The organism is Streptomyces sp. AC550_RSS872 (assembly GCF_019049285.1).
In the GTDB taxonomy this organism is placed as follows: domain Bacteria; phylum Actinomycetota; class Actinomycetes; order Streptomycetales; family Streptomycetaceae; genus Streptomyces.
Window position 1 is genome coordinate 1 of record NZ_JAGMUL010000003.1, and the last position, 57,157, is coordinate 57,157.

52 protein-coding genes, 1 tRNA gene and 1 pseudogene (1 of these 54 cut by a window edge) are annotated in these 57,157 nt (G+C 70.5%); 27 read left to right on the forward strand and 27 right to left on the reverse strand.

Annotation, left to right across the window (positions count from 1 at the left end; genetic code table 11):
* Positions 1-84: 84 nt before the first annotated feature.
* Together KUM44_RS00570 and KUM44_RS00575 are read left to right on the forward strand one after the other, a co-directional pair.
* The gene (locus KUM44_RS00570) at positions 85-2,145 is read left to right on the forward strand and encodes a fructose-specific PTS transporter subunit EIIC (RefSeq protein ID WP_217205379.1); all 2,061 of its coding nucleotides are present in this window, start codon (positions 85-87) and stop codon (positions 2,143-2,145) included.
* Positions 2,146-2,264: 119 nt separating this feature from the next.
* Positions 2,265-2,519, forward strand: coding sequence for a hypothetical protein (locus KUM44_RS00575; protein ID WP_217205381.1), 255 nt, complete (start codon positions 2,265-2,267; stop codon positions 2,517-2,519).
* 15 nt (positions 2,520-2,534) lie between these two features.
* Here KUM44_RS00575 and KUM44_RS00580 read toward each other — a convergent pair whose 3' ends face one another.
* From KUM44_RS00580 to KUM44_RS00595, 4 genes are all read right to left on the reverse strand, one after another.
* Complete coding sequence (locus KUM44_RS00580) at positions 2,535-3,281, reverse strand: DUF6227 family protein (protein ID WP_217205383.1); 747 nt, start codon at positions 3,279-3,281, stop codon at positions 2,535-2,537.
* Positions 3,282-3,469: 188 nt separating this feature from the next.
* A complete protein-coding gene (locus KUM44_RS00585; protein WP_217205390.1) occupies positions 3,470-4,687 on the reverse strand; it encodes an Ig-like domain-containing protein in 1,218 nt (405 codons plus the stop codon).
* A gap of 162 nt (positions 4,688-4,849) precedes the next feature.
* A complete protein-coding gene (locus tag KUM44_RS00590; RefSeq protein ID WP_217205394.1) occupies positions 4,850-5,878 on the reverse strand; it encodes a P1 family peptidase in 1,029 nt (342 codons plus the stop codon).
* A gap of 68 nt (positions 5,879-5,946) precedes the next feature.
* A complete protein-coding gene (locus tag KUM44_RS00595) occupies positions 5,947-7,182 on the reverse strand; it encodes a low temperature requirement protein A (RefSeq protein ID WP_217205396.1) in 1,236 nt (411 codons plus the stop codon).
* A gap of 114 nt (positions 7,183-7,296) precedes the next feature.
* Here KUM44_RS00595 and KUM44_RS00600 point away from each other — a divergent pair, with 114 nt between their 5' ends.
* Positions 7,297-7,479, forward strand: coding sequence for a hypothetical protein (locus KUM44_RS00600; protein WP_217205397.1), 183 nt, complete (start codon positions 7,297-7,299; stop codon positions 7,477-7,479).
* Between the two features lie 4 nt (positions 7,480-7,483).
* Here KUM44_RS00600 and mscL read toward each other — a convergent pair whose 3' ends face one another.
* From mscL to KUM44_RS00630, 6 genes are all read right to left on the reverse strand, one after another.
* Positions 7,484-7,942, reverse strand: a complete 459-nt coding sequence (mscL, locus tag KUM44_RS00605) for a large conductance mechanosensitive channel protein MscL (protein WP_217205399.1) — start codon at positions 7,940-7,942, stop codon at positions 7,484-7,486.
* Between the two features lie 151 nt (positions 7,943-8,093).
* Positions 8,094-8,702: a hypothetical protein gene (locus KUM44_RS00610; protein ID WP_254388847.1), complete on the reverse strand. Its 609-nt coding sequence runs from the start codon at positions 8,700-8,702 to the stop codon at positions 8,094-8,096.
* A 147-nt stretch (positions 8,703-8,849) separates the two neighbouring features.
* Positions 8,850-9,692, reverse strand: coding sequence for an S-methyl-5'-thioadenosine phosphorylase (locus KUM44_RS00615; protein WP_217205401.1), 843 nt, complete (start codon positions 9,690-9,692; stop codon positions 8,850-8,852).
* A gap of 98 nt (positions 9,693-9,790) precedes the next feature.
* On the reverse strand, positions 9,791-10,117 hold the full coding sequence (locus KUM44_RS00620) for an FmdB family zinc ribbon protein (protein WP_217205403.1): 327 nt from the start codon (positions 10,115-10,117) through the stop codon (positions 9,791-9,793).
* Positions 10,118-10,184: 67 nt separating this feature from the next.
* Complete coding sequence (locus tag KUM44_RS00625; protein WP_217205405.1) at positions 10,185-11,477, reverse strand: MFS transporter; 1,293 nt, start codon at positions 11,475-11,477, stop codon at positions 10,185-10,187.
* 247 nt (positions 11,478-11,724) lie between these two features.
* A complete protein-coding gene (locus KUM44_RS00630; RefSeq protein WP_217205406.1) occupies positions 11,725-13,251 on the reverse strand; it encodes a potassium/proton antiporter in 1,527 nt (508 codons plus the stop codon).
* A 228-nt stretch (positions 13,252-13,479) separates the two neighbouring features.
* On the opposite strand from KUM44_RS00630, the gene KUM44_RS00635 reads away from it, so the two are divergent.
* Entirely contained in the window at positions 13,480-16,257 is a 2,778-nt protein-coding gene (locus tag KUM44_RS00635; protein WP_217205408.1) for a penicillin acylase family protein, read from the forward strand.
* A gap of 72 nt (positions 16,258-16,329) precedes the next feature.
* Here KUM44_RS00635 and KUM44_RS00640 read toward each other — a convergent pair whose 3' ends face one another.
* Positions 16,330-16,950: a 5-formyltetrahydrofolate cyclo-ligase gene (locus tag KUM44_RS00640; protein WP_217205409.1), complete on the reverse strand. Its 621-nt coding sequence runs from the start codon at positions 16,948-16,950 to the stop codon at positions 16,330-16,332.
* 94 nt (positions 16,951-17,044) lie between these two features.
* Here KUM44_RS00640 and galU point away from each other — a divergent pair, with 94 nt between their 5' ends.
* The 8 genes from galU (at position 17,045) to KUM44_RS00680 (ending at position 24,018) form a co-directional block, all read left to right on the forward strand.
* Positions 17,045-17,947: a UTP--glucose-1-phosphate uridylyltransferase GalU gene (gene galU, locus KUM44_RS00645; RefSeq protein ID WP_217205410.1), complete on the forward strand. Its 903-nt coding sequence runs from the start codon at positions 17,045-17,047 to the stop codon at positions 17,945-17,947.
* Between the two features lie 4 nt (positions 17,948-17,951).
* Complete coding sequence (gene glp / locus KUM44_RS00650; RefSeq protein ID WP_217205411.1) at positions 17,952-19,274, forward strand: gephyrin-like molybdotransferase Glp; 1,323 nt, start codon at positions 17,952-17,954, stop codon at positions 19,272-19,274.
* 86 nt (positions 19,275-19,360) lie between these two features.
* Positions 19,361-19,855, forward strand: coding sequence for a cyclic pyranopterin monophosphate synthase MoaC (gene moaC / locus KUM44_RS00655; RefSeq protein ID WP_217205413.1), 495 nt, complete (start codon positions 19,361-19,363; stop codon positions 19,853-19,855).
* On the forward strand, positions 19,852-20,352 hold the full coding sequence (locus KUM44_RS00660; protein ID WP_217205415.1) for a molybdenum cofactor biosynthesis protein B: 501 nt from the start codon (positions 19,852-19,854) through the stop codon (positions 20,350-20,352). The genes moaC and KUM44_RS00660 overlap by 4 nt, the downstream gene beginning before the upstream one ends.
* A 20-nt stretch (positions 20,353-20,372) precedes the next feature.
* A complete protein-coding gene (locus KUM44_RS00665) occupies positions 20,373-21,032 on the forward strand; it encodes a GNAT family N-acetyltransferase (protein WP_217205417.1) in 660 nt (219 codons plus the stop codon).
* A gap of 194 nt (positions 21,033-21,226) precedes the next feature.
* On the forward strand, positions 21,227-22,510 hold the full coding sequence (glpR, locus tag KUM44_RS00670) for a gephyrin-like molybdotransferase receptor GlpR (RefSeq protein ID WP_217205419.1): 1,284 nt from the start codon (positions 21,227-21,229) through the stop codon (positions 22,508-22,510).
* An 87-nt stretch (positions 22,511-22,597) separates the two neighbouring features.
* Positions 22,598-22,671, forward strand: a tRNA-Ala gene (locus KUM44_RS00675).
* A 105-nt stretch (positions 22,672-22,776) separates the two neighbouring features.
* Complete coding sequence (locus KUM44_RS00680; RefSeq protein WP_308402442.1) at positions 22,777-24,018, forward strand: MFS transporter; 1,242 nt, start codon at positions 22,777-22,779, stop codon at positions 24,016-24,018.
* Positions 24,019-24,033: 15 nt separating this feature from the next.
* Here the strand turns inward: KUM44_RS00680 and KUM44_RS00685 are convergent, their stop codons facing one another.
* Entirely contained in the window at positions 24,034-24,510 is a 477-nt protein-coding gene (locus KUM44_RS00685; RefSeq protein ID WP_217205421.1) for a GNAT family N-acetyltransferase, read from the reverse strand.
* Positions 24,511-24,587: 77 nt separating this feature from the next.
* On the opposite strand from KUM44_RS00685, the gene KUM44_RS00690 reads away from it, so the two are divergent.
* On the forward strand, positions 24,588-25,391 hold the full coding sequence (locus KUM44_RS00690) for an exodeoxyribonuclease III (RefSeq protein ID WP_217205423.1): 804 nt from the start codon (positions 24,588-24,590) through the stop codon (positions 25,389-25,391).
* 59 nt (positions 25,392-25,450) lie between these two features.
* On the opposite strand, the gene KUM44_RS00695 is transcribed toward KUM44_RS00690, so the two are convergent.
* Both KUM44_RS00695 and KUM44_RS00700 read right to left on the reverse strand, forming a co-directional pair.
* Positions 25,451-26,536, reverse strand: coding sequence for a recombinase family protein (locus KUM44_RS00695; protein ID WP_254388849.1), 1,086 nt, complete (start codon positions 26,534-26,536; stop codon positions 25,451-25,453).
* Between the two features lie 235 nt (positions 26,537-26,771).
* Positions 26,772-27,416, reverse strand: coding sequence for a MerR family transcriptional regulator (locus KUM44_RS00700; RefSeq protein ID WP_308402443.1), 645 nt, complete (start codon positions 27,414-27,416; stop codon positions 26,772-26,774).
* Between the two features lie 165 nt (positions 27,417-27,581).
* Here KUM44_RS00700 and KUM44_RS00705 point away from each other — a divergent pair, with 165 nt between their 5' ends.
* The 4 genes from KUM44_RS00705 (at position 27,582) to KUM44_RS00720 (ending at position 31,230) form a co-directional block, all read left to right on the forward strand.
* The gene (locus KUM44_RS00705; protein ID WP_217205425.1) at positions 27,582-29,114 is read left to right on the forward strand and encodes an NAD(P)/FAD-dependent oxidoreductase; all 1,533 of its coding nucleotides are present in this window, start codon (positions 27,582-27,584) and stop codon (positions 29,112-29,114) included.
* Positions 29,111-30,061, forward strand: a complete 951-nt coding sequence (locus KUM44_RS00710) for an alpha/beta fold hydrolase (RefSeq protein ID WP_217205427.1) — start codon at positions 29,111-29,113, stop codon at positions 30,059-30,061. The genes KUM44_RS00705 and KUM44_RS00710 overlap by 4 nt, the downstream gene beginning before the upstream one ends.
* Positions 30,058-30,942: an SDR family oxidoreductase gene (locus KUM44_RS00715; RefSeq protein WP_217205429.1), complete on the forward strand. Its 885-nt coding sequence runs from the start codon at positions 30,058-30,060 to the stop codon at positions 30,940-30,942. Before KUM44_RS00710 ends, KUM44_RS00715 begins: the two co-directional genes overlap by 4 nt.
* Positions 30,943-31,029: 87 nt before the next feature.
* Positions 31,030-31,230 carry a hypothetical protein gene (locus KUM44_RS00720; protein ID WP_217205431.1) on the forward strand — a complete coding sequence of 67 codons (201 nt, stop codon included), beginning with the start codon at positions 31,030-31,032 and terminating at the stop codon, positions 31,228-31,230.
* 236 nt (positions 31,231-31,466) lie between these two features.
* Here the strand turns inward: KUM44_RS00720 and KUM44_RS00725 are convergent, their stop codons facing one another.
* The gene (locus KUM44_RS00725) at positions 31,467-34,757 is read right to left on the reverse strand and encodes a S41 family peptidase (RefSeq protein WP_217205439.1); all 3,291 of its coding nucleotides are present in this window, start codon (positions 34,755-34,757) and stop codon (positions 31,467-31,469) included.
* 169 nt (positions 34,758-34,926) lie between these two features.
* On the opposite strand from KUM44_RS00725, the gene KUM44_RS00730 reads away from it, so the two are divergent.
* Both KUM44_RS00730 and KUM44_RS00735 read left to right on the forward strand, forming a co-directional pair.
* Positions 34,927-35,532, forward strand: coding sequence for a TetR/AcrR family transcriptional regulator (locus KUM44_RS00730; protein WP_217205441.1), 606 nt, complete (start codon positions 34,927-34,929; stop codon positions 35,530-35,532).
* Between the two features lie 137 nt (positions 35,533-35,669).
* Positions 35,670-37,934: an MMPL family transporter gene (locus KUM44_RS00735; RefSeq protein ID WP_217205443.1), complete on the forward strand. Its 2,265-nt coding sequence runs from the start codon at positions 35,670-35,672 to the stop codon at positions 37,932-37,934.
* An 83-nt stretch (positions 37,935-38,017) separates the two neighbouring features.
* Here KUM44_RS00735 and KUM44_RS00740 read toward each other — a convergent pair.
* A pseudogene (locus tag KUM44_RS00740) lies at positions 38,018-38,173 on the reverse strand (type II toxin-antitoxin system RelE/ParE family toxin); the annotation flags it as partial.
* 98 nt (positions 38,174-38,271) lie between these two features.
* On the opposite strand from KUM44_RS00740, the gene KUM44_RS00745 reads away from it, so the two are divergent.
* The 5 genes from KUM44_RS00745 to KUM44_RS00765 all read left to right on the forward strand — a co-directional run bounded on the left by KUM44_RS00745 (position 38,272) and on the right by KUM44_RS00765 (position 42,569).
* On the forward strand, positions 38,272-38,607 hold the full coding sequence (locus KUM44_RS00745) for a CU044_2847 family protein (protein ID WP_308402444.1): 336 nt from the start codon (positions 38,272-38,274) through the stop codon (positions 38,605-38,607).
* Positions 38,604-39,401, forward strand: a complete 798-nt coding sequence (locus tag KUM44_RS00750) for a trypsin-like peptidase domain-containing protein (RefSeq protein ID WP_217205446.1) — start codon at positions 38,604-38,606, stop codon at positions 39,399-39,401. Before KUM44_RS00745 ends, KUM44_RS00750 begins: the two co-directional genes overlap by 4 nt.
* Positions 39,402-40,383: 982 nt before the next feature.
* Positions 40,384-41,166: an HAD family hydrolase gene (locus KUM44_RS00755; protein WP_217205511.1), complete on the forward strand. Its 783-nt coding sequence runs from the start codon at positions 40,384-40,386 to the stop codon at positions 41,164-41,166.
* A 42-nt stretch (positions 41,167-41,208) separates the two neighbouring features.
* Positions 41,209-41,727: a YbaK/EbsC family protein gene (locus KUM44_RS00760; RefSeq protein WP_217205448.1), complete on the forward strand. Its 519-nt coding sequence runs from the start codon at positions 41,209-41,211 to the stop codon at positions 41,725-41,727.
* Positions 41,724-42,569: an EamA family transporter gene (locus KUM44_RS00765; RefSeq protein WP_217205449.1), complete on the forward strand. Its 846-nt coding sequence runs from the start codon at positions 41,724-41,726 to the stop codon at positions 42,567-42,569. The genes KUM44_RS00760 and KUM44_RS00765 overlap by 4 nt, the downstream gene beginning before the upstream one ends.
* Positions 42,570-43,106: 537 nt before the next feature.
* Here KUM44_RS00765 and KUM44_RS00770 read toward each other — a convergent pair.
* Positions 43,107-43,391, reverse strand: coding sequence for a hypothetical protein (locus tag KUM44_RS00770; RefSeq protein ID WP_217205451.1), 285 nt, complete (start codon positions 43,389-43,391; stop codon positions 43,107-43,109).
* 144 nt (positions 43,392-43,535) lie between these two features.
* On the reverse strand, positions 43,536-45,008 hold the full coding sequence (locus KUM44_RS00775; RefSeq protein WP_217205453.1) for a metallophosphoesterase family protein: 1,473 nt from the start codon (positions 45,006-45,008) through the stop codon (positions 43,536-43,538).
* A gap of 252 nt (positions 45,009-45,260) precedes the next feature.
* Between KUM44_RS00775 and KUM44_RS00780 the strand changes: the two genes are divergently transcribed.
* Positions 45,261-45,536, forward strand: coding sequence for a DUF1876 domain-containing protein (locus tag KUM44_RS00780; protein WP_217205455.1), 276 nt, complete (start codon positions 45,261-45,263; stop codon positions 45,534-45,536).
* A 117-nt stretch (positions 45,537-45,653) separates the two neighbouring features.
* Here the strand turns inward: KUM44_RS00780 and KUM44_RS00785 are convergent, their stop codons facing one another.
* From KUM44_RS00785 to KUM44_RS00810, 6 genes are all read right to left on the reverse strand, one after another.
* On the reverse strand, positions 45,654-46,811 hold the full coding sequence (locus tag KUM44_RS00785; protein ID WP_217205459.1) for a serine hydrolase domain-containing protein: 1,158 nt from the start codon (positions 46,809-46,811) through the stop codon (positions 45,654-45,656).
* 123 nt (positions 46,812-46,934) lie between these two features.
* Positions 46,935-47,384, reverse strand: a complete 450-nt coding sequence (locus KUM44_RS00790; RefSeq protein WP_217205460.1) for an organic hydroperoxide resistance protein — start codon at positions 47,382-47,384, stop codon at positions 46,935-46,937.
* A gap of 106 nt (positions 47,385-47,490) precedes the next feature.
* Positions 47,491-47,961, reverse strand: coding sequence for a MarR family winged helix-turn-helix transcriptional regulator (locus KUM44_RS00795; protein ID WP_217205462.1), 471 nt, complete (start codon positions 47,959-47,961; stop codon positions 47,491-47,493).
* Complete coding sequence (locus tag KUM44_RS00800; RefSeq protein WP_374201996.1) at positions 47,958-48,707, reverse strand: energy-coupling factor ABC transporter ATP-binding protein; 750 nt, start codon at positions 48,705-48,707, stop codon at positions 47,958-47,960. The genes KUM44_RS00795 and KUM44_RS00800 overlap by 4 nt, the downstream gene beginning before the upstream one ends.
* A 136-nt stretch (positions 48,708-48,843) precedes the next feature.
* Positions 48,844-49,605, reverse strand: a complete 762-nt coding sequence (gene cbiQ / locus KUM44_RS00805) for a cobalt ECF transporter T component CbiQ (protein WP_217205469.1) — start codon at positions 49,603-49,605, stop codon at positions 48,844-48,846.
* A 2-nt stretch (positions 49,606-49,607) separates the two neighbouring features.
* Positions 49,608-50,666 (reverse strand): energy-coupling factor ABC transporter permease, encoded by a 1,059-nt coding sequence (locus tag KUM44_RS00810; protein WP_217205471.1) that lies wholly within the window; start codon positions 50,664-50,666, stop codon positions 49,608-49,610.
* A 170-nt stretch (positions 50,667-50,836) separates the two neighbouring features.
* Here KUM44_RS00810 and KUM44_RS00815 point away from each other — a divergent pair, with 170 nt between their 5' ends.
* Positions 50,837-51,196, forward strand: a complete 360-nt coding sequence (locus KUM44_RS00815) for an SsgA family sporulation/cell division regulator (protein WP_217205473.1) — start codon at positions 50,837-50,839, stop codon at positions 51,194-51,196.
* 17 nt (positions 51,197-51,213) lie between these two features.
* On the opposite strand, the gene KUM44_RS00820 is transcribed toward KUM44_RS00815, so the two are convergent.
* From KUM44_RS00820 to KUM44_RS00830, 3 genes are all read right to left on the reverse strand, one after another.
* Positions 51,214-52,896, reverse strand: coding sequence for a penicillin-binding transpeptidase domain-containing protein (locus KUM44_RS00820; protein WP_217205474.1), 1,683 nt, complete (start codon positions 52,894-52,896; stop codon positions 51,214-51,216).
* A 102-nt stretch (positions 52,897-52,998) separates the two neighbouring features.
* On the reverse strand, positions 52,999-54,639 hold the full coding sequence (locus KUM44_RS00825; protein WP_217205475.1) for a penicillin-binding transpeptidase domain-containing protein: 1,641 nt from the start codon (positions 54,637-54,639) through the stop codon (positions 52,999-53,001).
* Positions 54,640-54,736: 97 nt separating this feature from the next.
* Entirely contained in the window at positions 54,737-56,479 is a 1,743-nt protein-coding gene (locus KUM44_RS00830; protein WP_217205478.1) for a dolichyl-phosphate-mannose--protein mannosyltransferase, read from the reverse strand.
* Between the two features lie 62 nt (positions 56,480-56,541).
* On the opposite strand from KUM44_RS00830, the gene rsmI reads away from it, so the two are divergent.
* Positions 56,542-57,157: the 5' portion of a 16S rRNA (cytidine(1402)-2'-O)-methyltransferase gene (gene rsmI / locus KUM44_RS00835; protein ID WP_217205480.1), read on the forward strand. Its footprint extends 233 nt past the window's final position; only the first 616 of its 849 coding nucleotides appear in the window; the start codon lies at positions 56,542-56,544; the stop codon falls past the right edge of the window.

Sequence of the window (57,157 nt, forward strand, 5' to 3'; positions counted from 1 at the left end):
CACCCGAACCTCCCCCCACGGCACCCCCGTCCCCTTCACCGCCCACCAGACTCCCCGGGCGATACGCGTGCGAAGGAGCCCGCGATGAGCGACATGATCACCGCGGACCTGGTCGATCTCGACCTGTCCGCCGACACCAAGGAAGCGGCGGCGCGTGCCCTCGCCGAGCGCATGGTGGCCCTGGGCCGGGTGACCGACCTGGAGGGCTTCCTCGCCGACGTGGCCGCGCGCGAAGCACAGATGCCCACCGGCCTCGACGGCGGTATCGGCATCCCGCACTGCCGCAGCGCCCACGTCACCGAGCCGACGCTCGCCTTCGGACGCAGCGCCGCCGGCATCGACTTCGGCGCCGCGGACGGCCCCGCCGACCTGATCTTCCTCATCGCCGCTCCGGCGGGTGCGGACGACGCCCACCTGACGATCCTGTCGTCGCTGGCCCGGCAGCTGATGAACGCCGAGTTCACGGACGCGCTGCGCTCCGCGGGCGACGCGGCGTCGGCGGCGGCGCTGATCCGGGGCGAGGAGCCCCCGGCGCCCGAGGCCACCGGTTCCGCTCCCTCCGAAAACTCCGTGGCGTCGTCGGTGGCGGCCTCCGCCGACGCCGCCACGGGCACCACCTCCGAGTCCCCCGCCGAAACGGCCGGCGAGCGCCCCTTCCGTATCGTCGCCGTCACCTCCTGCCCGACCGGCATCGCCCACACCTACATGGCGGCCGAGTCGCTGGAGAACGCGGGCCGTGAGGCGGGCGTCGAACTCGTCGTCGAGACGCAGGGCTCGGCCGGCTTCACCCGGCTCGACCCGGCCGTCATCGCGGCGGCGGACGGCGTGATCTTCGCGCATGACGTGGCCGTACGGGAGAAGGACCGGTTCGCCGGAAAGCCGACCGTCGACGTCGGTGTGAAGGCGGGCATCAACCGCCCGGCCGAACTCATCGCCGAGGTCCGCGGCAAGGCCGAGCGTGGCGAGGCCACCGCGGCCGCCCGGCACGGCTCTCCCGTCGAGCGCTCCGGCGAGGCCGGCGAGGGCTACGGCACCAAGCTGCGCAAGTGGCTGATGTCCGGCGTGAGCTACATGGTGCCGTTCGTCGCGGCCGGCGGTCTGCTGATCGCCCTCGGCTTCGCGATCGGCGGCTGGCGGATCGACAAGGCCCAGCCCGTCATCGAGCACTTCGACTGGAGCCAGGTCCACAGCTGGGGCGCCCTGATGTTCCAGATCGGCGTCGCGGCCTTCGGCTTCCTCGTGCCGGTCCTCGCCGGATACATCGCCTACGGCATGGCCGACCGGCCCGGACTCGTGCCCGGCTTCGTCGGCGGTGCGATCTCCCTGACGATCGGCGCGGGCTTCCTCGGCGGTCTGGCCGCCGGCCTGATCGCCGGTGCTGTGGTCCTCGGCATCCAGCGGATCAACATCCCGCCGGTGATGCGCGGCATCATGCCGGTGGTGGTGATCCCGCTGGTCGGCTCGGCGGTCGTCGGGTTCATGATGTTCGTGGTCATCGGCAAGCCGATCGCCGAGGCGCAGAAGGGCCTGACCGACTGGCTGGGCAGCCTCTCCGGCACCAACGCCGTCCTGCTCGGCGTCCTGCTCGGCCTGATGATGTGCTTCGACCTGGGCGGCCCGGTCAACAAGGTCGCCTACACCTTCGCGACATCCGGCATCTCGGTCGCGGCGCCGAGCGACTCCGCGATGAAGATCATGGCGGCCGTGATGGCCGCGGGCATGGTCCCGCCGCTGGGCATGGCCCTGGCCACCACGGTCCGCAAGAAGCTGTTCACCACGGCCGAGCGCGAGAACGGCAAGGCGGCCTGGGTGCTGGGTGCCTCCTTCATCTCCGAGGGCGCCATCCCGTTCGCGGCGGCGGACCCGCTGCGCGTGATCCCGGCCTCCATGGCGGGCGGCGCGGTCACCGGTGCGCTGACCATGGCCTTCGGCTCGACCCTGCGCGCCCCGCACGGCGGTGTCTGGGTTACCTTCCTGATCGGCAAGCCGTTCCTCTACCTGCTGGCCATCGCGGCCGGTACGGCGGTCACGGCCGGCCTGGTCATCCTGCTGAAGGGCATGCGCAAGACGGCCCTGGAGGGCACCCCGGCCGCCGAGTCCCCGGCGGCCGCGGCCGCGGAGGCGAAGCAGCCGGTGGCGGCGTAGGCCCTCCGCCGGGCGGGCTCACGCTTGTCCCTTTGGGGTGCTGTGAGTTGTTCACGGCACCTGCGAGATACGTCACGGTCCGGGCCGAGTGGTCCGGACCGTGGTGTGTACTGGGGCGTATGCCGGAAAACGTCTCGATCCTCCAGCTGCTGGGTCCCGTCGTGCTCGCCCTGGTGGTCGCACTGTGGGTGACGGGGCTGGCCCGCCTGCTGCGCCAGTACCGCCAGGCGGACCTTCGCCGGACCCCCGACGGGACGCTCTCCGGCCTTCCGCGCCAGCGGCAGACCGCCCCCGACCTGGAGGCCGTCGAACTCACCCCGGCGGAACGCGACGCCTTCGCGGGACTGGTACGACAGCTCAACGACGGCCGCTGAGCGGCACAGTCGGCGTTACGACACCTGCGCCGCCCGGCGCTCCATCGCATCGCGCGCCGCGTCCTCGCTGACGTACACCTCGCACATGTGCCGCCCGTCGGGCGTCGCCGTGTGCTCGACCTCCCAGAGGGAGACCTCCTCGCCGTCGCGCAGCAGGAAGGCGTGCTCGTAGAGCGAGAAGCACAGACCGGCGCGGCCCGCACGGCACGGGCGCCCGAACGCCTGGGTGATCTGGTGCGCGCACGCCGTGGTCAGTAAGGCAGCCGTCTCCGCGCCCGGCCGGTCCGGGTTCTCCGCCCGGCGCAGCAGCCGGCGCGCGTGGTCCGGCGAGTCGTCCGGCGCATACGCGTGCCGGGGCGCGGGGATCGTCGACAACTGCACCGTCACCGGCAGCTCGAAATCCGGGGCGTCCGGCGGCAGCGGCAGCCGCGCGGTCGCGGCGCGCAGCTCCTCCTCGTCGGCGTACACCTCGTGCTGCGGTTCGCGGCCCCGGGCGGTGTTGTGGACGAGCTCCCACAGCGTGAGCGCCGAGCCGTCGGCGAGCAGCCAGGTGTGCCGGTACGTCTCTCGGTGCAGCCCGGCGCTGTGGTGCGCGGAGTGCAGCGAGCTGTCATGAGCCAGCGCGCAGTCGAGCCGCCGTATCGCCTCGTCGGGCAGCTCGAAGGAGTTCAGGGCGCGGCCGAGGAGTCGCGCGAGGTGCTCCTCCGGAGACTCCGGCGACTCGGGTGGTTCGTACGCTGCCGTCTCGTACGGAACGCTCAAGGTTTCTCCCGGCGTTGCTGCATGTCACCTTGTGGGTGCATACCGTAGCCCCTCGGTCGGACATCATGTCCGGGATCCGAGAAAACGTACGTCCGGTAAAACGCGCGGACCGCGCGAGAAGTTCCCGCGCGGCCCGACGAATCGTCAAGAATCACTGTTCGGACGGTACTTCAGGGATGGTGAGTGGATCAGGCGGCGCTGCCCGCGACCCACTGGCTCCACGCCATGTTCCAGCCGTTGAGCCCGTTGTCCGGCGTCACGTTCTTGTCGGGGGAGTTCTTGACGATCACCACGTCGCCGAGGATCGAGTTGTCGTAGAACCACTTGGAGGGCGTGTCGCCCTGCCCGCCCCGCACGTCCTGCAGGCCGACGCAGCCGTGGCTCGTGCCCTGGCGACCGAAGGGCGGATTGCCCTTGTTGTACCAGTAGTTGCCGTGGAGGAAGGTGCCCGACGTCGTCAGACGCATCGCGTTCGGCACGTCCTTGATGTCGTAGGCGTCGGCGAGGTTCACCGTACGGCTGTCCATGCGCAGCTTCTTGTACTTCTCGGAGATCACCATCTGCCCGTTGTAGGTGGAGAACTCCGAGCTGCCCGCCGAGATCGGCACCGACTTGATCGTCTTGCCGTCCCGTACGACCGTCATCGTCTGCGTGTCGACGTCGACCGTGGAGACCTGCGAGCGCCCGACGGTGAAGGTGACCGTCTTCTTCTGCACGCCGTAGACGCCGTTCGCGCCCTCGACGCCGTCCAGGTCGATCTTCATCGTGACCTTGGAGCCGGCCTTCCAGTACTCCTCGGGCCTGAAGTCGAGCCGCTGCGTCCCGAACCAGTGCCCGACCACCTTCTGCCCACTGCTGGAGGTGACGTTGATGTGCGACTGCACGGCCTTCTTGTCGCCGATCGCCTTGTCGAACCTGAACGACACCGGCATCCCGACACCGACCGTGGTGCCACCGTCGGGCGTGTACGTGCCGATGAAGCTGTTGGCCGAAGAGACCGTGGTGAACGTCGAGTCGGCGGCCGTGGTGCGTCCGTCCCCGTCCTTCGCGGTGGCCGCTATCGCGTACTTGGTGCCCCGCTCCAGCTGCTCCTTCGGCTGCCAGCTGCCCCCGTCGGCGGACAGCGAACCCGGCACGGCCTGCCCGCTGTCCGCCACCGTCATCTTCACGTCGGTCAGCTTGCCGTCGCTGACCTTCACGCCGGTCGTGTTGATCGACGCCCCGGTCGAGCCGTTCTTCGCCGAGATCACGATCTTCGCGGCGGACGTCTTGGCGGAGTCCTTGCCACCTTTGTCGTTGTTGTCGGCGTTGGCGCTGCCACCGCAGGCGGTGAGCGTCAGGGCGCCGATCATCAGGGCGGCACAGGCCCCCAGTGCGCGCCGCGCTGCTATGTCCGGCGTTGTCAAGATCTGCTCCATCTTCATGCGATCCGCGGGATCCGTTACGTTCCACGGTGGAAGAGGCCACCGTCGCCGGACCGGGTTCCCAGCGTTCGCGGTGAATGCCATCACGTGACAGAACCGCGACAATCGCCGCGCGGAACAGACACCGCCGCTTCAACCCGCCCGCTACGCCTCGCCGTACAACTCCCCGTACGACGGCCACGCCCCACCCGGGCCGTCCACCGAACCGGCCGCGCGCACGGCCCGCACGATCGCCCGCGTCACCACGTCCGCGCCCGCCGCGAGAAGCTCGTTCAGCGCGAGCGGATGCCCGGGGTCCAGCGGGCGCTCCCCGGTGGCCAGCGCGAACACGGTGTCCCCGTCGTTGAGCAGATGCACCGGCCGCACGGCGCGCGCGATGCCGTCGTGCGCGGTCCCGGCCAGCTTCTGCGCCTGCGCCTTCGACAGGTCCGCGTCGGTGGCGACCACGGCGAGGGTGGTGTTCAGCGGAGGTGGCGCGTTCTTCGCCGCGATCTCGGCCAGGCGCAGACGCGCGGCCCGATGGACGTCCTCCGCCGGACAGTCCACCCGCCCGCGCAGCAACTCGCCGTACAACGCCCCGGTTTCGGGCTCCACGGCCGACCCGGCCGCGTTGGCCACCACCAGCGCCGCGACCGTGATTCCCGAGTCGAGCACGATGCTCGCGGTGCCGATCCCGCCCTTGACCGGTCCGACGGTGGCTCCCGTACCGGCGCCCACGCAGCCTTCCCGCACCGCGGCGCCCGGTTCGCTCGCCGCGGCCGCCTCGACCGCCGCCCGCCCTGTGGCCGCGTCCGGCCTCGCCCGGAAGTCGCCGCCCCGGCCGAGATCGAAGACGCAGGCGGCGGGCACCACCGGCACGACATGCGCCGGATCCGCCCCCACGCGCACCCCGCGCTGGTGTTCCTCCAGCCAGGCCATCACCCCGGACGCCGCGTCGAGCCCGTACGCGCTGCCCCCCGTCAGCACGATCGCCTCGACCTTCTGCACGAGGTTGCGCGGATCGAGCGCGTCGGTCTCCTTGGTGCCGGGCCCGCCACCGCGCACATCCACGGCGGCGACGGCACCGCCCTCGGGCGCCAGGACCACCGTGGTGCCGGTGAGCCAACCGTCGCCGGTACGCGTCGCGTGCCCCACCCGCAGCCCGGCTACGTCTGTCAGAGCGTCAACTGTCATGAACCCAGTGTCGTCCAGCCCCCCGAGGCCGCCCCGCAAGGCTTCCGCGGGATGCGGCGCGTCTCGCGTCAGCCGACCGGTGCCGTCGCCTCCCTGCGCACCCGGCCCGACCTGCGTGCCGTCAGCGTCTCCCCGGTCGCCACCGCCCCCGCCGAGACCAGGCCGGCCGCCGGCACCGCCCAGTCGCCCAGGAAGGTGCAGCAGATCACCAGCAGGGCCGCGGTCGGCAGCACAAGCTGCTGGGCGATGCCCACCTTGAAGTAGCGAGAGTGCAGCGCCCACACACTGAGCAGATACAGCGCCGTCGGCAGGGTCACCGCCGCCGACGCGGCCAGCGTCGAGATGTGCGCCTTGTGGACGGCCTGCTCGACCGCCACCTCCAGGCCCGCGCCGATCGCCGCCGCCGAGGCGAACACCACGTAGTGGCCGTAACCCCACAGGAACGCCTGCTTGTTGGAGGTCAGATGGCCGTGGATCGGTACCACGAAGTAGATCCACCACGCGGCGAAGATGATCAACAGTCCACCCGCGGCGATCGGCATCAGGTCGCCCAACGCGTCGTTCTCGTCGATGCCGGTCTTCACGGCGATCGTGGCCGCGGCGATGGTCTCGCCGAGCACGATGATCGTGAACAGCCCGTACCGCTCGGCGATATGACGCGGATGCCAGGACGTCGGATGGACCTTCTCCGCGAACGGCGGCACACACATCTCCAGGACCGCCATCACCAGGAACACCCAGGGCCTGGCGTCCTCGGGCAGCACCACCAGGCCCACCCAGCCGATCTGACACAGCAGTACACCGCAGGCGTACCGCAGGGCCATCCTTCGTTCCGGGCCGTCACACGACCTGGCCACGCGCAGCCACTGCGTCACGAGGGCGAGCCGCATGATCACATAGCCGAGCACAACGGCCAGGTAGTCGTGGTCCTCGAACGCCTGGGTGACGCCGGCCGCCAGGACCAGGACACCGGCGATCTGGACGAGGGTGACGACCCGGTAGAGGACGTCGTCGTTGTCGTAGGCAGAGGCGAACCAAGTGAAGTTCATCCAGGCCCACCAGATGGCGAAGAACACCATCGCGTAGTTGAGGATCCCCTCGCCCGGGTGCCCCTCCGCGACGGCGTGCACCAACTGGACGCCCGCCTGGGCGATGGCCACGACGAAGCACAGGTCGAAGAAGAGCTCCAGCGGAGTGGCGGCACGGTGCGCCTCACCGCGGCCCCGGGCCGTGAGCCGACGCAGGGGACGGCGGTGTCCGGGCGGGCGGGGGGAGTCCGGCGCGGGAGTCGAACGGGACGTCATGGGGTCAAGCACAGCAGATCAGGCGCGGAATTTCCTGCGAAGGGATCACCAGCACGCAAGCATCCCGGACCGCCGTCGGGAAGGCCGTCGCCGTGCGGGCCGTACCCTGGACGTATGAGCACCGCCCCCGCCTCCGAGCCGCGCGAGCCGAAGCCCGCGCTGATCTTCGACGATCCGCTGGACCAGCAGTCCTCGGACGACACCGACGGTGGCTGGGGCGAGCGGCCGCGCGCCAACGGTGACAGCGCGGCCGATCTGAAGCGCTTCCTCGACGAGAAGCCGCCCCACCACATCTGAGCCGTTACCGCTGGTCGTGCCCCGAGCCGCGCTGGGCGACCAGTGCGTCGCGGATCTCCTTGAGGACCTCCAGCTCGGTCACCTCGATGACCTCCTGGGTGCCCTCCTTCGCCTTGCGGCGGGCCTCCGCGCGGGCCAGGTACTTCGACATCGGCAGGACCATCAGGAAGTAGACGACGGCCGCGGTGATCACGAAGCTGAGGGCCGCGCCGAGGACGGAGCCCCACAGGATCCGAATGCCCTGGTCGCCCGCGCACGACGAGCTCAGGCACGAGCTGTAGTGATCGAGGTTCTTGGTGCCGATCGCTCCGACCAGCGGGCTGATGATCCCCTTCACCACCGCGTTCACGATGTTGGTGAACGCGGCGCCGATGACCACCGCTACTGCCAGATCGACGACGTTCCCGCGCATCAGGAAGGCCTTGAAGCCGTCCCAGACGCTCGGTTCCTTCTTCTCGCTCACCGCGGAGCCTCTCCTCGTATGCGCAGGTTGTGGAAACGAACAGCTCCGCAACCTACGTCAGGGCTAGGCCATCCTGTCCAATTGCACCACCTGAACGAGGGCCTTGACAGGGCGATAAGAACCATGTGCACGACATGTGCGATCCAGCAGCTCAGCACAGCGTCACCGCCAGCCGCGCCGTAGCGCTCGCGCCCGCGAGGCGCGCCGCCGCGGCACGCGGCACCGACAGCACCACCAGTGCCCCGCTCTCGGCCGCGACGTCCAGCGGCTCCGGCACCTTCGACACCCGCGCCCCGCGCGCGACCACCTCGGCGCCGCCCCCGCCCGGCGCGTTCTCCTCCGCGGCGATCACATCGACCCGGTCACCGGGCCGCAGCAGCCGCACGGTGGCCCCGTCGGCGATCCGCACCGGCGCGGACACCCGCTCGACTGCCCGGTGCTGGCGAACCGGCTCCGCCACCGGATGCCCGCGCTCGTGGCGGCCGGTCTCCCCGGGCCCGGCCGCCACGAGCGCGGCCGCGGTGACGGCGAGCCCCGCCGCCGCGGCCCGCCTGCGATGCCGTAGAAGCCGACGCAACTGATACCACCCGCCCCGCACCCGCACGGGAGCGAAGAGCGGCACCTCGCACGTGGCCGGAGCGTCCGTGCCCGGCGGGAGCAGAGCGACAGAAGGAGAAGGCGAAGGCGAAGGGGCAGGAGAGGGAGAAGGAGAGGGAGAGGGAGAGGGAGAAGGAGAGGTCGGAGACGGGTTGAACGGCATGAGAACCACCACCTGCGGCGAGAGATCGGCTTGCGAAGCCACGATGGGGCATCGCGCCGTCGCCCGCCGGAGCCGGTGGGCTACTGGCCGGTTGTGGACAACTCCCTCACTCGTACGAGACGTTCCACATCCACGCCGCTCCTGCGGCTACGGCAGCTCGAACCCCGGATCCATCCCACCCAGCGCCGTCGCGCACAGGCAGTCCCGCTCGTCGTTCGCCGGCAGCGCGGCCACCGCGTCGAACAGCACCCCCCGCAGTCGGTCCACGTTGGCCGCGAACACCCGCAGCACCTCGTCGTGCGAGACGCCCTCGCCGGTCTCGGCGCCCGCGTCGAGGTCGGTGACCAGCGTCAAGGACGTGTAGCAGAGCTCGAGTTCACGGGCGAGCGTCGCCTCGGGGTGGCCGGTCATGCCCACCACCGACCAGCCCTGAGCCTGGTGCCAATACGATTCGGCACGGGTCGAGAAGCGGGGCCCCTCGATCACGACCAGCGTGCCGCCGTCGACCGGCTCCCAGTCCCGTCCTCGCGCCGCCTTCAGCGCTGCCGCGCGGCCGGTGGGGCAGTAGGGGTCGGCCAGGGAGACGTGCACCACGTTGGGCACGGAGCCGTCGGGCAGCGGCAGCCCGTCGAAGTACGTGCCGACCCGGGACTTCGTACGGTCGACCAGCTGGTCCGGCACCAGCAGCGTGCCCGGCCCGTACTCGGGGCGCAGGCCGCCGACCGCGCAGGGGCCGAGGATCTGGCGGGCGCCGAGCGAGCGCAGCGCCCAGAGGTTGGCCCGGTAGTTGATGCGGTGCGGTGGCAGATGGTGCCCGCGTCCGTGCCGGGGCAGGAAGGCGACCCGGCGGCCGGCGATCTCGCCGAGGAAGAGGGAGTCACTGGGCGGCCCGTACGGGGTGTCCACCTGTATCTCGGTCACGTCGTCGAGGAACGAGTAGAAGCCGGAGCCACCGATCACGCCGAGTTCGACGTTCGCCTTGTTCGCCATGTCCGCACCCTAACCGCACCCGCAAACGCAGAGGACCCCGTCGCCGGAGGGCGACAGGGTCCCGTAAGAAGTGCGTCCTACGTGCCCGTAGGAAATGCTTACGCGGCGGAGCTGCTGGAGGAGGTGCCCGCGCTCGACGACTTCGACTCCGAGGACGACGAAGAGGACGACGTCGAGGAGGAAGAGGACGAGTCCGACGAAGTGGACGTCGACGACTTCGACGACGCCGGCGAGCTGCTCGACGAGGAGCCGCGGCTGTCGTTGCGGTAGAAGCCGGAGCCCTTGAAGACGATGCCGACCGCGGAGAACACCTTCTTGAGGCGGCCCTGGCAGCTGGGGCACTCGGTCAGAGCGTCGTCGGTGAACTTCTGCACCGCTTCGAGACCCTCGCCGCACTCGGTGCACTGGTACTGATAGGTGGGCACTGTCTTCCTCCTGGCACTCTCACTCGATGAGTGCTAACGACGAACCATAGTGACGTATTCCAGCCGCTCAGTCCACTGCCACCGGCACGCGGTGACCGACGCCACGTGCCACGGTGCGGCCGCGGGGCCGTGCCACCAGCCGTGAGCGCAGTGCCACCAGGGTCGCCAGGGCCAGCAGGGTCCCGCCCATCGGCACCAGGAATCCGGCGCCGCCCCAGAAGCGGTCCTCCAGCTGTCCGGCGACGGTGACCGCGGCGGCCTGGCCGAGTGCGACCGCGCCCGTGAGCCACGTGAAGGCCTCGGTGCGGGCGCCGGCCGGGACCAGGCTCTCGACCAGCGTGTAGCCGGTGATCAGCGCGGGCGCGATGCACATGCCGACCAGCAGACCGAGGCCGGCCAGGACGAGCACCGAGTGTGCGGCCCACAGACCGGACGCGGCCAGCGCGAGCGCGGCGTATCCGACGAGGAGGCGGCGCTGCGGGGCCACCTTCCACGCGATGGCGCCGCAGACGATGCCGGAGAGCATGTTGCCGGCGGCGAAGGTGCCGTACAGGACGCCGTTGAGTCCGGGTTCGCCGATGGACTCGGTGAACGCGGCCAGGGAGACCTGCATGCCGCCGAAGACGGAACCGATGCCGAGGAAGGTCACGATCAGCACGCGCACTCCGGGGACGCGGAGCGCGGAAGTGTGCTCCACGCGCGCGTGCCCGGCGACGGCGACCGACGGCTGGGTGCTCTTCTGCGCGGCGAACAGCAGACCGCCCAGCAGTGTGAGCGCGGCCTCCGTGACCAGGCCCGCGGCCGGGTCGACGGCGGTGCACAGGGCGGTGGCCAGCAGCGGGCCGACGACGAAGGTCAGCTCGTCCGTGACCGACTCGAAGGCCGCCGCCGTCGTCATCAGGGGCGAGCCCTGGAGCTTCACGCCCCAGCGGGCCCGCACCATGGGGCCGATCTGCGGTACCGAGGCGCCGGTGGGCACGGCCGCCACGAACAGCGCCCACAGAGGCGCCTCGGCCAGCGCGAGCGCCGTCAGCGTCAGACCGGACAGCACGTGCACCAGGACGCCGGGGAGCAGGACGGCGCGCTGCCCGTAGCGGTCGGCGAGGCGGCCGCTGTAGGGAGCGAACAGCGCCATGGAGACGCCGGTGACGGCCGCGGCGGCGCCCGCCGCACCGTAGGAACCGGTGGTGTGCTGCACCAGCAGCACGATGGAGATGGTCAGCATCGCGAACGGCTGGCGCGCCGCGAAGCCGGGGAGCAGGAACGTCCAGGCGCCGCGGGTGCGCAGCAGCTGTCCGTATCCCGGGCGGGAGGAGGCCGGCGAGTCCTTCGACTGCTCGGTGGTGACCGTGGACGCCACGGCCCGTGCCTTTCTGCCGCCTGGTAGCGCGACCCCGTCGGGTGGGGGGCGGCGCCGAGAGCTGTCCTGTCGCGCGGAACTGCGGTAGATACCGGCGTCCACTGAGGAGGGACGTCCCGGCCGCCATACGGTCGCGCCAGCTCTGCGTCAGGCAGAGGTGGTTCGATCTAGGGGTACGCCTGCATAGTACAGGGGGCACGGGCCGTTGACCTTGTGAACCTGAGCACTACGGGCGCTCGGCCTGCGATCAGGGCTTCCGGTTCGTCCCCAGCCATCCGGCCAGCTTGCCGCCCGCCCCCACCGCGCGCAGCCGGCGCTCGGCGGCGTCCCGTACCGGGTCCGTGGCGACCACGAGGAGTTCGTCCCCGCGTCGCAGCACTGTCGTCGGCAGCGGAACGAACGATTTTCCCTCGCGGACGACGAGGGTGACGGCGGACCCGGCGGGCAGCCGCAGCTCGTTGACCTCGACGCCGTGCATCTTGGAGCCCTCGGGGATGGCGAAGGACAGCAGATGCCCGCGCAGCCGCTCCAGGGGCGCCGACTCGATGCCGAGGTCGGCGGGCTCGGGTTCCCCGCCGAGCCGCAGCTTGCGCGCGAACCACGGCAGGGTCGGCCCCTGGAGCAGCGTGTAGACGACGACCAGGATGAAGACGATGTTGAAGATGCGGCGGCTGTCGTCGATGCCGCTCACCATGGGGATGGTCGCCAGGATGATGGGCACGGCGCCGCGCAGCCCGGCCCAGGACATCAGGGCCTGCTCCCGCCAGGGGACACCGAACGGCACCAGGCACACGACGACGCTCAGCGGGCGGGCCACCATGGTCAGCACCAGCCCGATGACGAGCGCGGGCAGGATGTCGTCGCCCAGCTCGTGCGGGGTGACCAGGAGGCCGAGCAGGACGAACATGCCGATCTGGGCGATCCAGCCGACCCCGTCCGCGAACCCGCGCGTGGCCGGCCAGTGCGGCAGCTTGGCGTTGCCCATGACCATCGAGGCGAGATAGACCGCCAGGAAGCCGCTGCCGTGCGCCATCGCGCCGGCCGCGTAGGCGGCGACGGCGATGGCCATGACGGCGATCGGGTAGAGACCGGAGGCGGGCAGCGCCACGTGCCTGAGGCCCCAGGCGCCCAGCCAGCCCACCGCGAGACCGATGGCGGCGCCGATGGCGAGCTCCAGCATGATCTCGCCCAGCAGCACGTACGAGTGCTCGATCGGACCGTGCGTGGAGAAGGCGACCACCAGGATGACCACGGGGGCGTCGTTGAAGCCGGACTCGGCCTCCAGGGTGCCGGTCACGCGTGAGGGGAGCGGAATCCTCCGTAGTACGGAGAACACCGCCGCGGCGTCGGTCGAGGAGACGACCGCCCCGATGATCAGCGCCTGCCGGACCTCCAGCCCGATCAGATAGTGCGCGGCCGCCGCCGTGACCCCGACGCTCACCGTGACCCCGACCAGCGCCAGCGCGGTGGCGGCCGGAAGGGCCGGCTTGATCTCCTTCCACTTCGTGCCGAGACCGCCCTCGGCCAGGATCACGACCAGTGCCGCGTACCCGATGACCTGGGTCAGCTCGGCGTCGTCGAAGCGGATGCCGCCGATGCCGTCCTGGCCCATGAGGACGCCGATGCCCAGGTACACGAGCAGGCTGGGGAGCCCGCTGCGCGAGGAGATCCGGACCGCGGCGACGGCGACGAGCAGGACGAGCGAGCAGACGAGCAGGAGCTGGTTGAGGTCGTGGACAGTCAGCGGCCGTTCCCTTCCCTGGCCCGCGCGCACGCGCGCGTGGGCTCACGTACATAGGACACGAAGTGGCGGTTCTCCGCACCCAACTACTTCGTTACCTTACCTAACTCTTGACGATTTCTTGACGCTAGTGGGTGCATGATCGAACGTCCGTCCGTGCTGGTTCCCCAGTCCGAGTCAAGTTGGATCGGACCCTGCGCCTATGGTTGCTCCAGCACTCCAGGACCGCCTGCCTCTCGCGTTAGGACAGCAAGGACAGCGATGCCCCCCAACACCACCGCCTCCACGGGTCAGAAGCCCGGCAAGTCCGGCAGGAAGAAGGGGCGCAAAGCCCGTCTGATCGTCCTCGTGCTGGTGCTGGCCCTTGTCGGAGGCGTCGGCTACGGGGGGTACTGGTCCATCAGCACCGTCCGTGCCTCCTTCCCGCAGACCAAGGGATCACTCACGCTCCCCGGCCTGTCCGGGCCCGTCGACGTGAAGCGCGACGGCTACGGCATCCCGCAGATCTACGCCTCCTCCGACGCGGACCTGTTCATGGCGCAGGGTTACGTCCAGGCGCAGGACCGCTTCTATGAGATGGACGTCCGCCGGCACATGACCTCCGGGCGGCTGTCGGAGATGTTCGGCGAGAGCCAGGTCGACAACGACGAGTTCCTGCGCACCCTGGGCTGGGACCGCGTCGCCAAGGAGGAGTACGACAAGACGCTGTCGGCGTCCACCAAGAAGTACCTCCAGGCGTACGCCGAGGGAGTCAACGCCTACCTGGACGGCAAGGACAACAAGGACATCTCCCTGGAGTACGCGGCGCTCGGGTTCACCAACGACTACAAGCCCGAGAAGTGGACCCCGGTCGACTCGCTCGCCTGGCTGAAGGCGATGGCCTGGGACCTGCGCGGCAACATGCAGGACGAGATCGACCGCGCCCTGATGACCAGCCGCCTCGGCCCCAAGCAGATCCAGGACCTGTACCCGGACTACCCGTACGGCCGGAACAAGACGATCGTCCAGACCGGCCAGTACGACGACATCACCAAGACGTTCGAGCAGAGCGGCTCCGCGTCCTCCGCGGGCTCGTCCGGCAGCGGCACGGCGGGCACGGCCTCCGCCTCGGGCACCAGCGGCCTGCAAAGCCAGCTGGCGGGCCTCCAGAACGTCCTGGACGGCCTCCCGACGGCCGTCGGCGTGAACGGCAACGGCATCGGCTCCAACTCCTGGGTCGTCGCCGGGAAGCACACCATCACCGGCAAGCCCCTGCTGGCCAACGACCCGCACCTGTCGGCCTCGCTGCCGTCCGTCTGGTACCAGATGGGCCTGCACTGCCGCGCGGTCTCCAGCAAGTGCCAGTACGACGTCAGCGGCTACACCTTCGCGGGCATGCCCGGCGTGATCATCGGCCACAACCAGAACATCGCCTGGGGCATGACCAACTCCGGCGTCGACGTCACCGACCTCTACCTGGAGAAGCTCTCCGGCGACGGCTACCAGCTCGACGGCAAGACGGTGCCCTTCACCACGCGCGAGGAGACCATCAAGGTCGCCGGCGGCTCGCCCGAGAAGATCGTCGTCCGCGAGACCGAGAACGGACCCCTGCTGTCCGACCGCAGCTCCGAGCTGGTGAAGGTCGGCAAGAAGGCCACCGTCGACACCGCCGCCCCCGACCGCGGCGACGGCTACGGCATCTCGCTGCGCTGGACCGCACTGGACCCCGGCACCTCCATGGACGCCGTCTTCGCCATCGACAAGGCGGCGAACTGGACCGACTTCCGCGGCGCGGCCGCCCTGTTCGACGTGCCCTCGCAGAACCTGATCTACGCCGACACCGAGGACCACATCGGCTACACGCTGCCCGGAAAGATCCCCACGCGCGCGAAGGGCTACGACGGCTCCGTCCCGGCACCGGGCTGGGACTCCAGGTCGCGCTGGACCGGCTACATCGACGAGGACGAGCTGCCGTACGAGTACAACCCCTCCCGCGGCTACATCGTCACCGCCAACCAGGCGGTCGTCGACAAGGCCACGTACCCCTACACGCTCACCACGGACTGGGGCTACGGCGCCCGCAGTCAGCGCATCAACGACCTGATCCAGTCGAAGATCGACGGCGGCGGCAAGATCTCCACCGAGGACATGCGCCAGATGCAGCTCGACAACAGCAGCGAGATCGCCAAGTGGCTGGTGCCCACTCTGCTGAAGATCGACATCTCCGACAAGCACGTCCGGGACGCGGCGGCCGTCCGGGAGGCACAGGAGCTCCTCGAGGGCTGGGACTACACCCAGGACGCCGACTCGGCGGCGGCCGCTTACTTCAACGCGGTCTGGCGCAACATCCTCAAGCTGGCCTTCGGCAACAAGCTGCCCAAGGAGCTGCGGGTCAAGGGCCAGTGCCTGCTGGTCGACCCGGTCAACACCACGGGACCCGTGGACGCGACCGAGACGGTGCGCGAGTGCGGCGAGCGCGATGCCGACCAGGCGCAGCCGGACGGCGGCGACCGCTGGTTCGAGGTGGTCCGCAACCTCATGGACGACCAGGACAGCGACTGGTGGACGACGCCCGACTCGGGCGCCCGCAAGGGAGCGGTCCACAACCGCGACGACCTGTTCAAGCGCGCCATGATCGACGCCCGCTGGGAGCTGACCGCCAAGCTCGGCAAGGACATCGACACCTGGAGCTGGGGCCGGCTGCACCGCCTGTTCCTGAAGAACCAGACCCTCGGCACCGAGGGCCCCGGTTTCCTCCAGTACATCCTCAACCGCGGCCCCTGGAAGCTCAGCGGCGGCGAGGCCACGGTCAACGCCTCCGGCTGGAACGCCGCCGGCGGCTACGGCGTGGTCTGGGTGCCGTCGATGCGGATGGTGGTCAACCTCAGCGACCTCGACAAGTCGAAGTGGATCAACCTCACCGGCGCCTCCGGGCACGCCTACAACGCCCACTACACCGACCAGACCGACAAGTGGGCCAACGGAGAACTGCTCGACTGGTCCTTCTCGGACGAGGCGGTCAAGGCGAGCACCAGCGACACCCTGGTGCTCAGGCCGTGAGCCGCTGACGCTCGAACAGCCGAAGGGGCCCTCCACGCGCGCGTGGAGGGCCCCTTCGCGAGCAGGGCGGGCTCAGGGTTCCCCGAAGCGGCGCACCCCCGACGGTGTCACCACCGCGTGCACCGGCCGGTCGTGCGGCTCCTCCGGGACGCGCTCGACGACCTCGCAGTCGTACAGCAGCACCACCAGCGAGGGCCGGGCGCCCGCGTGTTCCAGACGGGCGAGGACGCGGTCGTACGACCCGCCGCCGCGCCCCAGCCGCATCCCGCGCGAGTCGACCGCCAGCCCCGGCAGCAGCACCACGTCGGCCTCGGTCACCGCGTCCGGGCCGAGGTGCTCGCCGGCGGGCTCGAAGAGGGCCATCTTTCCGCCGTGTTGGACGCGGGCGAGGGAGCCCTCCCCGAAGTAGGCGCCCCAGTCGAGGTCGTTGTCGGGCAGAAGGGCAGGCAGCAGGACACGCACGCCCCGCGCGCGCAGCGCGTCGAGCAGCGCGAGGGTGCCGGGTTCACTCCCCACGGAGACGTACGCCGCCACCACGCGCGCGTGCGCCAGCTCGGGCAGCTCCAGCGCCCGTCCGGCCAGCGCGGTGGCCGATACCCGCACGTCATCCGCCGTCAACCTGTCTCTCACGGAGAGGATCTCTCGCCGCAACACGCGCTTGTCAGGCTCGCTCGGACGTCCGCTGTGACTCATTGGTCGCTCCCGTACCCTTCCCAATGTGCTCATAAGAGAGCCAAATAATCGGAGCCTCAGATTCCCTACAAAGGCACCGGATAGGGTGGCGGGCATGACTCAGTCCCACCCTCGGATCAGCAAGGCTGTCATCCCCGCAGCGGGTCTCGGCACCCGCTTCCTGCCGGCCACCAAAGCCACTCCCAAGGAGATGCTGCCGGTCGTCGACAAGCCGGCGATCCAGTACGTGGTCGAAGAGGCCGTGTCCGCGGGCCTCGACGACGTCCTTATGATCACGGGCCGCAACAAGCGTCCCCTGGAGGACCACTTCGACCGCAACTACGAGCTGGAATCGGCCCTTCAGAAGAAGGGCGACGCCGACCGGCTCGCGAAGGTGCAGGAGTCCAGCGACCTGGCCACCATGCACTACGTCCGCCAGGGCGACCCGAAGGGACTCGGTCACGCCGTCCTGTGCGCGGCCCCCCACGTGGGCCACGAGCCCTTCGCCGTCCTCCTCGGCGACGACCTGATCGACCCGCGCGACCCGCTGCTCAAGCGGATGGTCGAGGTGCAGGAGCAGCACGGCGGCAGTGTCGTCGCGCTGATGGAGGTCGCGCCCGAGCAGATCCACCTCTACGGCTGTGCGGCCGTGGACCCCACCGAGGACAGTGACGTGGTCAAGGTGCACGACCTCGTCGAGAAGCCTGCCGCGGCCGACGCCCCGTCCAACTACGCCATCATCGGCCGCTATGTGCTCGACCCGCACATCTTCGACATACTGCGCAAGACCGAGCCGGGCCGCGGCGGCGAGATCCAGCTCACCGACGCCCTCCAGCAGCTCTCGCAGGACGAGAAGGTCGGCGGCCCGGTGCACGGCGTCGTCTTCAAGGGCCGTCGCTATGACACCGGCGACCGCGGCGACTACCTGCGTGCCATTGTCAGACTCGCATGCGAACGTGAAGACCTGGGCCCGGACTTCCGGACCTGGCTTCGCAGTTACGTAGCCGAGGAGATGTAGCGAGTTGAGCACCCCCGCGCCCCGCCCCGTCGGCCAGGACCACCTCTGGTCGGTGGACGAACACCTGGAGGACATCCTCACGACCGTCCGCCCCCTCGAACCCATTGAGCTGCAACTGCTCGACGCCCAGGGCTGCGTCCTGGTCGACGACGTCACGGTGCCGGTCTCCCTGCCGCCGTTCGACAACAGCTCCATGGACGGGTACGCGGTACGGGTCGCGGATGTCGCGGGCGCGAGCGAGGAGTTCCCGGCGGTGCTCGAAGTCGTCGGGGACGTCGCGGCGGGCCAGGCCGAGCTGCTCCAGGTGGGCCCCGGCCAGGCCGCCCGCATCATGACCGGCGCCCCGCTGCCGCCCGGCGCCGAGACCGTCGTTCCGGTGGAGTGGACCGACGGCGGCCTCGGCGAGGGCCCGGTGACCGGGATGCGCGCCCGCAGCCTGGCCCCCGAGGGTGCCCACGGCCAGGTGCAGATCCACCGGCCGGCCGAGGCACGCGCGCACGTCCGCGCGAAGGGCAGCGACGTGAAGTCCGGCGACCGCGCCCTCGAAGCCGGCACGGTCCTCGGCCCGCCGCAGATCGCCCTGCTCGCCGCGATCGGCCGCGGCACGGTACGCGTACGCCCGCGCCCGCGCGTCGTCGTGATGTCCACCGGCAGCGAGCTCGTCCAGCCCGACGAGCAGCTGTCCGGCGGCCAGATCTACGACTCCAACAGCTTCGCCCTCACCGCGGCCGCCCGGGACGCCGGCGCCATCGCCTACCGCGTGGGCGCCGTCGCCGACGACGCCGAGACCCTTCGCTCCGCCATCGAGGACCAGCTCGTCCGCGCCGACCTCATGGTCACCACCGGCGGCGTGAGTGTCGGGGCGTACGACGTCGTCAAGGAAGCCCTGGCGCATGTCGCCGACGAGGACGAGGCCGGCAGCGGCATCGACTTCCGCAAGCTCGCGATGCAGCCCGGCAAGCCCCAGGGCTTCGGCTCCATCGGCCCCGACCACATCCCGCTGCTCGCGCTCCCCGGCAACCCGGTGTCGTCGTACGTCTCCTTCGAACTGTTCGTGCGCCCCGCGATCCGCGCCCTGATGGGCCTGGAGGACGTCCACCGGCCCCGGACGACCGCGACCCTGACCGCCGACAAGGCGCTGACCTCGCCCAAGGGACGCAGACAGTTCCTGCGCGGGACGTACGCCGACGGCGCGGTGCGGCCGGTCGGCGGCGCCGGATCCCATCTGGTCGCCGCCCTCGCGCACGCGGACGCGCTGATCGTCGTCCCCGAGGACACCGAGAGCGTCGAGCCCGGCGCCGAGGTCGAGGTGGTCCTGCTCGGCTGAGCGCCCCAGGTTGGCGGTACCGTGTCGCGCACAGCAGGCCCGTGCGCCGCACCGCGACGGGCCCGGACCGGGAGCGCCACACCAGCATGAGCACGCAGGACCCATCCACGCAGGACCACCTCACGCACCTCGACGACGCGGGCGCGGCCCGCATGGTCGACGTCTCCGAGAAGGACGTGACCGCGCGCACCGCCAGCGCCAGCGGCCGCGTCCTCGTCTCGCCCCGCGTGGTCGAGCTGCTGCGCGGCGAGGGGGTCCCCAAGGGCGACGCCCTCGCCACCGCCCGGATCGCCGGGATCATGGGAGCCAAACGCACCCCCGACCTGATCCCGCTCTGTCACCCGCTCGCGGTGTCCGGTGTGAAACTGGACCTGTCGGTCGCGGACGACGCCGTGGAGATCGTGGCCACCGTGAAGACCACGGACCGCACGGGCGTCGAGATGGAGGCCCTCACCGCGGTCTCCGTCGCCGCGCTCACCGTGATCGACATGGTGAAGGCGGTCGACAAGGGAGCGGTCATCACGGACGTACGGGTCGAGGAGAAGACGGGCGGAAAGTCGGGCGACTGGAGCCGGGCATGACGTATCGCGCTCTTGTCGTCACCGCCTCCAACAGGGCTGCCGCCGGGATCTACGAGGACAAGGGCGGCCCACTGATCGCCGACGGCCTGAAGGGCTTCGGCTTCGACGTCGAAGGTCCACAGGTCGTGCCCGACGGAGACCCGGTCGGCGCCGCCCTGCGCGCCGGTGTCGACGCCGGGTACGACGTCATCGTGACCACGGGCGGCACGGGCATCTCGCCGACCGACCGCACCCCCGAGGCGACCCGCGCGGTGATCGACTACGAGGTACCGGGCATTCCCGAGGCGATCAGGGCGTTCGGACGGGAGAAGGTGCCCACGGCGGCGCTGTCCCGGGGGCTCGCCGGAGTCGCCGGGAGCACCCTGATCATCAACCTGCCCGGTTCCAGTGGCGGGGTGAAGGACGGACTGGCCGTCCTGGAACCTCTCCTGATCCACGCCGTCGACCAGATCCGCGGCGGCGACCACCCCAGACCCAGCAGTGGGGGTGCGAGCTGAACAGCCCATCCTGGCCCGTCGTGCTGAGGGACGGCGATGTCGTCCTGAGGCCGATAAAGATGCGCGACCAGCGGGCCTGGCGCGAGGTCAACCGGCGCAACCGGGACTGGCTGCGGCCCTGGGAGGCGACGATTCCGCCGCCCACGCCCAGCGGGCCGATCGCACACCGGCCGACCTACCGCCAGATGGTCCGGCATCTGCGCTCCGAGGCGAACTCGGGCCGGATGCTGCCGTTCGTCATCGAGTACCAGGGACGGCTGGTCGGGCAGTTGACGGTCGCCGGGATCACCTGGGGCTCGATGTGCTCGGGGCACGTCGGCTACTGGGTGGACGAGACGGTCGCGGGCCGCGGGGTGATGCCGACGGCCGTGGCGCTGGTCGTGGACCACTGTTTCCGCAGCGTCGGTCTGCACCGCATCGAGGTCTGCATTCGCCCCGAGAACCGGCCCAGCCGCCGGGTCGTGGAGAAACTCGGATTCCGCGAGGAGGGGCTGCGTCCGCGATATCTCCACATCGACGGGGCCTGGCGGGACCATCTCGTCTTCGCGCTCACGGCGGAAGAGGTCCCGGAAGGGTTGCTGGGCCGCTGGCGCAGGGAACGCTCCCAGAAGACCCAGCCCTCGAACCCGGAGAACTCCGCGCCGAACTCCCGGCAGAACCCGCAGGGGAATCCCGCGTAGCTCGAAGACCTCTCGGAAATTGAATAAGTGTTCGAAATTGATCGCCGGATGACCGGCTCGGGCATTAAATTCGCGCCCTGGGTGGGCTGCTGATCGCATCGGTCACAAAAAAAGTTCGAAATATCAGCCAGATCGTGCGACACACCGGCTCAATTGGCGGATGGCCTCACGGAAACCCCTCTACCGTGTGAGGCGTGAGCAGCAGCGGCCTCATCTACGCAGTCATTGTCGGGGCCTGGGCCGCCTACTTGGTGCCGATGTGGCTCCGTAGGCAGGACGAGCTGAACGAGGCCCGTCCGACGGAACGCTTCAGCACAGCCATCCGGTTGCTGTCCGGACGGGCGGGGATGGAGCGCCGGTACGCCAAGGACCTGCGCGCGCGCTCCACCGAAGAGGGGGAGCCCAGCGCCGATGACCCGGGCGACGTCACCGAGTCGGTGGACGTCCGGGCCTTCGCCATGCCTCCGACCCGTCCGCAGACCCAGGCACCGGTCCCGGTACAGGCACCACGCCCGGAACCGGCACGCGACTCCGCGCGGGAACAGGGGGGCAAGCCGGCACCCGAACACGGTTCCCGGCCGACACCCGAACGCGCGAGCGCACCCTCCGCCGAAGCGGGCTCCGGCCCCGCGGCCAAGGCGCGCAAGGGGGTGCCCGCCGCCCGGCGGGCCCCCTCGGACGAGGCGGCCGCGGCACGCGCTCGGCGCTCGAAGGTGCTCGCGCGCCGTCGCCGCACCACCGTGATGCTCTTCCTGGCCTTCACCCTCGGCGCGATCGTCGCCGCGGTCGGCGGGCTCGCCTTCCTGTGGGCGCCCGGCGTTCCCGCCGTGCTGCTCAGCGGGTACATCGCGTATCTGCGGTCCCAGGAGCGCCGCCGCTTCGCCTACCAGATGGACCGGCGGCAGGCCGAGGCCGCCGCGCAGCGGCTTCGTGAGCATGCGCGCCAGTCGCGCCGTCGCGGCGGCACCGACCCCGGTGCGGGCCTCGACGAGCCCGACGAGGGGTCCGAACCAGGCGCCACCGACCCCGGGCTGTCCGCTCTCGCCGCCGACCGGCGCGCCCTCGTCGAGCAGACCGACCACGCCGAGTGGGTCGACCAGCAGCGCGAGCGCCAGCGCAGGCCCGGACACGGCGACAGCTGGGACCCGGTGCCCGTGCCGCTGCCCACGTATGTGACCGCGCCGGTCGCGCCCCGGGCCACCCCCGACGTGGACCTCGGCGCTCCGGACGCCTGGAGCTCGGCGCGGTCGAGCACCGTCGGCCGGGACCGGGAGACCGGTGCCGAGGCAGGGGACGGTTCCGCGCGGGGCGCCGAGCCGCGAGACGGGGACGCGGCGCGCGAGGAGGAGAAGGCCGAAGGGGGAGGTCGTAGCGACGCCCGACGGGCCGCCTCCGCCCGCCGGGCGCGCGAACGGGGCCGTACGCCGCTGTTCGACCAGTACGAGGAAGGCGACCGGCCGCGAGCCGCCAACGAGTAGCCGGCGCCCGCGGCCGGGCAAGGCGCCCGGCCAGGGAACGGATTTCCAAGCAGGCCGATCGGGGTGCTAAAGTTTCACTCGTTGCAAGGGCCTGTGGCGCAGTCCGGTAGCGCACCTCGTTCGCATCGAGGGGGCCAGGGGTTCAAATCCCCTCAGGTCCACCGCAACAACTCTCCAGGGAAACCCGGGAGTTGAGAGATCCCGTCCGATCGGTTGATCGGGCGGGATCTTTGTTGTGCCCAAGTGCCGCCGTCGCGAGGGGGAGCGTGGAGAAGGTCGACGCAGAGTTATCGGCGGGGCGTGCGGCGCCGCTGCGGATCCCGGGCTTCGGGCGGTTCGTGCTGGCCAACCTCGTCTCCGCCACCGGCTCCGCCATGGCGCCCCTGGCGCTCGCCTACTCCGTGATCGGGGAGGGCGGCGGAGCCGGGGAGCTCGGGCTGGTGCTCGCCACGAACACCGTGCCGACGGTCCTGTTCCTGCTCGTGGGCGGAGTGCTGGCGGACCGGATGTCCCGCAGCCGGATGCTCTTCCTCGGCAATCTCCTCGCGGCCCTCGCCCAAGGCGCGCTGGCCGTGATCGTCGCCACAGGACAGGCCTCGACGACTTCCATCGCGGTCTGCGGATTCGTCTCCGGGACCGCGGTGGCCTTCACCGTGCCCGCCGCCCAGGGCGCCGTGGGCCAGATCGTCCCCGTGGACCAGTTGCAGCAGGCCAACGCCCTGCTCAGGCTGCCGGGCAACGCCGTCAAGGTGCTCGGACCGGCCGTCGGCGGAGCCGTCGTCGCGGTCAGTGGCCCGGCCTGGGCGCTCGCCTGGGACGCGCTCACCTTCGCCGTCGCCGCCTTCCTGCTGCTCGGGCTGCGCCTGGACGCGCCCGTCACCGTCACCAGCGCGCTCAGCGACCTGCGGCACGGCTGGGCCGGCTTCTGGTCGCGGACCTGGCTGTGGACCTACACGGCCGCCGGCACGCTTCTCGTCGCCGCGTGGCTGGCGGGGTACCAGCTGCTCGGGCCCGTCGTCGCGGCGGAGCGGTACGCGGGGGCACGTGACTGGGGGCTCGTACAGGCCGCGTTCGCGGCGGGGCTGCTGGGCGGGACGGTGGTGTGCCTGCGCTGGCGGCCGTACCGGCTGCTGGTCGTGGCCATCGTGGCCTGTACGCCGCTCGCCGCGCCGCTGCTCGCCATGGGGTGGGGACTGCCGCTGCCCTGGGTGCTGTTGGCCGCGGTGCTCGCGGGGATCGGACTCGACGTGACGATCGTCGCGTGGACGACCGCTTTCCAACAGCATGTGCCGCAGGGCGAGTTGGGGCGTATGAGCGCGTTCAACAACGTGGGCGAACGGCTCGCGATCCCCCTCGGCTATCTGCTCACCGCCCTCGCGGCCGGCATCTGGGACAGCCGCACGGTGCTGGTGGCGTGCGCGGGGCTGGTCGTCCTGTCCCTGGTCCTCAACCTCTGTGTGCGGGACGTGTATCGCATCAACCGGCGGGAGAGCGACGGCGACGGCTGAGGGCGGGCGTACGCGTCACAGGGCCTTGGCGAAACACAGGCTGAGTTCGTGGAAGCGGTAGTAGCCGAACTTCTCGCACGGCTCGTACCCGCTGGACGTGTACAGCTGCACCGCCTCCGGCTGCTTGGCCCCGGTCTCCAGCACCATGCGCCTGCGGCCCGCGTCCCGCGCGTCCTCCTCCAGTAGGGCCAGGATGCGGCGCGCCAGGCCCCGTCCGCGCATCTGCTCGATGACATACATCCGCTTGAGCTCGGCGTCGCCGTCCGCGTTGCCCTCGCCGTTCTCGTCCTGGGACCGCCAGCCGCCGGAGGCGACGGGGGTGCCGAGCGCGTCGTACGCGAGCAGGTACAGGCCGTTCGGCGGCCTGAAGTCCGCTACGTCCAGGGGCGTGGCGTCGCCGCCGTCGCCGTAACGGACGCCGTACTCGGCCTGGACCTGATCACTGAGCTTGATGGCGTCGGGGTGGTCGAAGGCGACCCGGCGTATGTCCATGCCGAACACCGTATATGAGTTCAATTTCACCGGGTTCCAGAACCGGACTCGTTCCAGGGTGCGGGTATCGTTCCCGGGTGCTCACTGTGACCTCTGTGAATGTGAACGGGCTGCGGGCCGCCGCGAAGAAGGGCTTCGTGGAGTGGCTCGCCGGTACCGAAGCGGATGTGCTGTGCCTCCAGGAGGTGCGCGCGGAGCCGCAGCAGCTGCCGGAGCATGTGCGTACGCCCGACGGATGGCATGTCGTGCACGCTCCCGCCGCCGCCAAGGGCCGCGCCGGCGTCTCCCTCTACACCCGCCGCGAGCCCGACCGCATCCAGGTCGGCTTCGGTTCGAGTGAGTTCGACGACAGCGGGCGCTATGTCGAGGCCGACCTGCCCGGTGTGACGGTCGCCTCTCTCTACCTCCCCTCGGGCGAGGTCGGTACCGAGCGGCAGGACGAGAAGGTTCGCTTCATGGGCGAGTTCCTGGCCTATCTGAAGGACCTGCGCGAGCGCGCTGCCGCCGACGGCCGCGAGGTTCTCGTCTGCGGCGACTGGAACATCGCGCACCAGCAGGCCGACCTGAAGAACTGGCGGGGCAACCAGAAGAACTCCGGGTTCCTGCCGGAGGAGCGGGAGTGGCTCACGCAAGTGCTCGAACCGGCCGCCGGTGGTTACGTCGATGTCGTGCGGGCGCTGTATCCGGATGTGGAGGGGCCGTATACGTGGTGGTCGTATCGAGGGCGGGCCTTCGACAACGATTCAGGATGGAGAATTGACCTGGCCGTGGCGACCCCTGGGCTCGCGGCGAGTGCTGTCAAGGGCGTGGTGGAAAGGGCGGCAAGTCACGAGGAGCGGTGGTCGGATCATGCTCCCGTGACCGTGATCTTCGAAAGGTGACACAGGCCGAGCGAGGCGCAGCCCGCGCATTCTCCGATGCGTTCATCGAGCGTGAAGCTCTAGCGTGAGGTGTCTGGTCCGGCAAGCCGGGCCGGGCCGCCGCCGCAGCGGCCCTTGGCGACGATGACACGGACGCCGCTGTCGAGAAGAAGCTCTCGGGAGACGGCGGTCTCCGTCGCCGTGGCAGCCGGGGCAGGGCACACTTCGCCCCGCGCGGTCGCGCGGCAGGTGTAGTCGCCGTACGGATAGCCCTTAAGGGCTGCGAGGTACATGCGTCCATCGCAGCCCGAGCAGTGTGCGACGCCGGTGAGCAGCGCAGTCGTCCGGCTTCTCGTTTGGCGGGTGTCGTTGGAACGTGCGTCAAGGACGTGTTGCAATGCCTGGAACTCCTCGTCGGAGAGCAACGGCTGTCCGATCAGTACCGGGGCGCCGGTTGAGTCGCGAACCGACCGACCGCCATGAATCCGGTGCCCCATCAGTGACGGGCTGCGCAGCACTTTGGACAGCGTGCCCGAGGTCCACCGGAATCGTTCGAAGTCACGTCCGTGGCGACGACCCCCCGTCGGGCGCCCCTGGAGTTGGGCATGACGGTCGCGTGGTACCAGGACATCTGAGTCGTTCAGTTCGCGTGCGATGGTGATCAGCGACTGTCCCGCATGTACTTGCTCGACGATCACGCGACCGGCTGCGCGCAGCGCCTCGTGACTGCTGCTGAGCCGGGCTGAGATGGTACGGGCTTCCTGCTCGGCGTCGTGGGCGAGGTCCAGGCACCGCCGGATGGTCGAACCGTCGGCCTGAGGTGTTACAACGACCGGGTGATCGTCCTCTGGCATGCCGAACACGAGTGTCCGGGTGTGGTGTCGCCCCCAGGCGATCAACTCGGCCATGTGCGCCACGGAACGCACAGCCCGATCCACGTGTGACCAAATGACAGCTTCGTACGCGTGAGACATGTGCAGCCAGGATGAGAGAGAGGGCCTCTCGAACGGTGAGGTCTGACGGGCTGAGACCCCGAGGTCCGATGCCTCGGCGATCAGGGTGAAGCCGACCCTCTCGGCCGCGAGATGGATGACGGACCGCTGGCGGGCCGGTGAGGTCGTCGCGCTGGTGACGCAACTGAGACGCAGTGCGGCAAGGGGCGGCAAGGGCCCTCGCGCGTTGCTCGCCGGAAGTCGAGTGAGAGGAGGTGCACAGGGCTGATCGTTGATTACGTGGGGGCACGTCGACGCTCCTAGTCAGAGTCGGCCACACCCCGGGACTGGCCGCACAGCCGCCGGGGCATTTTCGATCTCACTCTCGGAGCACGAACGTCATTCCGGGTACCGAAGCCGGGAAGGCACCTCGATCGTGTGAATCTTCAGGATTTGCAGAGCGCTTGAGCTACTGCTGTTTCCGCAACCGCCGGTCCAGTGCCAGCGAAAGCTCCGCCTCCACAACGCTCCGAGCCAGCGGTCGCAGGCGCTGGAGGTCGTCCTCCTGGGCGTGGCGCAGGACCAGTTCGGCGAACATCTCTGCCAGGGCGTCGACGTGTTCGCGGACGCGTTTGCCCGCCGCCAGGACCTCCGCGAGGGGGATGCCCTCGCGGACCAGGGTCGAGGAGACGTCCAGGAGGCGGCGGCTGATGTGGACGATCTCGTCGCCGTCGGTGCCGAGGTAGCCGAGTTCCATGGCGGCGGCGAGGTTCTCGGGGGTGACCTCGCCCTCGAAGCGGGCGGCGAGTTCCTCGGGGGTGAGGCGGACCGGCTCCTCCTCGGTGGGGGCGTCGACGCCGAGGAGGTCGGCGACGTCACGGCCGTGGTCGAGGGCGTCGGCGAGTTCCGCGATGCCGTTCAGAGTGTGGCCGCGTTCCAGCAGGGCCGAGATCGTGTGCAGGCGGGCCAGGTGGTGGTCGTCGTACCAGGCGATGCGGCCCTCGCGGCGGGGTGGTGGGATCAGCTTGCGTTCGCGGTAGAAGCGCAGGGTGCGCACCGTGATGCCGGCCAGGCGGGCGAGCTCCTCCATGCGGTATTCACGCTTCTCGGTCACCTGGGCACCTTAAGTCGTACCGACGGTACCCGCGGCGGCAGCCGCTGATGTAAACGTCGCCGATCGACCCCTACCGGTCGGTACGGACCTGCTCTACTCTCCCATTGCGCCAGTGTTCACTGGCGTGGTTCCGGTTCAAGTGTGTTCAAGTGTGGAGGCACAGGCATGGCCGAACGCGAACATGTGCGGGTCGCGGTGGTCGGGTCCGGGTTCGGCGGGTTGGGGGCCGCCGTCCGGCTGCGACGCGAGGGTGTCACCGACTTCGTCGTCCTGGAGCGGGCCGACAGCGTCGGCGGCACCTGGCGGGACAACAGCTATCCGGGGTGTGCCTGCGATGTGCCGTCCCATCTGTACTCGTTCTCCTTCGCGCCCAACCCCGACTGGCCGCGCACCTTCTCCGGGCAGGAGCACATCCGGGCCTATCTGGAGCACGTCACGGACGTCTTCGGGCTGCGGCCGCACATCCGCTTCAACTCGGAGGTGGAGCGGATGACCTGGAACGGCGAGCGGCTGTGCTGGGACATCGAGACCAGCGGCGGGAGTCTGTCGGCCGACTTCGTCGTCTCCGCCACCGGGCCGCTGTCCGACCCCAAGGTCCCGGACATCCCCGGGCTCGACACCTTCCCCGGCAAGGTCTTCCACTCCGCCCGCTGGGACCACGACTACGATCTGCGCGGCAAGCGTGTCGCGATGGTGGGGACGGGGGCCTCCGCCATCCAGATCGTGCCGTCCATCCAGCCCGACGTCGAGCGGCTCACCCTCTTCCAGCGCACCCCGCCGTGGGTCATGCCCCGCGTCGACCGCGCCATCAGCGGCGCCGAACGCTCCCTGCACCGGGCCCTGCCCTTCACCGCGCAGCTGCGCCGTGGACTGCTGTGGGGCATCCGGGAGCTTCAGGTCCAGGCGTTCACCAAGCACCCGAACGAGCTGGGCTTCGTCGAGCAGCTGGCCAAGCGGAACATGGCCCGCTCCATCAAGGACCCGGCCCTGCGCGCGAAGCTGACCCCCGACTACCGCATCGGCTGCAAGCGGATCCTGCTGAGCAGCACGTACTATCCCGCGCTCGCCCGGCCCAATGTCGACGTGGTGGCCAGCGGGCTGAGCGAGGTCCGCGGCTCGACCGTCGTGGCCGCCGACGGGACCGAGGCCGAGGTCGACGCGATCGTCTTCGGTACGGGGTTCCACGTCACCGACATGCCCATCGCCGAGCGGGTGGTGGGAGCCGAAGGCAAGACGCTCGCCGAGGAGTGGAAGGGCGGGATGGAGGCGCTGCGGGGTGCCTCCGCGGCCGGGTTCCCGAACTGGATGACCGTCATCGGGCCCAATACGGGGCTCGGGAACTCCTCGATGATCCTGATGATCGAGTCCCAGCTGAACTACATGGCCGACTTCGTACGCCAGTTGGCTGTACTTTCCGGGGGGAACCCCTCCGGACCCCCCGTCCTGGGCGGGCGGGTCGCCCTCGACGCGCGGCCGAGCGCCGTGCACGCCTGGAACCGGCGGGTCCAGGACCGGATGGAGCGGACCGTGTGGAACACGGGCGGCTGCACGAGCTGGTACCTCGACGCGAACGGCCGTAACACCACCGTCTGGCCCGGCACGACGAGCGAGTTCAGGCGGGCCACGCGGCGCGTGGACCTGTCGGAGTACGCCGTGGTGCGGGCCGCAGTCAAGGAAGACGCCGAGGTGACCGCGTGAGCCGTCTCATGCATGTGACGTCCGGGCCGTACGCCCCGCCCGCCCCCGCCCGTGAGCTGACGGCCACCTCCGCCGACGGCGCCCGGCTGCACATAGAGGTGCACGGCCCGAAGGACGCGCCCGCCGTCGTCCTCGCGCACGGCTGGACCTGCTCGACCGCCTTCTGGGCGGCGCAGATCCGGGAACTGACCGCCGACCACCGGGTCATCGCCTACGACCAGCGCGGCCACGGACGCAGCCCGGCGAGCCCGGCGTGCAGTGCCGACGCGCTCGCCGACGACCTCGAAGCCGTACTGAGGGCGACCCTCGCGCCCGGCGAGAAGGCCGTGATCGCCGGGCACTCCATGGGCGGCATGACGGTGATGGCGGCGTCCGCCCGCCCCGGGTTCCGCGAGCATGCCGCCGCCGTCCTGCTGTGCAGCACCGGCTCCTCGCGGCTGGTCGCCGAGTCGACGGTCGTACCGATGCGGCCGGGACGGCTGCGGACCTGGCTGACCAAGCACATACTCGGCGCCCGGGCACCGCTCGGGCCGGTCACGCCCGTCGCACGGGCGATCCTCAAGTACGGCACGATGGGCCGCGGTTCGGCCCCGCACATGGTCGAGGCGTGCGCGCGGATCGTGCACGCGTGCCCGCGCAAGGTGCGGTACGCCTGGTCGCAGGTGCTCGATCTGCTCGATCTCGACCATGGCGTACGGGAGTTGGCGGTGCCGACCGCGGTGGTCGTCGGCACGGCCGACCGGCTCACCCCGCCCGTGCACGCGTACACGCTGGCCGCCGCGCTGCCCCAGAGCCTCGGTGTCACCGAACTGCCGGGCCTCGGGCACATGACGCCGGTCGAGGCGCCCGGTCTGGTGACCGGGAAGATACGGGAGCTCGTCACGACGTACACGCGCAGCACGACGAAGCACACCGACACGTACACGCAGGTGAAGGAGGGCGCATGAGCAGGGTGAGCCTCGAAGGGCAGGTCGCCGTGGTCACGGGGGCGGCGCGCGGCGTCGGGGAGCTGCTCGCCCGCAAGCTCTCCGCGCGCGGCGCGAGCGTGGCGCTGGTCGGGCTGGAGCCGGACGCCCTCAAGCAGGTCTCCGAACGGCTGCACGGCGACAGCGGCCACTGGTACGCCGATGTGACGGACCATGAGGCGATGGCGGTCGTCGCGCGGGAGGTCAAGGAGCGGTTCGGGAAGGTCGACATCGTCGTCGCCAACGCCGGTGTCGCGAGCGGCGGTCCCTTCGTGGACTCCGATCCGGAGGCCTGGCGACGGGTCATCGAGGTCAACCTCATCGGGTCGGCGGTGACGGCTCGTGCGTTTCTGCCCGTGCTGATGGAGAGCCGCGGCTATCTGCTCCAGATCGCCTCGCTCGCCGCCATCACCCCGGCGCCGATGATGACCGCGTACTGCGCGTCCAAGTCCGGTGTCGAGGCGTACGCGCACAGTCTGCGGGCCGAAGTCGGGTACAAGGGCGTGCGGGTGGGCGTCGGGTATCTGTCCTGGACCGACACTGACATGGTGCGGGGCGCCGATCAGGACGACGTCATGCGGGAGTTGAGGCAGCGGCTGCCGTGGCCGTCCAACAAGACCTATCCGCCGGGGCCGGCGGTCGACCGGATCGTGGCGGGGATCGAGAGGCGGTCGAGTCATGTGTACGGGCAGTGGTGGCTGCGCGGGATGCAAGGGGTGCGCGGGTATCTGCCCGGGCTCATCGGGACCGTGGGGCAACGGCAGGTACGGCGGTTCGCGGACCGGCTGGAGGGGATGCGGATCGGGCTGGTCGGAGCGGGGGGCGCGGCCGACGAGCAGGAGAGGGCTACGCGGCGTAACTGATCGACATGCGGGGGGTTATCGCCCGTGTGAATCTGGTCGAGGCCCCACCGAGGGGCCAATCCCCACTCACTACGGGAGTGAACCCACATGGGTATGAAGGACCAGTTCAAGGAGAAGTCCGAGCAGCTTCAGGAGCGTGCTCGCCAGCACGGTCAGCAGGAGCGCGGGCGTCCGCAGGGGCAGCCGCAGCCGGAGCGGGGTCGTCCGCAGCGGCCGCAGCGGGACGAGGAGTCCGAGCGGGTGCGTCGCGAGGACGAGGAGCGGTTTGACCAGGACTACGACCGGTAGTCGTCGGTCTGTGTGAACGCGGGGCGCCCCCTGTTTTGGTGGGTGCCCCGCGTTTGCGTTGTGTTCGGGGGTTCGTTGTCGGGTGCGGGCCCGGTGGGGGGCTTGTCGCGCAGTTCCCCGCGCCCCTGGGGGTTGGTGGTGCCGCGTGTCAGGAGGTGTGTGGGGGTTGGTCGCGCCCGCGTGGCGGAGCCGCAAATTGATACAGCCCCGCGCCCCTGGGGGCGTTGATGTTGCCCCTACCGATTCCGTGGCGGCAATTTCGGCCTTGATCGGTCCGGTACGTGTGCGTAATCCGGGGGCGTTGCCGGGGGGTTGGATTCCAGGAGCTCCAGGGCCAGTTCCACCGCGTCCTTGAGTTGGGCGTGGCGGCCCTCTGCCCAGTCCAGGGGAGTGCGGAGGACCTCGACGTCCGGGGTGACGCCCTTGTTCTCGATGGTCCAGCCGTAGGCGTCGAACCAGGCGGCGTTCATCGGGACCGTGATGACGGTGCCGTCGCCGAGGCGGTGGCGGCCGGTCATGCCGACGACTCCGCCCCAGGTGCGCTGGCCGACGACCGGGCCGAGTCCGAGGAGCTTGAAGGCGGCCGTGATCATGTCGCCGTCCGACGAAGTCGCCTCGTCGGCGAGGGCGACGATCGGACCGCGTGGGGCGTTCGAGGCGTACGACACCGGCTGGGCGTTGCGCGTGAGGTCCCAGCCGAGGATCGTGCGGGTCAGTTTCTCCACCACCAGCTCGCTGATGTGGCCGCCCGCGTTGCCGCGTACGTCGACGATCAGGGCGGGGCGGGACATCTCCATACGCAGGTCGCGGTTGAACTGGGCCCAGCCCGAGCCGCCCATGTCGGGGATGTGGAGGTAGCCGCAGCGGCCGCCGCTCAACTCCCGGACCACAGCACGGCGTTTGGCGACCCAGTCCTGGTAGCGCAGGGGGCGCTCGTCGATCAGGGGGACGACGGCCACGCGCCGGGCCCGGCCCGGCTCGACCTCCGCCGAATCAGAGGGGCCCGAAGGGCCTTCCTTGGAAGGGTGGTGGTGGGCGACGGGTTGGGCGAAGGTCAGCTCCACCGTCGTGCCGCCGGCCCCGGCGAGCAGCGGGTAGGGGCCGGTCACCGGGTTCACCGGACGGCCGTCGACGTGGGTGAGGACCGCGCCCTCGCGGATGCCCGTGCCCGCCAGCGGGGAGCGGGCCTTGGAGTCGGAGGACTCACCGGGGAGGATGCGCCGGACCATCCAGTCGTCGTCGCGGCGTACGAAGTTGGCGCCGAGCAGGCCCTGCCAGCGCTGGTAGTGCGCAGGGCCCTCGTTGCGGCGGGCGGCCGTGACGTAGGCGTGGGAGGTGCCGAGTTCGCCCAGGACCTCGCGGAGCAGGTCGGCGAACTCGTCGGGGGAGGCGACCCGTTCGACCAGGGGGCGGTACTGGGCGAGGACCGCGTCCCAGTCGATGCCGCACATCCCCGGCTCCCAGAAGTACGCGCGGATGAGCCGGCCCGCCTCCTCGTACGCCTGCTTCCACTCCGCCGTCGGGTCCACCTCGTGCAGGATGCGGCGCGAGTCGATCCAGACCGTCGTGTCGCTGTCGCCGGACTCGGAGGCGGGCACCGCCCGCAGGTCGCCCTCGTCGACCAGGACCAGGCGGGAGCCGTCGCCGCTGACCGCGAACCAGTCGAGATGGTCGACGAGTTCGGACTTCTTCGCCTTGCTGATGTTGAAGTGTTCGAGGGTCGGCCGGCCGGTCGTGTCGTCCGGGTTGGCGAACGTCTCGCCCAGCGCGCCCGAGATCGGCCAGCGCAGCCAGACCAGTCCGCCGCCCGCCACCGGGTGCAGCGCCGAGTACTTGGAGGCGCCGACCGGGAAGGGGGTGACCCGGCTCTCCAGGCCCTCGGTCTCGACGGTCGGCGCGCCGCCGGTCTCGCCCTCCTCGTCCTCCACCGGGTCCAGGCCCCCGGCGGCCGGGCGGCCCTCGGGGGTCAGGGCGAAGGGGGAGGGGGTCGCGGAGGAGAGGGGGACCAGGTAGGGGCGGCAGCCCAGGGGGAAGGAGAGGTCGCCGGTGTGGACGTCGTACACCGGGTCGAAGCCCCGCCAGGAGAGGAAGGCGAGGTAGCGGCCGTCCCGGGTGAACACCGGGTTCTCGTCCTCGAAGCGGCCGCTCGTGACGTCGACGATCAGGCTGTCCCTCATGCGGGCCAGCTTGATCTGCCGCAGGGAGCGGCCGATCCCGGGGTGCGACCAGGTCAGCCAGCTGCCGTCCGGGGAGAAGGCCAGGTCCCGGACGGGGCCGTTGACCGAGTGGATCAGCTCGGTGACCTCGCCGTTCGAGTCCTCCGTAGCGTCCAGGAGCAGCAGCCGTCCGTCGTGGGCCGCGATGGCGAGGTGTTCGCCCTGCGGGTCGGCGACCATCTCCAGGACCCGGCCCAGCTCGCCGGAGGCCAGCCGGCGTGGCTCGCGGTCGCCGGTGGCCCGTGGCAGACAGGCGATCTCGACGGCGTCCTCGCCCTCGGCGTCCGTCACATACGCGACCTGCCCGGCCGAGCCGAGCATCTCCGGGAGCCGGACCCGTACGCCCGGTGTGTCGGTGATCGTACGGGCCGGGCCGTCCCGGTGGGTGAGCCAGTAGAGGCTGCCGCGGACGACGACGGCACTCGCGCGGCCCGTCTCGTCGACGGAGATGCCGTCGACGTGCTGGGCGGCCGGCACCTGGTACCTGCGGCGGCCGGCGGCCGGCCCGCTCAGGCGTACGTCCAGGCGGCGCGGCTCGGAGCCGGCGGCGAGGTCGTCCACGATCCACAGGTCGCCCGCGCACTGGTACACCACCCGGGTGCCGTCGCTCGCCGCGTGCCGGGCGTAGAAGGCGTCGTGGTCGGTGTGCCGGCGCAGGTCGGAACCGTCGTGGGCGCAGGAGTAGAGGTTGCCGACGCCCTCGTGGTCGGAGAGGAAGGCGATCCGGCCGCCGACGAACAGGGGGGAGTCGAGGTGGCCGTCGAGGTCCGCGAGCAGGCGTTCGCCGTGCAGCCACAGGCGGCCCGTGGCGCCGCCCCGATAGCGCTTCCAGGAGGCGGGTTCGTGCGGTGGGGTGCCGGTCAGGAGCAGGGTCCTGCGCTCGCCGTCGAGGTCGGCGACCTGGATGTCGGAGCACGGTCCCCAGGGGAGTTTGCGGCCGGGGTCGCCGTCGGGGCGGACCTTGTAGGCGAAGGTGTAGTGGGAGAAGGGCTCGCCGTGGGAGGCCACGGCGAGGATCACGCCCTCGGGTGTCCAGCCGCACACCCGGGTGTCCGCCGAGCCCCAGTGGGTGAGCCGGCGGCCCGGGCCGCCGGCCACCGGGACCAGATGGATCTCGGGGACGAGGCTGTGCCAGCTCGTGTACGCCAGATGGCGTCCGTCGGGCGAGAAGCGGGGGTGGCCGGTCTTGGCGCGGTCCACGGTGAGACGCCAGGCCCGGCCCCGGCCGTCCAGCGGGGCCAGCCACAGGTCGTCCTCGGCCACGAAGCACAACAGGTCGTCATGGAGATGCGGCAGGCGCAGATAGCTCACCTCCCCATGCTTTTCCTGTGGACGGACCTGGGCAACTCGTGACAACCCATGGCAGGGCGACGGCACCGTGACCCACAACACGAACGAAACCGTTTCGTTTCGCTGAGAGGTGCGCTACATTCGTCGTGTACGAAACAGTGTCGTTCGGAACGGGAAGGTGGAGAGAGACATGACTGAGGTCGCAACGGCGCGTCGCAGTCGGATCACTCCCGAGCGCGAGGCCGAGTTGTACGGGGCCGTGCTCGACCTGCTCCGGGAAGTCGGCTACGACGCCCTGACCATGGACGCCGTGGCCGCCCGCACCCGGTCCAGCAAGGCCACCCTCTACCGCCAGTGGGGCGGCAAGGCCGAGCTGGTGGCCAAGGCGGTGCGGCACAGCAAGCCGGGCGGCTCCGGCCGCGAAGAGATCGACACCGGATCCCTCCGGGGCGATCTGCACGCCCTCACCCTGCGCTCGGACGACTGCGAGATGGAGCAGAACTCCGCGCTGATGCGGGGTCTGGCCATGGCGGTGCACGGCAACCCGGACCTGTTGCAGGCGTTTCGCGAGCATCTGGTCGAACCGGAGATCGCGGAGTTCAACCGCCTGGTGCAGCGGGCCGTGGACCGGGGCGAGGTCGCGGTGGACACGCCGGCGGCCGGGTTCATGATGCACATGATGCTCGGCGCTGTCGTCGCCCGCACGCTGCTCGACGAGCAGCCGCCCACCCAGGAGTTCATCCTTTCGTACATCGACGCCGTGGTCCTCCCCGCCCTCGGCGCCCCCGTCGACTGACGAGCCCCCTCCCCAGCACTCCCCAGCAAGCCCACCACCTGACGTCACCGCTCACGTCGTCGGGCTGATCACCCCTGCCCAGAGGCTGATCACCCCTGCCCAGAAACAACCCAACGACCTGACCGGGAGTCGCCCTCGTGGCCACGTTCCTCTACCAACTCGGCCGGCTCGCCTTCCGGCGACGGCATTTCGTCGCCCTCATGTGGGTCGCGCTGCTCACGCTCGCAGGCGTCGGCGCGGCCAGCGCCCCCAGCGCCGGATCCACCTCCTTCTCCATCCCGGGCACGGAAGCGCAGAAGGCTTTCGACCTGCTCGAGCAGCGTTTCCCCGGCGGCAGTGCGGACGGCGGTACCGCCCGTGTCGTCTTCAAGGCGCCGGACGGCGAGAAGATGACGGACGCCGCCAACAAGGCGACCGTCGAGAAGACCGTCAAGGAGCTGTCCGACGGCTCCGAGGTCGTCTCCGTCGCCGACCCCTACCAGGCGCACGCCGTCAGCAAGGACGGCACCATCGCCTATGCCTCGGTGCGCTACGAGGTTCCCGGCATGGAGCTGAAGGACGCCAGCAGGGACGCCCTGGAGGACGCCGGGCAGCAGGCGCGGGACGCCGGACTGACCGTGGAGATCGGCGGTGACGCGCTCCAGGCGGCGCCCGCGGCGGCCGCCTCCGAGGTCATCGGTCTCGCCATCGCCGCGGTCGTCCTCGTCATCACCTTCGGCTCGCTGGTCGCGGCGGGACTGCCGCTGCTCACCGCCCTCATCGGCGTCGGCATCGGCGTCTCGGTGATCACCGCGCTGGCCAACGCACTGGACCTGGGCTCGACCACGTCCACGCTGGCCATGATGATCGGCCTCGCGGTCGGCATCGACTACGCGCTCTTCATCGTCTCCCGGTACCGCGCCGAACTGGCCGAGGGCCGCGACCGCGAGGAGGCGGTCGGCAGGGCCGCCGGCACGGCGGGCTCCGCGGTGGTCTTCGCCGGTCTCACCGTGGTCATCGCCCTGGCAGGACTGGCCGTCGTCAACGTCCCGATGCTCACGAAGATGGGCCTCGCGGCCGCGGGCACGGTCGTGATCGCGGTGCTGATCGCGCTGACCATGGTTCCCGCGCTGCTCGGCTACGCGGGCCGCAAGGTGAAGCCGACGGGCGAGAAGGGCAAGCTGCGCGGAGGCCGCAGGAAGGCGGCTTCGGACAAGGCCGTTTCGGACAAGGCCGTTTCGGGCGACGCCGCTGCGGCCAAGCCGAACATGGGCACGCGCTGGGCGAGCTTCGTCGTACGCCGTCCCGTGGCCGTCCTCCTCCTCGGTGTCGTCGGCCTCGGTGCCGCGGCCCTCCCGGCGACCTCCCTCGAACTGGGCCTGCCGGACGAGGGCTCGCAGCCGACCTCGACGACGCAGCGCCGGGCCTACGACCTGCTCTCGGAGGGCTTCGGCCCCGGCTTCAACGGCCCGCTCATGGTGGTCGTCGACGCCAAGGCCAGCGATGCCCCCAAGACCGTCGTCAGCGACGTCACCAGCGAGATCAAGGGCCTCAAGGACGTCGTGACGGTGACCCCGGCGACGTACAACAAGGCGGGCGACACGGCGACGATCACCGTGATCCCCGACTCCAAGCCCTCGTCGGTCCCGACCGAGGACCTGGTGCACTCCATCCGTGACGCGGGTGCGGAGATCAAGGCCGACACGGACGCGAGCGTGCTGGTCACCGGCGCGACGGCGATGAACATCGACTTCTCGCAGAAGCTGAACGACGCGCTGGTGCCGTATCTGATCCTGGTGGTCGGCCTCGCCTTCCTGCTCCTGATCCTGGTGTTCCGCTCGATCCTGGTCCCGCTGAAGGCGGCCCTCGGCTTCCTGCTGTCGGTGCTCGCCGCCCTCGGCGCGGTCGTCGCGGTGTTCCAGTGGGGCTGGCTCGCGAGCCTCTTCGGGGTCGAGGAGACCGGTCCGGTCATGTCGATGATGCCGATCTTCATGGTCGGCGTGGTCTTCGGCCTGGCCATGGACTACGAGGTGTTCCTGGTGACGCGGATGCGCGAGGCGTACGTCCACGGCGAGAAGCCGAGCCAGGCCGTGGTGACCGGGTTCCGGCACAGCGCCCGGGTGGTGGTGGCCGCCGCGCTGATCATGATCGCGGTGTTCGCCGGCTTCATCGGCGCCAGCGAGTCGATGGTCAAGATGATCGGCTTCGGCCTCGCCATCGCCGTCCTCTTCGACGCCCTCGTCGTCCGCATGGCGATCGTCCCGGCGGTGCTCGCCCTGCTCGGCGAGAAGGCCTGGTGGCTGCCGAAGTGGCTGGACCGCGCCCTGCCGAACGTCGACGTCGAGGGCGAGAGCCTGCGCACGGAGGCCGACGCGGCGAAGGACACGGACACCGACGAGGACCGCGCGCTGGTGCGGGTCTGAGAGGCCGCCCTTGAAGTACGACCACTGAAACAGACCGGCCGGTGAGGGCTCCGTGGGACGGGGCGCCCTCACCGGCTTCTGCGTCAGGTGTCGTAGACCGTGGAGCGATGTCCCACGTGAACGACCCAGACGATCAGCTCTCCGCTGTCGACCGTGTAGATGAAGCGGTAGTCGCCGACGCGAAGCCTGCGCCGGTCCGGCTGTGAGGCAAGCGCGGTGGTGTTGAAGCCGAGTGCATCCCCGGCTCCAAGACCCCGACGCCCCCACCTCACCGTCGCTCCGACCACTTGGACCACTTGGACCCGCTTCATCGCATCCGCTTCGCTACTCTGAGGGCGTGACGGAGCAACCGGCAACTGACCTGTCCCTGGTACGAGTTGAGACCGTCGCGCTCAACGGGGACGGAGCGCGGCAGATCGGCAGCAGAGTCCGGCAGTCAGCCTCCCTGGCCGATCGCGAGGACGAGCTGCGGGACGCCATCCGGCAGGCGTCGACGATCGCGCAGGACTCGTTGGCCCAGGTTCCCGAGCGGCATGGCTGGTCCGTCACCGGCATGGAGGTCACGTTCGGGATCACTCTGGCCGCCGAGGCCGGTGTCATCCTCTCCAAGGCGTCGGCGGAGGCCTCCTTCGAGGTGACCCTCACGGTGGAGCGGACCGCGGGCGCGCCATGACCGGCGGCGACTACTGGGTGCGGATCAGCGAGGGCGGCAGACCTCTGGGTGCAGGCTTCCTCCTGGCCCCCGTCTATGTACTCACCGCCATGCACTGCCTCCGAGGAGCGGACACGGAGTACGGCCGCCTGGAGCTCGAACTGGCAGACGGGCGTGTGATGGCGGGCCGCTTGTGCGACTCGGTGAAGGAGAACGATCTCGCACTCATCCACATCGACGACGCGCACCAGTACGATCTGCCACTCCCGCCGGTCGACTGGCCGCGACCGCACGTGAGATGGCGCAGTACGTACTGTCCGTCGGACGAGCAGACGAAGCTCAGCGGCCGTGTGTCCCACGCGCCGATCCTGTACCGCAGCGTCGAGGGTGGAGAGTTCGCGGGGCTTCAACTGACCGTGGAGCAGGGGCTGGGCGATTACTCCGGGTACTCGGGCAGTCCCGTGGACACCGGTCCCGCCGTGGTGGGCATCCTCATGGAGCAGCAGTACAGCCGTGAGGATCCGTCCAAGGGAAGCGAAGTGCTCGTCGCCGCGTCGGTGCGGCATGCCATGGACCTGTTCCCGCACTTCGGCATGGAGAGTCTGCGCAACGGTGGCCAGGCTCCCGAGGAGCCCTGCGAGCCGACCGGGCAGGCGGGCGGGCGGAACGTCGTACGGGACGTCGAAGTCGTACTGAAGGCGCTGCGCCAGTGGGAGGAAGCCGGGTACATCACGCAGGAGGAGGCGCAGGAACAGCGCGGCCGCACCCTGCGGAAGTTCGGCGACCGCGCCCTGGGAGGCGACCCTGATGCCTGAAACCGCCGTACAGCTGTGGCAGCGCAGGATCGATCTCGCCGAGCGGGCGGTCGAGGGATCCCGGACCGCACTTGACTCCCTGCGGCAGGAGGTCGACCGGCTCGCCGAGGACGATCGGTTGCTGAGCACTCCGGCCGCCGCGGCCGAGGCGTCGTATTTCCTCGCCTTGCTGCGTGAGCTGGGCGGAGCGGCCGAGCGGGAGTACAGCGTCGTTGTGGAGACGATCACCCGCTGGGTGAACGACGGACTCGTTCCCGCGGCACACCGGTGCGCGGTCCACAACCGGGTCGCCACCGTCCTTGCCGAGGGCGGGTACAACTGGGATGCCCGCTGGGCTCTCCTCGGGGCTTTGAAGGCCGCCCGAACTCCCCTGGAGGAGGCCTACACCCGTGCTCAACTCGGCGCGGTGTATGTCCAGGTGCTCGGGCGGTCTGCCGCCCGGGAACACGCCGAACGGGCCGCGCGCCTTGTTCCTCGGGCCGATGGCTCGGCGGCTTGGCTGGACGTACGGATGCGGTCGGCCCATACGTTGTTCCTGATCGAGCACCGCGGACTCGTGCGGAACGAGCGGAACCAGGGTGGGTTCCTCGACCTGGTGCGGGAACTGGTGGACGTCTGCGGTCGGCAGATCGACCGCTGGGGCGACGACCATCCCCGGGCACTGGAAGCCCTCACGATCATGACCGTGGCGCAGCACACCGAGGCCGCGGCACAGCGTGACATGGCTGCCCTGGAGCGGTTGACCGACGTCCTCGCCGTGACAGTCCAACGTTCCGCGAGCCTGCTCGGGGCGCGGCATCCACAGGCCAAGGCCGCCCGGGAAGCGCTCCTGGAGGCCCAGAAGATCACGAGGGAGGCCAGAGCGGATCAGGAGGAGCGGGAGCAGGGCCGGCGGGAACGGGCCCGGCGCGAGGAGCGGGAAGGATCGAGAGCACGGGGCCGGTCGGCCGCGAATGGTCCGAGGACGCAGCCACACGAGGCCATGCCGGGGGGCGAGGGCCACGCGGCCCTGGCCTTCACCAGTCCGCTGGTCACCGTCGTCTCGGAGGACTGGACTCCGCACGACCCGGCCGAGAACCTGCACGAGGTCGTCACCCGTGCCCGAGTCGTGCTCTGGGACTTCGACGGACCGGTCTGCCGCCTGTTCGCGGGCCGTCCGGCGGAGCGGGTGACCGGGGAACTGGTCATGTGGCTGGACGATCTCGGCCTTGGCGGTCTGCTCACCGAAGAGGAGCGGAGGGCACTCGATCCGCAGGTCGTGCTGAAAGCCGTGGACCGTCGGCATCCCGGCAGCGACCTGGTGGCGGCATTGGAGGAGCGAGTCACCCAGGAGGAACTGAAGGCCGTACTCACGGCGATGCCGACCCCGTATGCGGACCCGCTGATCCGCACCTGGACCGCGGTCGGCGTCCGGCAGGCCGTCGCCACGAACACGTCTTCCCAGGCGGTCGGCAGGTATGTGGAGGGGCGAGGCTTGCTCTCCTGCTTGCCCCACATCTACGGCCGCCCCCAGGACCTGCACATGCTCAAGCCGCACCCATACTCCGTCCATCGGGCGCTGAGGGCGATGGGTGCCGCGCCGTCGTCCGCATTGGTGATCGGCGACGGTCCTGCGGACTACGAGGCCGCCCGCGCGGCCGGAGTCCCGTTCCTGGGGTACGCGCGCAACGAGCGTGAGGTCAGGCTGTTGAGAAATGCCGGAGCCGACCTGGTCGTCGGATCGCTGCAACAGGTGCTCCGGATCCTGGGCTCGTCTGCCCGATAACCCGGTCGCGTGCCCTGTACAACCACCGCTAGCGTGCCGTGCATGACGACAGCCGCCACTGACGCCGAGGGCTTCGGAGCCCATCCCCGTTTCACCGAGGCACTCCAAGTGCTGGGGCTCGGTGAACTGCACACCCGGATCCGCCGGTTCCCGGACGCGACCCGTACCGCCGCCGAGGCCGCCGCCGCGATCGGGTGTGAGCTCAGTCAGATCTGCAAGTCGCTGATCTTCGCGGCCGACGGCGTGCCCGTGCTGGTCCTGATGGACGGGGCGTCGCGGGTCGACGTCGAGCTCGTCCGGAAGGAACTCGGCGCCGAGAAGGTCACGCGGGCCGCCGCCGACGTCGTACGGGAGACCACGGGGTACGCCATCGGCGGCGTACCTCCCTTCGGGCACCGTACGAAGACGCGTGTGCTCGCCGACCGTTCGCTGCTCGGCCACGATGTCGTCTGGGCCGCCGCCGGGAACCCGCACGCCGTGTTCCCCATGGCGCCGAAGGACCTAGTAGCCCAGGCCGGCGCCACCCTGGTGGACGTGCGCGAGCAGACGCGGACTTCGTGACCCCGCTGGTCATGGCCGCCGTCCTGCTCGCGGCCGTCACGCACGCCGGCTGGAACGCCCTCGCCCACAAGATCACCGACAAGCTGGCGGGGTTCACACTCATCACGGGCGGCGGGGTGCTGATCGGGCTGGCCCTCATCCCCTTAGGGGGGTTCCCGGCGGCGGGGGCGTGGCCGTATCTGCTCGCGTCGGCCGTCGTCCACATCGGCTACTTCGCGCTGCTGATGAAGTCCTTCCGGCTGGGCGACTTCGGACAGGCCTACCCCATCGCGCGGGGCACCGCGCCGCTCGTCGTCGCCGTGGTCGCCGCCTTCGTCGCCCACGAGGTACCGGACGGATGGGCGGCCGCGGGGATCGCCCTGTCCTGTGTGGGACTCACCGGCGTCGCCCTGTGGGGTCTGCGCGGGAACCCGCCCAACTGGCCCGCGATCGGCGCGGCGCTGGCGACCGGGCTGAGCATCGCGGCGTACACCGTGCTGGACGGGTTGGGGGTGCGGGCCTCCGGGTCGTCCGTCGGATACATCGCCTGGCTGATGGTGGTGCAGGGGCTCGCCGTGCCCGCGTACGCCGTCTGGCACTGGCGCCGGGAGACGGTCGCCGTGCTGCGGCCGTTCGCCGGGGTGGGACTGCTGGGTGCCGCACTGTCCTTCGCCGCGTACGCCCTGGTGCTGTGGGCGCAGACGAAGGCCGAGCTGGCGCCGATCGCCGCCCTGCGGGAGTCGTCGATCATCGTCGGCGCCGCGATCGGCGCCGTCTTCTTCAAGGAGCGTTTCGGGGCGCCGCGCATCGTGGCGGCGGGGTTGCTGGTCGTGGGGATCGGGCTGATGCTGCGCGCGGGGTAGTGGCCCAGCCGTTCCGTGGCCTTCCCGACGGCATCCTTCGCGCCTGGCGACTCCCACGCCTTTGAGTCGTTGCGGTGGTTGGGGAGTACCGATAGTTCTTCGAGTGCTCGGCGAGGCAATGAGCTCTGCGCAACGATAGGGGGCGAACACGCAGAGATTCGCCCACAGTTCTGGAATGCCGCAATTAACTCATCGTGTGATCAAGACAGTCAGGCAGCCTGAGCGTCGCCACTTGGCAGGCAAGTCCGGAAAGCTGATGATCATTTCATGCTGGCAGCGTGGCATGTTCTGCGCGTACATGATCATTGCTGCTGTCAGTAATGGAGACCAATTCACGCGTGGTCGGCGGTGATCGATGCTACGGACGGAAGCATCCATCGAGCGTCCACCGTAGACGCGTCCGGCGCCGAGCAGGCCCCGTAGGAATGCGGCCAGGCGGCCGAACGCGGCCAGGCGGCCGGCCGGAGCCGGTCGCCTGGGACCGCTGGGAGCCCCTGCCCGTTCTGGCCGGGGCTCCCGCAACCGTCAGACGGTCGGTCAGCCGCTGAAGGCGGCGTTGTTGCAGCCCATCGTCGAGCCGAGGTGCGTGCTCTGGGCGCCCGACTCGCCCTCGCCGTTGAGGCCGTTGCCGAGGACGCCGTTGAGGATTCCGACCACGCCGAGGATGTCGAGGTTCAGGTCGTGGGACTTGCAGTTGGTGCTCTGCATCACGTCGACTTTGTTGCCCTTGGGGCCCTGGTCGGCCTGCGCGGTGCCGGCGCCCACGAGACCGACGGTGGTGAGGGCGGCGACCAGGACCGCGGCCTTGCGAAGCTTAAGCATGTCATCTCCGGTGGAGTGAGGTGGATGCGATTTAGGGAGATTAAGTAGGAAATGCCCCAAATCATCCTGTGGCGCGCCGAGTTTCGCGATCTTCTGCCGGGATGATGCTGTCCGCGGGCCGGTCGGGGCGCCTGAAGTCGTGCGCTACGCGCGCCGCGTGATCCCCGACAGGTCGTGCGCCGTCACGCTGTTGCGGTCGGTGACCGAGCGGCCCAGGGCGTGGTGCGGCCACAGGCCGGCGGCCACCCGGCGACTGCGCTCGCTCCACTGACGGGCCGCCAGGTCACCGGCCTTGTAGTGGTTGAGGGCGTAACCGCCGGAGTGGATGCGCAGCAGCGTGAAGCCGCCGGGGTACTCCTTGGCGGCGGCGACCTCCTGCTGGGTGACGTGCGGGGCCCGCGACAGCACGGTGCGCTTGTTGCGGTGGGTGTGGCCGGCGTGGTGGAGGAAGACGCCGGGCGCGGACGCGTAGGCGTCGACGACGGCGCGGGCCTGGCGGCGGTCCAGCTGCTGGCCGCGGGTGACCGGGAAGACCGAGTCCCGCACGGTCAGCGGATGATGGCCGAAGACGAGGGTCGGCTGGTCCGGGGCCTCCCTCAACCGGGCCTGGAACCATGCCAGTTGCTCGGGTCCGAGCCCGCCCGCGTCGGCGCCGTTGCCGGTCTTGACGTAGGTGTCGAGGCCGATGATCCGCAGCCCGCCGAGGTCCCGGGCGAAGTACCCCGGCCCGCCGTCGCCGGCCGGGAACGCGGTCTGGAAGCCGGCGTTGTCGCGGGAGCGGTCGTGGTTGCCGCGTACGACGAAGTAGTCCTCGCCGTGTGCACCGAAGCCGTCCAGGATCCGCCGCGCCTCGCCGAGGTCGTGCGCCGCCCCGCCCGCCGAGATGTCACCCCCGGCCAGCAGTACGTCCGCCCCGCGCCGCCGGGCCTCCTCGACCAGGGCGCGGCTCATCAGCTCCGGATACGGCGCCCGGCCCGGCTGCTGCGGCACCCCGCGCAACAGGGGGAAGCCGCCGACGAGGCCCGCGGTCGTCTCGCCGAGGTGCAGGTCGTTGCAGAGCGCGACCGACAGCAGATGCCGGCCGGGCGGCGGCTGCGGGGTGGTGAAGCAGTACGGCCCGCCGCTCGAACCGAACCCGAACGTCGACGTGCCCACCGCGTTGCCGCGCACGAGGTGCAGCGGGGTGGGCGTCGCGGCCGTGCCCCGGGAGCGGGCCTGGTAGTAGTACGTCTGCCCCGGCTCCAGGCCGGTCAGTTCGACCTGGTGATGGGCGGCCGGCCGGTCCTCGGACGCCGTGCGGTTGAGCCGGGACGGGTGGGTGCCGTAGACGATCTCGCCCTCGGTGAGCGCGGGGAGGGGGTGGCCCAGGCCGTCGTCGGTGCCGGGGATGCCGGTGTACCAGGTGATGACGGCGCGGTCCTCGGTGAGAGTGACGAGTTCGAGGTTGACGGCGATCAGGTCGTCGGGGTGGTGGGAGCGCGCCCGCTGCATCGCGGCGGAGGCCGACCGCAGCAGGGCGGGGGCGAGGCGGGCACCGGAGCGCAGTACCTCGCAGGGGCCGGGGAAGGCCGACAGTGCCGCGAGGGCGGGGAGGTGGGCGGAGAAGCAGCAGCGCATGTCCTCGATGTGGCCCGGTGCGGTGAACGGGGGAGGTGGCGGTGGCGGCGGGGCCAGGTCCGGCGCGCGACATCTCCGTGGAACGAGACATCTCCGTGGAACGAGACATCTCCATGGAAGCAGGCGGAAGGCGGTCACCGAAGGGAGTGTGCCGAGTCTCACTGATCCCGAGTTGCCGTGTTTGCTCCCCTGACTGGTCGGCTGCGCCCTTCGAGGCGCACCCTGGAAGCAGGACTTCCGGAGGTGATCGTCATGATGCACACCGCAGTGGGATGGCATGTCGAGCTGGAGTTCCAGGAGGACGAGACACACACCAAGGCGGTCGCGATGGTGCGCCTTCCCGACGGCAGTGAGGTACGGGCCCAGGGCCACGCCTCACGGCACCACACCGACGCGAATCAGCCACGCGTCGGCGAGGAGATCGCCGGCGCGCGTGCGTTGAACGAGCTGGCGATGCAGATGCTCACGAAGGCGCACAGCGAGATCGACCAGGCGTCCGGGCGTACCTCGCATCCGATTCACGTGTGACTGTGCCGGGATCGGTTGTGTGCCGGGTGCGGCGGCGTGGGGGCTGGTCGCGCAGTTCCCCGCGCCCCTAAAAGAACGGGGCGTTGCCGGGCCCTGCGTCGCACAGGCGCCGAGCCTTTACGGGAGCGCTGCCCGCAGCGCCCGTAGCAGCGACTGTGCCCTCGGGTCCGCCGTCACGGTCTTGCGGAAGCCGTTCGTCACATAGCCGAACGCGATTCCCGACTCCGGGTCGGCGAAGCCGAGGGCACCGCCTCGGCCGGGGTGGCCGAAGGAGCCCGGGCCGAGCAGCGGGGACGCGGTGCCGTGCAGCATGTAGCCGAGGCCGAAACGGGTGTTGACGACCAGGACGCGGTCCGGCCCCGCCGACTCCTCCGCCCGGGCGAGCTCCACCGTCGCCGGGTCGAAGAGCCGCACGCCGTCGACCTCGCCGATCAGCGCCGCGTAGAAACGGGCCAGAGCGTCGGCCGTCGCGATGCCGTTCGTCGCGGGGAGGGCGGCGGCGAGGTAGGCGGGGTCGTTCTGGTCGGGGAACGGGGTGATGGCGGCGAAGGCGCGGCGCGTCAGCGAGCCGGGGTCGTCATAGGCCTCGGTGACCGACCGCTTCGGCCGCGACCGCAGCCCGCCGACCGGCTCGGGCCCCTCGACGCGCCCGGTACGGCCCACCCGTCCCGCCTGCGACTCCGGCAGCCCCAGCCACAGATCCAGGCCCAGCGGACCGGCGACCTCCGCCGCCAGCCACTCCCCGGCCCGCCGCCCCGTCACCCGCCGCACCAGCTCGTCCAGCAGCCAGCCGTACGTCAGCGCGTGGTAGCCGTGGTCGGTGCCCGGCTCCCACGCGGGCGCCTGCGCGGCCACCGCCTCGGGTCCGCGCTCCGGATCCAGCGCCTCCTCGGGCGTGAGCGGCCGCTCCAGCACCGGAAGCCCGGCCCGGTGGTTCAGCACATGCCGGACCAGCAGCCGACCCTTGCCGTGCACCTTGAACTCCGGCCAGTACTCGGCCAACGGCGCGTCCAGATCCAGCTCTCCGCGCTGCTGGAGGACGAGCGGTACGGCGGCGGCGACGCCCTTGGTGGCCGACCGCACGACCTGCGCGGTCCCCTGCTCCCAGGGCTGTGTGCCGTCGACGTCCTTCGTGCCGGCCCACAGATCGACGACCTTGCGCCCGTCCCGGTACACGGCGACGGCCGCGCCCCGCTCCCCGAGCCCGGAAAAGTTCCGCGCGAACGCCTCCCTGACCGGCTCGAAGCCTTCGGCCACTGTGCCGTTCACGTCCACGTCCGTACTCCCTGCGCCTGTGCTCTCGGCCACCGCCAGCCATCCCAACACGGGCGCGAGCTCCCCGATTCCGAACTGTGGCCGACGTCTCCCCCCAACACCGGGCACCGGCAACCCCGACGTTCAGCCCAGCAGAATGCTCACGTCGACGTTCCCCCGCGTCGCGTTCGAATACGGGCACACCTCGTGCGCCGCATCCACCAGCTTCGCCGCGAGGTCCGCGTCCAGTACCGGCAGGGCCACGCTGAGGGCGACCGCGAGGCCGTAGCCGCGGTGTTTGTTGGGGCCGATGCCGACCTTCGCGGAGACCGTGGATCCCGTGAGGTCGTAGCCCGCACGGTTGCCGACCAGGATCAGCGCGTTGTGGAAGCAGGAGCTGTAACCCGCGGCGAACAGCTGCTCGGGGTTGGTGCCGTCGCCGTCGCCGCCCAGCGCCGCAGGCATCGCGACCTTGAGCTCGATCTGCCCGTCCTGGCTGGTGACATACCCCTCCCGGCCACCGTGCGCCGTGGCCTCGGCGACGTACATGATCTTCGTCGGACGGGTGTCGACGGCGGTGTCCTGGTCGTTCATGGTTGGCCTCCCCCAAAAAGAACGTACGCAAGTACATCGTGCACAAGGTACTGGCCGGTAGGGCGCCTGTCGCTGCCAGGGGGTAGTAACTTCCGGTAAGCCGAGCTCAGCGCCTGCGGTCGGCCGCTTCAGCCGCCCTCGCCGCCAGCCGCCACAGTTCCTCGCGCAGCCGCTCCACCTCCGGCCCGCCGAGCCCGGTCTGCGCGAGCAGCGTGCCCGGTACGCACTCCGCGTGCTCCCGCAGCCGTTCGCCCTGCCCGGTGACCGAGACGAGCACCGACCGCTCGTCCCGCGCCGACCGCTCCCGCCGTACCAGCCCTGCCGCCTCCAGCCGCTTCAGCAGCGGAGAGACGGTCCCGTAGTCGAGACGAAGGGCTGCCGCCAGCTCCTTCACCGTCGTCTCGCCGCGCTCCCAGAGGACCAGCAGGACGAGGTACTGCGGGTAGGTGAGGCCGAGTTCGTCGAGAAGTGGACGGTAGGCGGCCGTCACGGCGCGCTGGGCGGCGTACAGCGCGAAGCACAGCTGCTCGTCCAGCAGCAGTGAGCCCTCGGTCCCGGTCGCCTCGTCGTTGGTCACGCGCCCATTGTCGCGGACCGCGGATCGAAGCCGAACGGCAGCTCCAGGCGATGCGTGCGCATCAGCTCGTCGTCGGACAGCAGCTCCGACGTCCTGCCGTCCGCCGCGATCACGCCCTCGCTGAGGACGAGCGAGCGTGGGCACAGCTCCAGGGCGTACGGCAGATCGTGGGTGACCATCAGGACCGTGACGTCCAACGAGCGCAGGATGTCGGCCAGTTCGCGGCGGGAGGCGGGGTCGAGGTTGGAGGAGGGCTCGTCGAGGACGAGGATCTCCGGCTCCATCGCGAGGACGGTCGCGACGGCCACCCGGCGGCGCTGGCCGAAGGAGAGGTGGTGCGGGGGACGGTCCTTGAACTCCGCCATGCCGACCCGGTCGAGGGCCCGGTCGACGCGCTCCTCCAGCTCCGGACCCTTGAGCCCGCCCGCCGCGGGACCGAAGGCCACGTCCTCGCGGACCGTCGGCATGAACAGCTGGTCGTCCGGGTCCTGGAACACGATCCCGACCCGGCGCCTGATCTCGGCCATGTGCTGCTTGCCGACGGGCAGCCCGGCCACGTGCACGGTGCCCGTGCCGCCGGTCAGGATGCCGTTGAGGTGGAGGACGAGGGTCGTCTTGCCGGCGCCGTTCGGGCCGAGCAGTGCGACCCGCTCGCCGCGCGCGACCGAGAAGTCCACGCCGAACAGGGCCTGGTGGCCGTCGGGGTAGGCGAAGGCGAGGCCGGAGACCTCCAGCGAGAATGTCACCAAACCCTCCGAATCCCAACGCATCGGATACCGTCGATCACGAGCGGTGCATTGCGAGGACCAAGCATGCACATTCCTTTTGGCGTTCGCTGTGCAAACCGGGCAGGTTCCGTCCCGGCCGGTGCTGGGGGAGGGTTCAAAGGGTCCATCCCAGCAAACACACGACGAGAGCCGCGCCCGGGAGCGCGAGGGCGTACGACCACTGCGCCCGGGACGCGGTCACCTCGTCGATCACCGGCATCGAACCGGCGTACCCCCGGCTGATCATGGCCAGATGTACCCGCTCGCCGCGCTCGTAGGACCGGATGAACAGCGCGCCCGCCGACTTCGCGAGCACGCCCCAGTGCCGCACGCCCTTCGCCTCGAAGCCGCGTGACTCCCGGGCGATGCGCATCCGCCGCATCTCGTCGGTGATGACATCGCCGTACCGGATCATGAAGGACGCGATCTGTACGAGGAGGGGCGGGAGTTTCAACCGCTGCAACCCCAGCAGGAGTTCACGCAGCTCCGTCGTCGAGGCGAGCAGCACGGAGGCGGCGACGCCGAGCGTGCCCTTGGCGAGCACGTTCCAGGCACCCCACAGTCCGCTGACGCTCAGCGACATGCCCAGCACCTCGACGCGCTCGCCCTCCGCCACGAACGGCATCAGCACCGCGAACGCGACGAACGGCACCTCGATCAGCAGCCGCTTGAGCAGGAACCCGGCGGGCACGCGGGCGACGTACGCGACGAGCGCGAGCAGCACGGCGTACAGGCCGAACGCCCACATCGCCTCCCGCGGCGTCGACACCACGACCACCACGAACGCGAAGGTCGCGGCGAGCTTGGTGTGCGGCGGCAGACCGTGCACCGGCGAATGCCCGTGCCGGTAGAGCCGGTGCGCGTGCCCGGCGCCCATGGTCAGACGCTCGTGCTCGTCGGCGACACGTCGGCCGCCTCGTCCGTACGGCGCCGGCGCACCGCCCAGAAGACGCCGGTGCCGGCGAGCAGGGTCGCGCCGACGCCGATCGTCCCGGCGAGGCCGCCCGACAGACGGATGTTGTCGATGCCCTTGACGCCGTAGTCGGCGAGCAGGGAGTCGGCGCCCGCGTGCTCCTCGGCGGACTCGGCGAATCCCTTGTCCTCGGCGACCTTCTCCAGGCCGTCGGGGCTGGCGGAGGCGTAGAAGCTGACGAACCCGGCGAGGACGAGGGAGGTGGCCAGACCGCTGATCCACAGGGTGCGGCGCGAGGTCCGGGCCGCGACCGGCTGCGCGGCCTCGGGCGCCGGGGCGTCGACCAGTTCGCCGCCGACCCGCAGCTTCAGCGGCTGCCGCAGGTCACGGGCGCCGTAGACGAGGTCCGGGCGTACGGCGATGACGGCGCCGATGGTCAGCGCGGTGATCGCGGCCTCGCCGATGCCGATCAGCAGGTGGACGCCGACCATGGCGGTGGCGACCTTGCCGATCGAGACGTCGGTGGTGCCGCCGATCCAGAACAGCAGCGTGAACGCGAGGGCCGCGGCCGGCACCGACACGATCGAGGCGACGAAGGAGGCGGCGGTGATCGAGCGCCGGGTCTTCGGCAGGACCTTCACCAGGCCGCGGAAGACGACGTAGGCCACGACGACGCCGACGATCGCCATGTTGGTGATGTTCACGCCGAGCGCGGTCAGGCCGCCGTCGGCGAAGAGGATGCCCTGCATCAGCAGGACGACGGAGATGCACAACGCGCCGGTACAGGGGCCGACGAGGATCGCGGCGAGGGCGCCGCCGAGCAGATGTCCGCTGGTCCCGGCCGCCACGGGGAAGTTCAGCATCTGTACCGCGAAGATGAACGCGGCCACCAGGCCGGCCAGCGGCGCCGTCCGCTCGTCGAGCTCACGGCGCGCGCCGCGCAGGCTCACGGCGACCGCGGCCGCGGCGACGACTCCGGTCACGGCGGAGGTCGGGGCGTCTATGAATCCGTCGGGTACATGCACCGTTCGATGATAGTGGCTTAATGCGAATGGCTTGCAAGAGCGAGGAGCTGGTGCCCTCGCGTAGGGGAGATACGTCGGCTCCAGGGAGCGCTTTCTGCAAGATATGCGACATTGGAGGGGAAGCGGAGGCATAGCTTTCGCTCAGGTCACTCAGCGTAAGGGGCCGTCCGATGTCTGTAGTCGAACAGTACGCGCGAGCCCATATCGTCACGGACGCCGACCTCCTGCTGGAGGAGCAGGACGCCGTCCCCGTCGTGCTGCGCTACGACCCCGAGACCGACCCCCGCTCGGTGCGTGTGCGGTTGCCCGGGCGTGAGGCCCACGAGTGGACGTTCTCGCGCTCCCTGCTGGAACAGGGGCTGCGTGCCCCGGCCGGGAGCGGCGAGATACGTGTGTGGCCGTGTGGGAGGGTGCAGGCCGTCGTGGAGTTCCACTCGGCCGAAGGTGTTGCCGTGGTGCAGTTCGAGTCGAAGGCCTTGATGAGGTTCCTGCGGCGGACGTACCTGGCCGCCGCACCCGTGGCGCGCTGAGCTTCAGCCGCCCGGCCTCAGCCGCCCAGCTTCAGCAGCTCCGCCACGATCGGCCCGGCCGTCTCGCCGCCGTGCCCGCCCTGCTGGACCACGCCGGCCGCCGCCAGGTCGCCCCGGTACGCGGTGAACCAGCCGTTCGGCTTCTTCTGGCCGTCGACCTCCGCCGAGCCGGTCTTCGCACCGACGTCACCGGTGACCCCGGACATCGCCTCGGCCGCCGTGCCGTAGGCCGCCGTGTACGCCATGAGTTCGCGCAGCTGGGACAGCGTGGACGGGGACAGGGAGCGGGAGGCGGTGGCGAGGGTGCGGTTGTCGACCGACGGGGCCACCAGGTAGGGCTGCTTGAAGGTGCCCGTCTTCACGGTCGCCGACACCGACGCCATGTTCAGCGGGTTCATCCGCACCCCGCCCTGGCCGATGAGCGAGGCCCCCATCTGGGCCTGCGACTGGACCGGGACGGAGCCGTCGAAGGTCGGGACGCCGACGGACCAGTTGTTCAGGGACAGGCCGAAGACCTGCTGGGCCTGCTTGGTCAGGCTGTCGTTGTCCAGCTCCGGGGCCTGGCTGATGAAGGCCGTGTTGCAGGAGCGGGCGAAGCTCGCCTTGAATGTGCCGCCCTTGATCTCGAACTTGTCGTCGTTCTGGAACTTCCAGTGGCCGTACGTGAAGTACTTCGGGCAGGGGTGCTGCTTGTCCGCCGACGCGAGGCCCTTCTCGATCAGCAGTGAGGAGGTGATGACCTTCATCGTGGAGCCGGGCGCGAGGGAGCCCTGGAACGCGGTGTTGAAGCCGTGCGAGGAGTTGGCGACCGCCAGGATCTCGCCCGTCGACGGGCGCAGGACGACCACCGACGCCTTCGGCTTCGAGGCGACCTGCTTCTCCGCGGCGGCCTGCATCGCCGGGCTCAGCGTCGTCTTCACCGTGCCCGGGGTGCCCTTGCTCAGCTCCAGCAGGGTCTTGTCGGACAGCTCGGCCTTCCGGGACTCCTTGCCCCGGATCACCTGGAGCTCGACGCCCGCCTTGCCGCCCGCCTTGTCGCCGTACTTCTCGCGCAGCCCGTCCAGGACGGAGCCCAGCGACGGGTACTCGTCCTCCGTCAGCTCGCCGCCGTCCCGGTCGAGGGCCTTGACCGGCGGGGTGCCGGACTCGCCGGTGACGAGGGTGTCGCCGTCCTTCAGGTCGGGGTGGACGATCGCCGAGTGCCACTCGACGAGCGGCTTGCCGTCCTCGGCCCGCCGTACGACCGTCAGCGAACTGTCGTACGCCAGCGGCTTGGTGGTGCCCTTGTAGGAGACGGTGCCCTTCACGGAGAAGGGGACCTTGTCGCCGGTGCGGGCGCCCGCGGTGAGGGTGACGTCCTTGATGTGGGCGTCCTTGGTGTACCCGGTCAGCAGGGCCTGGGCCGCCGTCGTGTCGTCCGTGGCGGCGGCCGCCTCGGTCACCTTGCCCTGCTGCCAGGCGGTGAGGAACTGGCGGGCCGCGGACGTGACCTCGGTCGCCGACAGGGGGCCGGTCTTGACGTCCTTCGCCTTGTCGTCGGCGCTCGCCGACGTCGACTGCGTACGGCTGTCGGCGACGGCCCCGCCGCCGAACAGCGCGTAGGCGCCGAACCCGGCGCCGCCGACGACCACGGCGATCACCCCGCCGAGCACGGCGGGGTTGGTCTTCCGTCGCTCAGCGACGCGCCCTCTGTTGCCCACTGCTTTCCGTTCCCTCGCGTATTCCAGGGGCCCCCGCCCCGCCGACCTCACGCATACCAACGACGACGCCCACCCTAGAGTCCCGTCCTGTGGGGGTTAAGTTCAGCCGGACGCTCGTAGCACGGCTGCGACAATCGGCCCCGCCGCGTCGCTGCCGTGGCCGCCCTGCTGGGCCATGGCCGCGGCCGCCACATCGTTGCGGAAACCGGTGAACCAGCTGTCCGAGGTGGCCTCTCCGTCGACCTCGGCGGAGCCGGTCTTGGCGCCGATGTCACCGCTCAGCCCGGACATGGCCCGCAGGGCGGTGCCCTGGGCCGAGGTCGCGGTCAGCCGCATCATCTGCTTCAGCTGGGCGGCGGTGCTCGCCCGCAGCCCGTCGGCGGTGGCGAACGGCCGGTCGTCGAGGTCACGCGCGACCAGATACGGCTGCCGGAACGTGCCCGTGATCGCGGTGGCTGTCACCGACGCCATGTTCAGCGGGTTCATCGTGACCTGGCCCTGGCCGATGGCGTTGGCCGCGCGGTCCGGGCCGGTGGCGGCGGGGACGCTGCCGTCGAAGGAGGTGATGCCGGTCTTCCAGTCGCGGCCGAGCCCGAACCGCTGCTCGGCCTCCGCCGTCAGCGAGGCGTCGGAGAGCGGCTTCTCGTCGACCAGCTTGATGAAGGCCGTGTTGCAGGAGCGCATGAAGCCGGCTGCGAGCGTGGCGTCCGCACTCTCGTCGGCCTTCAGACCCGTGAGGTTCTTGAAGGTCTGGCTCTGCCAGGTCGCCGTGTCCGGGCAGGGCGCGGGCCCGTTCATCGTGGTCACGCCGTTGTCGATGAGCATCGCCGAGGTGATGATCTTCATCGTGGAGCCGGGCGGGACGCGTCCCTCGAAGGCCGCGTTGAAGGCGTCGTCACGGTGGTTGGCCACCGCCAGGACCTCGCCGGTGCTCGGCTTGACGGCCACCACCGAGGACTGGGCGTACCTCTTCACCGCCTTCTCGGCCGCCGCCTGCACGCTCGCGCTGAGCGTCGTCTCCAGCCTGCCGGGCCTGCCCTTGGCGAGGGTCAGCAGCGAGGTGTCCGGTGACTCGTCGGCGTGCCGGATCGCCAGCTCGATGCCGGGGGTGCCGCCGGCCTTGCTGCCGTATCTGTCGCGCAGGGTGTCCAGGACCGGGCCGAGGGAGGGGTACTTCTCCTTCGTCAGCACGGTGCCGTTCCGGTCCACGGCCTCGATGGGCGGGGCCGAGGCCTCGCCGGTGACGAGCCTGTCGTCCTTCTTCAGCTGCGGGTGGATCACGGTGGGCTGCCAGTCGACGAGGGCCCGGCCGGTGGTGATGCCGCGCACCACCTTGAGCTCGCTCTTGTAGGTGAGCGGCTTGGACTTGCCGTCGTAGGTGACCTTCGCGTTCACCGTGAAGGGCACGGTGGCGCCGGTCGCCCTACCGGGCGTGATCTTCACGCCGGTGATGTGCGCGCCCTCGGTGAAGGACCTCAGCACCGGCCCGGCCGCCGCGTCGTTGTTCGTGTACGCCGCCGCCTGGGCCGCCTCCCCCTTCGCCCAGGCCGCGAAGAACTTCGCCGTGGTCTCCTCGACCTCGTCGGCACTCGGCGGCCCGGACCGCACCGGCGCCGGCCCTCCCTGGCCGGTCGCCCCACCGCCGTTCAACGCCGACATGATGTTGTACGCGCCGTATCCGGCACCGCCCACCATCACAGCGAACACGCCGCCTATGACGGCGTTTCTGACCCCCTTGGACATGCGTCCCTCCCCGTTTCGTCCCTCGCACTGTAAGTGGCGTGGGGGATTACTGGGGGAGTTGTTTTCTTTTGTATCCGAATAAGTGACCGATTATTGGCTAGACCCAGGTGTCCAGCCACATCCGCGAGCGCCAGTCGTCGATCGGGATCGCCTGCCCGGTGTAGATCGGCCAGAAATAGATGAAGTTCCAGGCGATCAGCAGCACCAGCACGCCCGCGCCCGTGGCGCCTGCCACCCGCCGGGTGTCGCTGGAGCCCGGTGGGCCGATGACCGCGCCCAGGAGCATGGCCACGGCGAGGCAGAGGAACGGCAGGAAGACGACGGCGTAGAAGAAGAAGATGGTGCGTTCCTGGTAGAGGAACCAGGGCAGGTAGCCGGCCACGACGCCGCAGGCGACGGCGCCGGCCCGCCAGTCGCGGCGGAAGGCCCAGCGCCACAGGACGTACACGACCGCGAAGGCGGCCACCCACCACAGCAGCGGGGTACCGAGTGCCAGCACCTCGCGCGCGCACTTCTCGCCCGCGTCGACGGGGCAGCCGTCCTTGCCGGGCGCGGGGGACTCGTAGAAGTACGAGACCGGGCGGCCGGCGACGATCCAGCTCCACGGGTTGGACTGGTAGGTGTGCGGGGACGACAGGCCGACGTGGAACTCGTACACCTGGCTCTCGTAGTGCCACAGGCTCAGCCACCAGTCGGGGAACAGCCACGACCAGCTGCTGCCGCGGCCGTCGGCGCCCGCCCAGTTGCGGTAGTAGCCGCCGGTGCCGTCCGTCGGGGAGAGGATCCAGCCGGTCCACGACGCGATGTAGGTGACGATCGCCACCGGCACGGTCGCCAGGAAGGCGAAGCCCAGGTCGCGCTTGAGGACCGCGGTGCAGGGGTGGCGGGCACCGGCGACCTTGCGGGCGCCGACGTCCCAGAGCACCGTCATCAGACCGAACGCGACCAGGAAGTACAGGCCGTTCCACTTGGTGCCGATGGCCAGGCCCAGCATCAGGCCGGCCGTCCAGCGCCAGGGGCGCCATCCCAGGCGCAGGGTCTCGGCGATGTCCGCGTCGGGGCGGACCCGGCCGTCGGCGTCGGCCGGCAGCGCGGCGGCGAGTTTCGCGCGGGCCCGGTCCCGGTCGAGGACCAGGCAGCCGAACGCCGCCAGCACGAAGAACATCAGCACCCCGTCGAGCAGCGAGGTGCGCGCCATCACGAAGGCCAGCCCGTCCACCGCCATCAGCGTGCCGGCAAGGCAGCCGAGGAAGGTCGAGCGGAAGATACGGCGGCCGATGCGGCACAGCATCAGGACGGCCAGGGTGCCCAGCAGGGCGGTCATGAACCGCCAGCCGAACGGGTTGAACCCGAACATCAGCTCGCCCAGGCCGATGACGTACTTGCCGACCGGCGGGTGGACGACGTACGCCGCGTCCGTCGGGATCTTGACCTGGCTGCCGATGTCGAGGATCAGGTCGTTGGCGTTCTTGTCCCAGTTGACCTCGAAACCGCGGTGGACGAGCGCCCAGGCGTCCTTGGCGTAGTACGTCTCGTCGAATATCACCGCCTTGGGGCTGCCCAGGTTCCAGAACCGCAGCACCCCGGCGAGCAGCGTCACCAGCAGCGGACCGATCCAGCCCGACCAGCGCGCGATCCGCTCGGCGAGCGGCCGCGAGACGCCGAGGAACTGCCACATCCGCGGGCTGGGCCGGACATACGGCGGCACGAGCCGGTCGCGGACGTCGCTTCGGGGCGTCGCCGTGTAGCCGAATCGGCGCAGCCGCAGCTGCCACGACGGTCGCTGCTCGTGGCTCGCCTGGCCCTGCCGGGTGTCCGTGGAGGACGCGGTACTGGTCACCGCGCCATCGTAGGGAACACGTCTGTGACAGTCGCGTGGATGCGCCCTGCGAGGATGGAAACGTGACAGGAACCCTTGTTTTGGCAGGCACCCCCATCGGCGACGTCAAGGACGCCCCGCCCCGGCTGGTCGAGGAACTCGCCGGCGCGGACGTGATCGCCGCCGAGGACACGCGCCGGCTCAAGCGCCTCACCCAGGCGCTGGACGTGCAGCCGACCGGGCGGGTCGTGTCGTACTTCGAGGGGAACGAGGCCGCCCGGACGCCCGAGCTGGTCGAGGCGCTGCTGGCGGGCTCGCGGGTGCTGCTGGTGACCGACGCCGGGATGCCGTCGGTGTCCGACCCCGGGTACCGGCTGGTCGCCGCCGCGGTGGAGAAGGACGTCAAGGTCACCGCGGTGCCGGGGCCGTCCGCCGTGCTGACCGCGCTCGCCCTGTCAGGGCTGCCCGTCGACCGGTTCTGCTTCGAGGGGTTCCTGCCGCGCAAGGCCGGCGAGCGGCTGTCGCGGCTCAGGGAGGTGGCCCAGGAGCGGCGCACCCTCGTCTACTTCGAGGCCCCGCACCGACTCGTCCACACCCTCGCCGCGATGGCCGAGGTGTTCGGCGCCGAGCGGCGGGCCGCCGTGTGCCGGGAGCTGACCAAGACGTACGAGGAGATCAAGCGCGGCGGGCTGGGTGAGC

What these genes read in the sequence shown, in the direction of transcription:
- KUM44_RS00570 (WP_217205379.1), top strand. Translation starts at nt 85, where the DNA reads ATGAGCGACATGATCACCGCGGACCTGGTCGATCTCGACCTGTCCGCC.
- KUM44_RS00575 (WP_217205381.1), top strand. Translation starts at nt 2,265, where the DNA reads ATGCCGGAAAACGTCTCGATCCTCCAGCTGCTGGGTCCCGTCGTGCTC.
- KUM44_RS00590 (WP_217205394.1), bottom strand. Translation starts at nt 5,878, where the DNA reads ATGACAGTTGACGCTCTGACAGACGTAGCCGGGCTGCGGGTGGGGCAC.
- KUM44_RS00595 (WP_217205396.1), bottom strand. Translation starts at nt 7,182, where the DNA reads ATGACGTCCCGTTCGACTCCCGCGCCGGACTCCCCCCGCCCGCCCGGA.
- KUM44_RS00600 (WP_217205397.1), top strand. Translation starts at nt 7,297, where the DNA reads ATGAGCACCGCCCCCGCCTCCGAGCCGCGCGAGCCGAAGCCCGCGCTG.
- KUM44_RS00610 (WP_254388847.1), bottom strand. Translation starts at nt 8,702, where the DNA reads ATGCCGTTCAACCCGTCTCCGACCTCTCCTTCTCCCTCTCCCTCTCCC.
- KUM44_RS00615 (WP_217205401.1), bottom strand. Translation starts at nt 9,692, where the DNA reads ATGGCGAACAAGGCGAACGTCGAACTCGGCGTGATCGGTGGCTCCGGC.
- KUM44_RS00635 (WP_217205408.1), top strand. Translation starts at nt 13,480, where the DNA reads ATGCCCCCCAACACCACCGCCTCCACGGGTCAGAAGCCCGGCAAGTCC.
- KUM44_RS00640 (WP_217205409.1), bottom strand. Translation starts at nt 16,950, where the DNA reads ATGAGTCACAGCGGACGTCCGAGCGAGCCTGACAAGCGCGTGTTGCGG.
- galU (WP_217205410.1), top strand. Translation starts at nt 17,045, where the DNA reads ATGACTCAGTCCCACCCTCGGATCAGCAAGGCTGTCATCCCCGCAGCG.
- moaC (WP_217205413.1), top strand. Translation starts at nt 19,361, where the DNA reads ATGAGCACGCAGGACCCATCCACGCAGGACCACCTCACGCACCTCGAC.
- KUM44_RS00660 (WP_217205415.1), top strand. Translation starts at nt 19,852, where the DNA reads ATGACGTATCGCGCTCTTGTCGTCACCGCCTCCAACAGGGCTGCCGCC.
- KUM44_RS00685 (WP_217205421.1), bottom strand. Translation starts at nt 24,510, where the DNA reads ATGGACATACGCCGGGTCGCCTTCGACCACCCCGACGCCATCAAGCTC.
- KUM44_RS00705 (WP_217205425.1), top strand. Translation starts at nt 27,582, where the DNA reads ATGGCCGAACGCGAACATGTGCGGGTCGCGGTGGTCGGGTCCGGGTTC.
- KUM44_RS00715 (WP_217205429.1), top strand. Translation starts at nt 30,058, where the DNA reads ATGAGCAGGGTGAGCCTCGAAGGGCAGGTCGCCGTGGTCACGGGGGCG.
- KUM44_RS00720 (WP_217205431.1), top strand. Translation starts at nt 31,030, where the DNA reads ATGGGTATGAAGGACCAGTTCAAGGAGAAGTCCGAGCAGCTTCAGGAG.
- KUM44_RS00730 (WP_217205441.1), top strand. Translation starts at nt 34,927, where the DNA reads ATGACTGAGGTCGCAACGGCGCGTCGCAGTCGGATCACTCCCGAGCGC.
- KUM44_RS00750 (WP_217205446.1), top strand. Translation starts at nt 38,604, where the DNA reads ATGACCGGCGGCGACTACTGGGTGCGGATCAGCGAGGGCGGCAGACCT.
- KUM44_RS00755 (WP_217205511.1), top strand. Translation starts at nt 40,384, where the DNA reads ATGCCGGGGGGCGAGGGCCACGCGGCCCTGGCCTTCACCAGTCCGCTG.
- KUM44_RS00760 (WP_217205448.1), top strand. Translation starts at nt 41,209, where the DNA reads ATGACGACAGCCGCCACTGACGCCGAGGGCTTCGGAGCCCATCCCCGT.
- KUM44_RS00770 (WP_217205451.1), bottom strand. Translation starts at nt 43,391, where the DNA reads ATGCTTAAGCTTCGCAAGGCCGCGGTCCTGGTCGCCGCCCTCACCACC.
- KUM44_RS00775 (WP_217205453.1), bottom strand. Translation starts at nt 45,008, where the DNA reads ATGCGCTGCTGCTTCTCCGCCCACCTCCCCGCCCTCGCGGCACTGTCG.
- KUM44_RS00780 (WP_217205455.1), top strand. Translation starts at nt 45,261, where the DNA reads ATGATGCACACCGCAGTGGGATGGCATGTCGAGCTGGAGTTCCAGGAG.
- KUM44_RS00790 (WP_217205460.1), bottom strand. Translation starts at nt 47,384, where the DNA reads ATGAACGACCAGGACACCGCCGTCGACACCCGTCCGACGAAGATCATG.
- cbiQ (WP_217205469.1), bottom strand. Translation starts at nt 49,605, where the DNA reads ATGGGCGCCGGGCACGCGCACCGGCTCTACCGGCACGGGCATTCGCCG.
- KUM44_RS00815 (WP_217205473.1), top strand. Translation starts at nt 50,837, where the DNA reads ATGTCTGTAGTCGAACAGTACGCGCGAGCCCATATCGTCACGGACGCC.
- KUM44_RS00825 (WP_217205475.1), bottom strand. Translation starts at nt 54,639, where the DNA reads ATGTCCAAGGGGGTCAGAAACGCCGTCATAGGCGGCGTGTTCGCTGTG.